This window comes from Lactobacillus sp. UMNPBX12 (assembly GCF_002553955.1).
GTDB classification, from domain to species: domain Bacteria; phylum Bacillota; class Bacilli; order Lactobacillales; family Lactobacillaceae; genus Lactobacillus; species Lactobacillus crispatus.
In genome coordinates this window covers 1-44,191 of the sequence record NZ_PCYY01000015.1, presented here as the reverse complement: position 1 = coordinate 44,191, position 44,191 = coordinate 1, and the positions used below count along the sequence as shown (strand labels likewise).

Annotated in this window: 42 protein-coding genes and 1 tRNA gene; 22 read left to right on the top strand and 21 right to left on the bottom strand. The window is 38.1% G+C overall.

Translation table 11 applies throughout. From position 1 onward, the window contains the following. The 12 genes from CP363_RS07175 to rpmH all read right to left on the bottom strand — a co-directional run. The coding region (locus tag CP363_RS07175) for a transposase (RefSeq protein WP_198995784.1) at positions 1-646 on the bottom strand (646 nt) is incomplete at its 3' end. A 141-nt stretch (positions 647-787) separates the two neighbouring features. Next, positions 788-1,723, bottom strand: coding sequence for a helveticin J family class III bacteriocin (locus tag CP363_RS07165; RefSeq protein ID WP_005720754.1), 936 nt, complete (start codon positions 1,721-1,723; stop codon positions 788-790). A gap of 29 nt (positions 1,724-1,752) precedes the next feature. Beyond that, on the bottom strand, positions 1,753-2,070 hold the full coding sequence (locus CP363_RS07160) for a helveticin (protein ID WP_098036057.1): 318 nt from the start codon (positions 2,068-2,070) through the stop codon (positions 1,753-1,755). 154 nt (positions 2,071-2,224) lie between these two features. Next, positions 2,225-3,784: a ClC family H(+)/Cl(-) exchange transporter gene (locus CP363_RS07155; protein ID WP_023487811.1), complete on the bottom strand. Its 1,560-nt coding sequence runs from the start codon at positions 3,782-3,784 to the stop codon at positions 2,225-2,227. 100 nt (positions 3,785-3,884) lie between these two features. Further along, on the bottom strand, positions 3,885-5,288 hold the full coding sequence (gene gndA, locus CP363_RS07150) for an NADP-dependent phosphogluconate dehydrogenase (RefSeq protein WP_098036056.1): 1,404 nt from the start codon (positions 5,286-5,288) through the stop codon (positions 3,885-3,887). Positions 5,289-5,629: 341 nt separating this feature from the next. Then, the gene (locus CP363_RS07145) at positions 5,630-5,857 is read right to left on the bottom strand and encodes a hypothetical protein (RefSeq protein ID WP_098036055.1); all 228 of its coding nucleotides are present in this window, start codon (positions 5,855-5,857) and stop codon (positions 5,630-5,632) included. A gap of 213 nt (positions 5,858-6,070) precedes the next feature. Then, positions 6,071-7,879, bottom strand: coding sequence for a pyruvate oxidase (gene spxB / locus CP363_RS07140; protein WP_089147839.1), 1,809 nt, complete (start codon positions 7,877-7,879; stop codon positions 6,071-6,073). 368 nt (positions 7,880-8,247) lie between these two features. Beyond that, positions 8,248-10,146, bottom strand: coding sequence for a tRNA uridine-5-carboxymethylaminomethyl(34) synthesis enzyme MnmG (gene mnmG, locus CP363_RS07135; RefSeq protein ID WP_035442900.1), 1,899 nt, complete (start codon positions 10,144-10,146; stop codon positions 8,248-8,250). 7 nt (positions 10,147-10,153) lie between these two features. Continuing rightward, positions 10,154-11,539: a tRNA uridine-5-carboxymethylaminomethyl(34) synthesis GTPase MnmE gene (gene mnmE / locus CP363_RS07130; RefSeq protein ID WP_057726292.1), complete on the bottom strand. Its 1,386-nt coding sequence runs from the start codon at positions 11,537-11,539 to the stop codon at positions 10,154-10,156. A 111-nt stretch (positions 11,540-11,650) separates the two neighbouring features. After that, a complete protein-coding gene (locus CP363_RS07125) occupies positions 11,651-12,526 on the bottom strand; it encodes a membrane protein insertase YidC (RefSeq protein ID WP_005721891.1) in 876 nt (291 codons plus the stop codon). Position 12,527: 1 nt separating this feature from the next. Then, positions 12,528-12,896: a ribonuclease P protein component gene (rnpA, locus tag CP363_RS07120; RefSeq protein WP_005726675.1), complete on the bottom strand. Its 369-nt coding sequence runs from the start codon at positions 12,894-12,896 to the stop codon at positions 12,528-12,530. Positions 12,897-12,947: 51 nt separating this feature from the next. After that, positions 12,948-13,088 carry a 50S ribosomal protein L34 gene (gene rpmH, locus CP363_RS07115; protein ID WP_003549412.1) on the bottom strand — a complete coding sequence of 47 codons (141 nt, stop codon included), beginning with the start codon at positions 13,086-13,088 and terminating at the stop codon, positions 12,948-12,950. A gap of 475 nt (positions 13,089-13,563) precedes the next feature. On the opposite strand from rpmH, the gene dnaA reads away from it, so the two are divergent. From dnaA to CP363_RS07030, 17 genes are all read left to right on the top strand, one after another. Beyond that, the gene (gene dnaA, locus CP363_RS07110; protein WP_035442826.1) at positions 13,564-14,931 is read left to right on the top strand and encodes a chromosomal replication initiator protein DnaA; all 1,368 of its coding nucleotides are present in this window, start codon (positions 13,564-13,566) and stop codon (positions 14,929-14,931) included. Between the two features lie 171 nt (positions 14,932-15,102). Continuing rightward, a complete protein-coding gene (dnaN, locus tag CP363_RS07105; protein ID WP_089147838.1) occupies positions 15,103-16,233 on the top strand; it encodes a DNA polymerase III subunit beta in 1,131 nt (376 codons plus the stop codon). A 216-nt stretch (positions 16,234-16,449) separates the two neighbouring features. Beyond that, a complete protein-coding gene (yaaA, locus tag CP363_RS07100) occupies positions 16,450-16,671 on the top strand; it encodes a S4 domain-containing protein YaaA (RefSeq protein WP_005721893.1) in 222 nt (73 codons plus the stop codon). Positions 16,672-16,679: 8 nt separating this feature from the next. Then, the gene (gene recF / locus CP363_RS07095; RefSeq protein ID WP_013085587.1) at positions 16,680-17,807 is read left to right on the top strand and encodes a DNA replication/repair protein RecF; all 1,128 of its coding nucleotides are present in this window, start codon (positions 16,680-16,682) and stop codon (positions 17,805-17,807) included. After that, positions 17,808-19,772 (top strand): DNA topoisomerase (ATP-hydrolyzing) subunit B, encoded by a 1,965-nt coding sequence (gyrB, locus tag CP363_RS07090; RefSeq protein ID WP_005724736.1) that lies wholly within the window; start codon positions 17,808-17,810, stop codon positions 19,770-19,772. It abuts the gene before it with no gap. A 9-nt stretch (positions 19,773-19,781) separates the two neighbouring features. Beyond that, positions 19,782-22,262 carry a DNA gyrase subunit A gene (gene gyrA / locus CP363_RS07085; protein ID WP_013085588.1) on the top strand — a complete coding sequence of 827 codons (2,481 nt, stop codon included), beginning with the start codon at positions 19,782-19,784 and terminating at the stop codon, positions 22,260-22,262. Positions 22,263-22,479: 217 nt separating this feature from the next. Further along, the gene (gene rpsF, locus CP363_RS07080) at positions 22,480-22,776 is read left to right on the top strand and encodes a 30S ribosomal protein S6 (protein WP_005729269.1); all 297 of its coding nucleotides are present in this window, start codon (positions 22,480-22,482) and stop codon (positions 22,774-22,776) included. Positions 22,777-22,825: 49 nt separating this feature from the next. Further along, positions 22,826-23,344 (top strand): single-stranded DNA-binding protein, encoded by a 519-nt coding sequence (gene ssb / locus CP363_RS07075; RefSeq protein WP_013085589.1) that lies wholly within the window; start codon positions 22,826-22,828, stop codon positions 23,342-23,344. Positions 23,345-23,371: 27 nt separating this feature from the next. Further along, on the top strand, positions 23,372-23,608 hold the full coding sequence (gene rpsR, locus CP363_RS07070; RefSeq protein ID WP_003549366.1) for a 30S ribosomal protein S18: 237 nt from the start codon (positions 23,372-23,374) through the stop codon (positions 23,606-23,608). A gap of 163 nt (positions 23,609-23,771) precedes the next feature. Next, positions 23,772-25,793 carry a DHH family phosphoesterase gene (locus CP363_RS07065; protein WP_089142921.1) on the top strand — a complete coding sequence of 674 codons (2,022 nt, stop codon included), beginning with the start codon at positions 23,772-23,774 and terminating at the stop codon, positions 25,791-25,793. Between the two features lie 11 nt (positions 25,794-25,804). Then, complete coding sequence (gene rplI / locus CP363_RS07060; protein ID WP_005721048.1) at positions 25,805-26,260, top strand: 50S ribosomal protein L9; 456 nt, start codon at positions 25,805-25,807, stop codon at positions 26,258-26,260. 19 nt (positions 26,261-26,279) lie between these two features. Beyond that, the gene (gene dnaB / locus CP363_RS07055) at positions 26,280-27,671 is read left to right on the top strand and encodes a replicative DNA helicase (protein ID WP_005721050.1); all 1,392 of its coding nucleotides are present in this window, start codon (positions 26,280-26,282) and stop codon (positions 27,669-27,671) included. Between the two features lie 163 nt (positions 27,672-27,834). Continuing rightward, complete coding sequence (locus CP363_RS07050) at positions 27,835-28,770, top strand: phosphate/phosphite/phosphonate ABC transporter substrate-binding protein (RefSeq protein ID WP_098036054.1); 936 nt, start codon at positions 27,835-27,837, stop codon at positions 28,768-28,770. Positions 28,771-28,879: 109 nt separating this feature from the next. After that, complete coding sequence (locus CP363_RS07045; RefSeq protein WP_098036053.1) at positions 28,880-29,809, top strand: DegV family protein; 930 nt, start codon at positions 28,880-28,882, stop codon at positions 29,807-29,809. A gap of 119 nt (positions 29,810-29,928) precedes the next feature. Beyond that, positions 29,929-30,807, top strand: a complete 879-nt coding sequence (locus tag CP363_RS07040; protein ID WP_098036052.1) for an ROK family protein — start codon at positions 29,929-29,931, stop codon at positions 30,805-30,807. Positions 30,808-30,954: 147 nt separating this feature from the next. After that, the gene (locus tag CP363_RS07035) at positions 30,955-31,146 is read left to right on the top strand and encodes a CsbD family protein (protein WP_005723606.1); all 192 of its coding nucleotides are present in this window, start codon (positions 30,955-30,957) and stop codon (positions 31,144-31,146) included. Between the two features lie 50 nt (positions 31,147-31,196). Continuing rightward, positions 31,197-31,454: a GlsB/YeaQ/YmgE family stress response membrane protein gene (locus CP363_RS07030; RefSeq protein ID WP_060462105.1), complete on the top strand. Its 258-nt coding sequence runs from the start codon at positions 31,197-31,199 to the stop codon at positions 31,452-31,454. Positions 31,455-31,513: 59 nt separating this feature from the next. Here the strand turns inward: CP363_RS07030 and CP363_RS07025 are convergent, their stop codons facing one another. Both CP363_RS07025 and CP363_RS07020 read right to left on the bottom strand, forming a co-directional pair. Next, positions 31,514-32,743, bottom strand: coding sequence for a DUF2974 domain-containing protein (locus CP363_RS07025; protein ID WP_098036051.1), 1,230 nt, complete (start codon positions 32,741-32,743; stop codon positions 31,514-31,516). Between the two features lie 97 nt (positions 32,744-32,840). After that, positions 32,841-33,542 (bottom strand): MgtC/SapB family protein, encoded by a 702-nt coding sequence (locus CP363_RS07020; RefSeq protein WP_098036050.1) that lies wholly within the window; start codon positions 33,540-33,542, stop codon positions 32,841-32,843. 174 nt (positions 33,543-33,716) lie between these two features. Between CP363_RS07020 and CP363_RS07015 the strand changes: the two genes are divergently transcribed. Together CP363_RS07015 and CP363_RS07010 are read left to right on the top strand one after the other, a co-directional pair. Next, positions 33,717-33,789: transfer RNA gene (locus tag CP363_RS07015), tRNA-Thr, on the top strand. 255 nt (positions 33,790-34,044) lie between these two features. Beyond that, complete coding sequence (locus CP363_RS07010; RefSeq protein ID WP_089146656.1) at positions 34,045-34,539, top strand: hypothetical protein; 495 nt, start codon at positions 34,045-34,047, stop codon at positions 34,537-34,539. An 88-nt stretch (positions 34,540-34,627) separates the two neighbouring features. Here CP363_RS07010 and CP363_RS07005 read toward each other — a convergent pair whose 3' ends face one another. Next, complete coding sequence (locus tag CP363_RS07005) at positions 34,628-35,500, bottom strand: helix-turn-helix domain-containing protein (protein ID WP_098036049.1); 873 nt, start codon at positions 35,498-35,500, stop codon at positions 34,628-34,630. 106 nt (positions 35,501-35,606) lie between these two features. Between CP363_RS07005 and CP363_RS07000 the strand changes: the two genes are divergently transcribed. Continuing rightward, positions 35,607-36,866 carry an MFS transporter gene (locus CP363_RS07000; RefSeq protein ID WP_098036048.1) on the top strand — a complete coding sequence of 420 codons (1,260 nt, stop codon included), beginning with the start codon at positions 35,607-35,609 and terminating at the stop codon, positions 36,864-36,866. Between the two features lie 143 nt (positions 36,867-37,009). Further along, the gene (locus CP363_RS06995; protein ID WP_089146041.1) at positions 37,010-38,218 is read left to right on the top strand and encodes an SLAP domain-containing protein; all 1,209 of its coding nucleotides are present in this window, start codon (positions 37,010-37,012) and stop codon (positions 38,216-38,218) included. A 400-nt stretch (positions 38,219-38,618) separates the two neighbouring features. On the opposite strand, the gene CP363_RS06985 is transcribed toward CP363_RS06995, so the two are convergent. Beyond that, complete coding sequence (locus CP363_RS06985; RefSeq protein ID WP_098036047.1) at positions 38,619-39,200, bottom strand: hypothetical protein; 582 nt, start codon at positions 39,198-39,200, stop codon at positions 38,619-38,621. Positions 39,201-39,402: 202 nt separating this feature from the next. On the opposite strand from CP363_RS06985, the gene CP363_RS06980 reads away from it, so the two are divergent. Then, positions 39,403-41,103, top strand: a complete 1,701-nt coding sequence (locus CP363_RS06980) for an IS1182 family transposase (RefSeq protein ID WP_098036046.1) — start codon at positions 39,403-39,405, stop codon at positions 41,101-41,103. A 58-nt stretch (positions 41,104-41,161) separates the two neighbouring features. On the opposite strand, the gene CP363_RS06975 is transcribed toward CP363_RS06980, so the two are convergent. The 5 genes from CP363_RS06975 to CP363_RS06955 all read right to left on the bottom strand — a co-directional run. Then, a complete protein-coding gene (locus tag CP363_RS06975) occupies positions 41,162-41,554 on the bottom strand; it encodes a hypothetical protein (protein ID WP_056953640.1) in 393 nt (130 codons plus the stop codon). A 41-nt stretch (positions 41,555-41,595) separates the two neighbouring features. Continuing rightward, positions 41,596-41,871: a helix-turn-helix domain-containing protein gene (locus tag CP363_RS06970; RefSeq protein WP_056994890.1), complete on the bottom strand. Its 276-nt coding sequence runs from the start codon at positions 41,869-41,871 to the stop codon at positions 41,596-41,598. Between the two features lie 2 nt (positions 41,872-41,873). Continuing rightward, on the bottom strand, positions 41,874-42,236 hold the full coding sequence (locus CP363_RS06965; RefSeq protein WP_098036045.1) for a type II toxin-antitoxin system RelE/ParE family toxin: 363 nt from the start codon (positions 42,234-42,236) through the stop codon (positions 41,874-41,876). Positions 42,237-42,381: 145 nt separating this feature from the next. Further along, a complete protein-coding gene (locus CP363_RS06960; protein ID WP_098036044.1) occupies positions 42,382-42,969 on the bottom strand; it encodes a site-specific integrase in 588 nt (195 codons plus the stop codon). A gap of 931 nt (positions 42,970-43,900) precedes the next feature. Further along, on the bottom strand, positions 43,901-44,191 hold a 291-nt coding region (locus CP363_RS06955; protein WP_143468715.1), incomplete at its 5' end, for an LPXTG cell wall anchor domain-containing protein.

The following is a 44,191-nucleotide window of genomic DNA, read 5'->3' as shown; positions in this document are numbered from 1 at the left end:
ATTTCATGTTTTGAAGCATATCTGTCCAGACTTCAATGTTCTCGCTAGGCGCAATGCAGTAGTCAATGACCTCCTTGTGCCCATTAGGCTTGATGCCAATGGCAATATAGACTGCTTCACGCTCAAACGTTTCTCGGCGCAAAGGAAGGTATGTCGCATCCAAATAGACGCAGAAAAACTTGTCGCTTAGCTTGCGTTTGTGGTAAGCCTCAACCTTTGGAATCATCTGCTTGGAAATATTTGATACCTGAGCTGGACTGTAATGGCTGCCATACATCTTTTCAATTAGATCGGCTATTTCCCTGGTGGTCACGCCCTTGGAGTAAAGCTTGATAATCATGCTTTCCAAGATATCCGAGTGCTGCTTGTAGTCAGGCAGCGTGTGCTGATGAAATTGACCGTTGCGATCCCGAGGCACTTGCACTTCAATTGGGCCAAATTGCGTATCAACTTTGCGGAAATAAGCACCATTTCTAGAATTGCCAGTATTCCAGCCATTTCTGGCATAGGGATCATAGCCCAGAAAGGCAGTCAACTCAGCTTCTAGCAAGTTATTAACAGCCTGTTGTAGCTCTTTGCGCAATAAATCATTTATTTTGTCTGGATTGAATAGAGCTTGAGCAAAATCTTTGGTAAAATCATTCATGAAGGAGTTCTTCTTTCTGTATGTTTTTTTTTGTTCAAACCAATCATACGAGAAAGGAACTCCTTTTTCTAATGTTTAAAGAAATAAATTTAAGGAATCATTCATCCTTACACAAACTATTTTACAGTCTCTATCTGAAATTTAGTCCCAAGCTAATTCATAAACCTTATTTGAAACAGTTTTATTTTTACCGTTAACATTAGCATGGTATGCAACAGTTAAGTAACCGTGATTCTCATCAATGATTTGGATACTTTCAACTTCACTATGTTCACCTGAAATATCTAATCCACCAAATGCACTTAAATTTACATTTTCCCATTGAGATTGGTCATTACGAGCATAAAATGGAATCTTTACAATTTCCTTGTGATAGTATGACCATGAACCATTACTTAAACTTGGTGATTTTTGACTAGTAATATAAATATTACCAGAATTATCAAGATCATAACCTTGTACAGAGTTTAAAACAGATCCATACAAACCATATACTGTAAAACTAGTTTCACATTGATAATTTCCCATATTTACGAAACCATTATTTCCAGCCTCATCTAATGCATTATTAATGACATTTAGGTCATAAATTGAAAAGTGGCCTGTTCCATTATTCTCAATAGTAGCAATTAAAAGCATACTATAATCTGGTGAAACTGCTACTTCAGCGCGTTCCATTTCATCACCAGAGCATTGATCTTCAGGATTACCTGCGCGGTTCAAGTATGCTAAACGTGGAAATTCAGTGTTTGATGAGGCATATGATTTGTATCTAATATCTGCTCGAGCAATTTGAGAAGCCCATTTATTCTTGTTTTTAGTACCAACGAACCATTTACCAGATCTACCTGAATATTCCCAAGTTTGGGTGTGTCCAGCTGCTGCACCTACTAAAGTAAGCACAGGGGTTGTCACGTTGCCACGGAAGCCACGCAATACATGTGTTTCTGTCTGGTTATTTCTTAACTGTAAACCATAAACATACTTTGATCCTACATTACCTTTTTGAACTACAGCTCTGTAACCTGTATTCATATCGAATCTATCTAAAATTCTAATATTTGTTGCATCTAACATAATAAAACCTCCGAAAAATTTAAAAACTACTACTTATCCTGAGTTTGCTCATTCATTTGCTTAGCTACTTCCGCAAAAATGTCCTGCACTTCTTGCCTGTTCAGCTTGAAGCCTTTTGCCTCAAGACTATTCACTACTGCATTGCCGACACGATTAATCTTCTGCTCATCAGAAAGATTTTCCTTATCGTATAAGCGTACATAGCTTTTCATCAAGTTGTCTGCAGTATTGCGGAATTGTTCTAAGCGTTTGTTCTTGAAATGAACCCTGCTCAAGATACCAATACCTACTACGCTAATTACCCATAAAGCCAAAGTAATCAGCTCAACGTAATCATGAATATCCATGATTGAATGAATCACCTCTCTTTTGATCAAACGATCTGAGAAAACAAAAATACTCACTACATGCGCTAATTACACATAGTGAGTAATTTTTTTCATTGAGAGAATTATTTTTTATAGCTAAAACTGAAACAACATCCCTTCGAATATCATTTTTCTATCCATCCAGTTCAACGCCTTGCAAGTCCTTCATCTTGCTATAAACCGCGCCACGTTGACTTGAATCAAACTCCAGAATAAGCATATCTCCGCCGCGAATAATTGTCTGTCCATTAGGAATAATTTCATCCCCATCACGGTGAATAGTTCTTACCCTAGTATCAACCGGCCATTGAACCTCAGAAATGGTTTTATCAACCAGTCTACTGCTCTCATAGACCGGCAGAGCCATTGTATCAGCCTGACCAGTATAGTTAGCCTTATGGTCACTACTCTTGTCCATAGCGGCTGCTAGAAGCCCGTAGATAGGCTTACCGCCAAGAAGCTCATCAACTAATAACGCAATGAAGGCCACCACAGCTAATGGCATCAAGTGAAGCAAGGACCCTACCATCTCAGTAATTAAGATAATCGCCGTAAATGGTGCACGAATGATTGCTGCAAAATATCCTGCCATTGAAAAAATCACTAGGTTAACTACTAAACGCTGCGGTAACAAGCCTAACTGTACCATCATCAGTCCATAAGTTGCACCAATCAAAGCGCCCATTGTCAAAATTGGCAGGAAGATACCACTAGGAAGACCTGAATCATAAGCAACAATGGAGAAAACAATTCTCATGACATAAAAGAATGCCAAAAGGCCGACTAGCCCCCAACCAGTTTTAGTAATCATGTTAGGTAAAGATAAGATTAATCGATTACCTGGACCCGTAATCAGTGGCCAAAAGTAAGCGATCGGAATCAAAATTGCCAAGGGGATCAAACCATGAAGCCAACGGGGCAAAAAGGTGATTTTAGCATAGACCTTCTTTAAACTAAATAAACCAACTTTATATAAATGACCCAATAAGCCTAATAAAATCCCTAAGATAAGCAAGTGCCAGTACAACGAAATCGGAAATGAATAGTTATATTGAATTGCTAGGGCGTGACGAATGCCAAACAAGTTTGAAACGACAAAATTTGAAGCAATTGCGCCAGCTAAAGCATTCATCCAAACTAATGGTGAAAAGTTATGGAATACTTCTTCTAAGACAAACAAGGCACCACTCAAAGGAGCGCCAAAAGCGGCAGACAAACCACTTGAAGCCCCTGTTGCAAGCAGAATTCTAGTTTTTAATTTGTTCTGCTTGCATCCCTGAGCAACACCTTGACCAATTGTCGAGCCCAGCTGCAATGATGGTCCTTCTGGTCCTAGGAATAGCCCTGTGCCGATAACCAAGATACCACCGATTAATTTCCGCCATAAAATTGGAAACCATTGTAGTGATAGCTTCCCTTGCAGTTGCAATTTTACTTCTGGAATACCAGAACCACCAACATGGGGATATTGTTTAACAAAATAACCAGCAATTACCGCTACCGCAATAAAGCCAATGATAATCGCAATAAACCACAACGGATTCTGGTGCGCTAATTGAAACAAGTATAACCAAAAACCAGATGTCTTTTCGATTCCAAATCTAAATAAACCAACTACTACGCCGGTACATATTCCGACAAGTAGTGCTTGGAGCAACAGTTTAATATTAGTTCTGTTTGCCTCGTCTTTCATTACTTTCTCCCTCACAATAAAAAAACGTGTCAAAAACTATTGTACACTAAAAAGCCAGCTAGAATTGTTCTAACTGACCTTTTGTTTCATGTGAAACTAATTATTTTTCTTCATACCATTCGGTGTGGAAGACGCCTTCACGATCATTTCTAAGGTAAGTGTGCGCACCGAAGTAGTCACGTTGTCCTTGGATCATATTAGCTGGCAAGTTTGGATTAAAGATTGATTCCAACCAGTTAAGAGCTGCGCTCAAAGTTGGTGTTGGAACACCACACTTAGTAGCAAACTCAACTGATTTACGAAGCGCTAGCAAGTTTTCTTCCATCAACTTACGGAAGTAATCGTCTTGGAATAAATTCATGAGCTTACCGTTCTTGTCGTAGGCTTTTTCAATATCCTTAAGCATTGCGGAACGAATGATACAACCTGCTTCCCAATCTTGAGCAATTGACTTGTATCTTAAGTCCCAATCATAAGCTTCAGCAGCCATTGTCAATTGTTGGAAACCTTGAGCATAGGCAACAGCTTGGGCTAATTGCAATGATTTTTCGAATACGTCAACCATATCATCAGGAATTTCACCATTGTATTCAAACTTAGTTGGTTTAACGCCCTTTTCAATTGTCAAGTGTGCTTGCTTACTCATGAAACGTGCCATTACAGCCTCGGCTACCACCGTTACAGGAGCGCCAAGTGCAACACCATCTTCGAGCATCCAGTTACCAGTACCTTTGTATGAAGCAACGTTCAAAATGTGATCGATTACGTGATCTGGCGTTAAATCATCTTTTTGTGCCAAAACCTTTGAAGTGATTTCGCTAAGATATGCTTCTACCTTACCATGATTCCATTTATCAAAAATTTCTGACATTTCATCATCGCTCTTGTGAGCAACGTCACGGAGTAAGTTGTAAACTTCTGAAAATTCCTGCATAATACCGTATTCGATACCATTGTGCACCATTTTGACATAGTGACCAGCACCTTCAGGTCCCATGTAGTAGACACATGGCTTGCCTTCAGTATTCTTAGCGGCAATAGCTTCAAGAATTGGAGCAACTTCCTTATAGGCTGGTTCATCACCACCTGGCATCAAAGCTGGACCATTCAAGGCACCCTCTTCACCACCGGAAACACCCATACCAATAAAATGAATGCCGTGCTTTTCCATTTCGTGGAAACGACGGTTAGTATCGTGATAATTTGAGTTACCACCATCGATTAAAATATCGCCTTTATCCAAAAGCGGCAGCAATTTTTGCAAAGTTTGGTCCACTGGATCGCCTGCCATAATTTGAATCAAAATCTTGCGTGGCTTTTCAAGTGAGTTTACGAACTCTTCCCAGGTGTAGCAAGGCTTTAATTTATCATCTTCATATTTTGCGAAAGCATCAACTTCTGGCTTGTCGATTGAGAAACCTGAAACGGAAAAGCCGTGGTTTCTAACATTTAAAGCAAGGTTTTTGCCCATAACAGACAAACCAATAACGCCGAATTGTTGCATGTTTAATAATTCCTCCATTAATCAAAGTTCATCAAGTATTATTATACGTTCATGCACGCAAAAAAGCGAAGCCAAAAGGTTCCGCTTTTTAAAATCTAGTTAATAATTTTTTTGTTATTGGGTAAAAGTGTTTCACACACTGCTCGGTAATATTTCCTAGGAAATATTACTTTTATTGATCAATACCCCAAAGTAAAATGTTAAATGCTAATGGTAATGTTAGCTTGGTAATATACCCTTCCTTTTGGGCTTGCTTTAAAGATGCTAGAACAAATTTACGTTGTTGACCCTTTAGCTTTTTGGCTGCTTTAACAGCTAAATTAAAGTCATACTCGTTTTTTCTAATAGCATTTTTTATAACTATCTTTGCCCACAGAAATAGGTTGAGAATCGGAGTTTACAGTTACAATGTAGCTCCACTTGCTAAGTCGAGGAATATTTTTAATTGTTATAGCTTTATCAAACTTAGCTACTGCAGTTGAATTGCTGTTGTCTGCAGCGTTGGCAGTGACAGACGATGCTGAAAATAATGCTGCAAGTAAACTAATTAGAACTTTTTTAGATTTCATAATTTAGCATCTTTTTACACATAGTGCTTATTGGCTAATAAGCATTAATTCATATCCAACACTGTCTATTATAAGCATCTGTATTCTATTTACTAGCCAACAGACTATTTTATATTTAAAATCGTATATAAAATGAGGCTATTTCCCAGGAAATATTTTCCCATACAAAAAAGCAGGACAAACGTCTCGCTTCTTTATAATTACTCAACCAAATTAGTGTTGTGAAGCACCTGAAACCGTATCAGGAGCAGGATCCTCTTCTGGTTCTGATTCTTCATGTTGAGATGCACCTGTTGCAGCGTCAGCTTCTAAGCCGTACTTTTCTGCAAAGTAACTGAATGGCTTCAAGTCTTCAGCTTCATACTTCTTAACAAAGGCTGGGTCGTCAAGTGAGTTCAATTCAGTTGAGTAAGGCATTTCGTGAGTGTACTTGACGTCGATCAACATTGGACCGTCCATCTTCTTGAATTCGTCGACAGCATCTTCGAATTCCTTCTTGGTGCGAACCGTTACACCCTTAACATTCATACCTTCAGCAACCTTTGCCCAGTCGTTATCAGGGATAATAACACCAGATAATGGTTGGTTAGATTCATCTTCTTGTTCTGCTTGGATGTAACCCAAAGTTTCATTAGTGAAGACGATGTTCAAAATATGCATGTTGTAACGAGCCATAGTAAGAAGTTCTTGGTTCATCATAGCAAAACCACCGTCACCAGCTAATTGCCATACTTCACGGTCTGGGTAAACAGTTGCTGCAGTAAGAGCAGCTGGAGCACCATAACCCATAGTTGCGTGCAAGCCTGAAGTAGTCCACTTTTGATCATCATGCAAGTTCAAAAGACGGCATGAGTCAACGTTAACGTTACCAACATCAATAGCAAAGATGGCATTGTCATCAGCCTTCTTGTTGATAACATCCCAGATTGGTTCAGGACGTACAGGCATTTCATCTGAGTTCTTAAAGCTTGCTTGCCATGCATCCCAGTTCTCACGGTCTGCAATAGCAGCCTTGTAAAGTGGTGATTCGCTACGTTCTTCACCAGCGTCAATAATTGCTCTCAAAGCCTTCTTAGCATCTGCAAGCATTGAGACATCAGTTGAGTGACGCTTACCAAACTTAGCTGAATCAACATCAATTTGAATAACCTTAGCATCCTTAGGGAACCATAAAACTGAGAATGGTGAGTTGTTACCTACCCAAACAACTAAGTCAGTTGCGCTTTGGACTTCTTGAGCAGCCTTAGGTCCGATACGGCCGATAGTACCCATGTATGCTGGGAATTTGTCTTCTACTACACCCTTGCCCAAGTATGATGACATAATAGGGGTCTTGAACTTTTCAGCAAATTCCTTAACTTCTTCACCAGCATCCTTTGCACCTAAACCAATGTACATAGTTGGGTTCTTAGCTTCTTTCAAAAGCTTAACAGCTTCTTCAACTGAAGCCTTAGTTGGTGCTGGATAATTGTCTGCTGGATGAGCATCCTTGTTTACACGGAAGGTGTCATCAATCTTTTGCCAACCGTAGTCCTTAGGAATAATGATAACTGCAGGACCCTTTCTTGCGTAGGCTTGACGGATAGCTTCATCAGTTAAAATTGGAATTTGTTCAGCGGTCTTAGCTTGGCGGCACCAAACACTAGCGTTCAAGAACCACTTGTCTTCATCAAAAGCTTGGAAGAAGTCAATATCTTGACGGCTAGTTGGAACGTTAGCAACAATTGCTACCATTGGAGTCTTGTCAAACTTAGCATCATACAAACCATTGAATAAGTGGGCAGCACCAGGACCAGCTGAACCGAAACATACACCCAACTTACCAGTTAACTTATATTCTGCAGAAGCAGCTAAAGCACCAGCTTCTTCGTGACGTACTTCAATAAATTTCATCTTATCTCTAAAGTCATAGATAGCGTTCATACTTGAGTCGAATGAACCACCTGGGAAACCGTAGATATGATCAATTCCCCAATCGTAAATAACTTTAAGCATTGCATCAGAACCATTAATTTTTGTCATATAAGTGCATCTCCTTAACTTTTGTTCTTTCATAATGTATTAAAACACTTTTTTTCACATTTGCAAACCGATAAAATCACCGTTATTACGCAAATGAAAACGCTTTTGTAATAATAATCACTTCACAAGCTTTACCAAATTCAATATCTCAAAAAGCTGAATGGTAGCGTTTTATATTGTGATTTGATGAACATTATTATACTAAATTTCACTTATTTTATGTATATTCATTGTTACTTATAGTAAAAATTTAAGAAAAAATTTTTTACAATTTATTTCATAGCTATCCAATTTAGAAAAACGTTATTTTATAATTTTGCGCATAAAAATAACGTAGAATACTATTCCTACGCTATTTTTGTGCTATTCTACTTTTTCACTCTAGAGTAACGCCCATTTTGAATGTAAACACTCAAAATTGCCAAATCAGCTGGGTTAACTCCTGAAATTCGTTCTGCTTGAGCTAAAGTTTCAGGACGAATTTTTTCAAATTTTTGCCGTGCCTCAGTAGCTAAACCTTCGATTTGGTCATAATCAATATCTGCTGGGATTTTTTTGGCTTCTTGTCTCTTTAAGCGAGCAATTCTGGTTTCTTCTTTCTTGATATAGCCAGCATACTTGATACCAATCTCAACTTGTTCTTTAACGTAACGATCGCCTGGAACTTTTTCACCAGTTAACCGTTCAATATCAGCAATAGTAACATTAGGGCGACGCAAGAAAACATCGGCCTTAACACCGGCCTTCATCGGTTCCTGACCAATACTTTGCAAAAATTCCTGCACTTCATCAGTTAAATGAACCGTAATTTCATGCAGTCTCGTCTTTGCATCTTCAATCGCATGCTTCTTTTCTTCAAATCGTGCGAAGCGTTCGTCAGAAATTAAGCCCAGATCATGACCATATTCAGTCAAACGCAAGTCTGCGTTATCATTGCGTAAAATCAAACGATATTCTGCTCTACTAGTAAGTAGACGATATGGTTCATTCGTCCCTTTGGTTACCAAGTCATCGATTAACACGCCAATGTAAGCATCGTTACGGCCTAAGGTAAATCCTGGCTTATCTTGAGCAGATAATGCCGCATTAATTCCTGCAATTAAACCTTGACCAGCTGCTTCTTCATAACCTGATGTTCCATTCATCTGGCCTGCAGTAAATAAATGCTTTACGTTTTTGGTTTCCAAAGTATGCTTCAATTGCCATGGTTCAACCACATCGTATTCAATTGCATATCCTGGTCGCATCATTTCCGCATGTTCTAATCCCGCAACAGAATGAATCATCTTTAATTGAATTTCTTCTGGCATTGAAGTTGAAAAGTCGCCTACATAAACTTCCTTGGTAGTCTTTCCTTCTGGTTCAAGGAAAATTTGGTGGCGATCCTTATCTGCAAAGCGGACAACTTTGTCTTCAATTGAAGGACAATAACGTGGGCCTACACCCTTGATAATTCCAGAGAACATCGGTGCACGGTCAAGATTGTTTCTAATAATCGTGTGTGTGGTTGGATTAGTATAAGTCATCCAACAAGAAATTTGTTTTTGTAAATAATCTTCATCACGACTTTCATATGAAAAGTGCCGTGGGGTTTTATCACCAGGTTCTTCCTCAGTTTTAGAATAGTCAATTGTATTGCCGTTAACACGTGGAGGAGTACCGGTTTTAAAACGACGCAGCTTAAAACCTAACTTTTCTAGATTTTCCGACAGCTTAATTGAAGGAGTAGTGTTATTTGGACCTGAAGAATAAGTCAATTCCCCAATAATAATTTTACCGCGAGCCGCTGTACCTGTAGTCAAAACAACGCTTTTAGCATGATACTTCGCACCAGTATTGGTAATCACACCTTTGCAGACGCCATCTTCAACTACCAATTCATCCACGATAGCCTGACGCAAGGTCAAGTTGGGCGTATTTTCGATCGTATCCTTCATGTGTTCATGATATTGCCACTTATCAGCTTGAGCACGTAGCGCACGCACAGCTGGCCCCTTACCCGTATTTAACATCCGCATTTGGATATAGGTAGCATCAATGTTCTTTCCCATTTGACCACCTAAAGCATCAATCTCACGGACAACTGTCCCTTTAGCTGGTCCACCAACAGATGGATTACATGGCATAAAGGCCACCATATCCAAACCAATCGTAACCAGCAAAGTTTTTTGTCCCATGTGGGCACTTGCCAACGCAGCTTCACATCCAGCATGCCCAGCACCGACAACGATTACATCATATTCATTTGAATCATATGTTTTAACCATTTTCATCCTACTTTCCTAAACAGAATTGACTAAATAATTGCGTGATTAATTCATCTGGGGCACTTTCACCAGTGATTTCACCTAAAGTATCCCAAGCACCAGTAAAATCAATTTGTGCAATATCAACAGGGACGCCATCTTCAACTGCTTGAATTACATCTTCCAATTCTTTCTTAGCCTTATGCAATAAGGAAGCTTGGCGTTGATTGGTTACCATAATTTGATCATTAGAATTTTCAATCCCAGCAAAAAATAGCTTATTAATCAATTCTTCAAGCGTATCTAAGTTTTGTTCTTTCAAAATCGAAGTTGAAATAACATCACTACCCGTTAGTTTCTCCATCTCAGTAGTTGTTATTTTTTGACCTAAATCCGACTTATTTAAGATCACGATTCGCTTCTTGTCCTTTGTCGCTTCAATTAAGGCTTGATCTTCAGCTGTTAATGCTTGACTAGCATCGATTAACAACAAGACCAGATCTGCTCGCTCCAAGGCCTTTTTTGATCTTTCTACACCAATTTTTTCCACCTTATCTTCAGTGTGGTGGATTCCAGCAGTATCAATTAGCTCTAGCGGTACTCCTTTTACAGACACATATTCTTCTAGCGTATCACGCGTTGTTCCAGCCACATCGGTCACAATCGCTTTGTCGCTTTGAGTCAGATAATTCAATAAAGAAGACTTTCCCACATTAGGACGACCAACAATTGCAGTAGCCAAACCATTGCGCAAGATTTTTCCTTCTTGTGCTGTCTTCAATAAGCGATTAATTTTATCAATTACTGATCTAGACGTGTCTGCCATCTGTTTTGCGGTAACAGTATCTGCATCATACTCTGGATAATCGATATTAACCTCAACGTTAGCCAAAGTATTCAGAATTTCCTGCCGCATTGCCTGAATCTTGTGTAACAATCCACCAGCTAATTGACCAACAGCCACTTGTCGTGCCTTATCCGTCTTGGCCCGAACGATATCCATCACACTCTCAGCTTGAGTTAAGTCAATTCGTCCGTTCACAAAAGCACGTTTAGTAAATTCACCAGGATCAGCCATTCGCGCACCGTGACTCAGCAACAATTGTAAAATATGATTAGTTACAACGATTCCGCCATGGCAATTGATTTCTACAATATCTTCACGTGTAAAGGTCTTGGGCGCACGCAGCACTGTCACCATTGCTTCATCAATCGTTTTCCCAGTATCCGGATCGATAATATGACCATAGTGAATAGTATGTGTCGGCACCTTGCTTAGATCTTCGCCTTTAAAAACCTTATCAGCAATCTTAATTGCATCCTCACCAGACATTCTTACGATTGAAATTCCGCCTTCACCGATGGGGGTTGAAATTGCTGCAATAGTATCGAACTCTGTCAAAGTTTGAGCCATAAATTCTTCCCTTTTCTCAATAAAAAAAGCGCATTATACCACCACGAATAACCATGATGGATAAAGCACTTTGACTACTTTATCTAAAAATCATTTTAGACTAATATTCTTTTATTTCTTTTTGCGTCCTAAACGCTTGTAAGCCCTTCTTAGTTTACGTTTGCGTTCACGCTCAGCCTCAGCCTTTGCTTCTTGCTCTCTTCTATATTTAATAGGATTTTGCAAGATAAAGGTTTGAAGCGCCTGGAACAAGTTGGAAATTACCCAGTAAAGTGTAATAGCTGACTGGAAGTTTAAGGCCATCACACCAACCATGATAGACATTCCGTACATCATTACTTTGGTCATTCCATTTTGCGATGATTTTGGCGTCGATAATTGACTAATATACGTCGATAAGAACGTAAAGATCATTGCTAAAATAGGCATGATGTAATATGGATCGGGCTTGCTTAAATCCATCCATAAGAAGCGCCCAGTTTGTAACTGCGGTGTACGTAAAATCGCACCATACAGTGCATACATAACTGGCAACTGGATCAGGACAGGCAAACATCCAGTATAAGGATTTACGCCTGCTTCTTTATAAAGCTTGTTAGTTTCTTGTTGTAATAATGTTCTTGATTCAGTGTCACGTCCTGGATATTTCTTACGCAACTCATTAATTTGTGGTTGGATGCTTTGCATCTTAGTAGTACTTCGAATTGAAATAGCATTCAAAGGTACTAAGATGACACGAACAATGACGGTGAAGACAATAATTGCCCAGCCATAACTGTTCCCCATTAACTTAGCTAGCCACAAAATAAAAGCTGACATGTAATAAACGATCCAACGGTCCCACCAATTACCACTTGTATGTGAGATTGGCGTTGCTTGACCATTTGCTCCCGTAGTAGCACATCCTGTCAATACAACAGCAAGTATTGCTACTGCTAAGACTGCAAGAAGACGTTTGACATTTCTCTTGGTCAGAATGTCCTTCAATCTATTTTTCCTCAACTTTATCTGGCATTTCTTCAATAATATGAGCTAACGATAATGCGTGAAGCAAGTTTTTACGCACCTGAGCCATATTAAAATCGCGAGCATAAGGTCGCGTAATGATTAAAAAATCAACATGCGGATTAATCTGCAATTTTTCTTCATCAATCACGGCCCGAATATAACGCTTGAGTCGATTACGTGCGACTGCGGTATGACCAACCTTTTTGCCCACAGAAATTCCTACTCGAAAGTGTTTATTTTCTGTTTTTTCTACCTTATAAATGACAAAAGCTCGGTTAGCGACTGAGTCGCCAGATTCGAAAACTTGCTGGAAATCTTTTTCAGATTTTACTCGATAAGACTTTCTCAAAACGTTTCATTCCACTCTAGTAGACTAAAAAAACCACTGGGATTCAGTGGTTTAAGCAGATAAGACTTTTCTACCTTTTGCACGGCGTCTTGCTAAAACCTTACGGCCATTTGATGTGCTCATACGCTTCATAAAACCGTGAACACGTGAACGGTGACGCTTCTTAGGTTGGTAAGTTCTCTTAGTTGTCATATTAAACTGCACCTCCATAAATTTTTGTGCCAATTGCACAATTTCTTATTAAGGATAGCACGAAAAGCCATAAAAACCAAGTATTTTAAGAAAAAAAGACTTTTAAATCCCGTGAATATTTTCTAAAAATTCATTGTTTTTCATGTGGATAAAAAATAAAATATTTTTCTTACGTATAATTTCCACAAGATAATTCCCAACGTTTTCCACAACTCACATGGTGTTAAAAACTTAATTCACACCATGTGGATAACGCATATGGTATTTTACCTCAAGTATTGATAGAATAATATCCATAATTCACAGCTGTACTGTGCATAAATTAACAGTTTTGCTCTTATCATGTCAAAATGTGCATATCGCTTTAATGGTTATCAACAGGCTGTGTACTTTGTTGATTTCTTTTTCACCTGTGGAAAACCAGTTAAGTAAATGGTAAAATAAATTTGCTTTTTACTAACTGGGGGAATGTACATTGTTCGACATTAATAAATTTTGGGAACACTTTAATGACGAGATGCGTGCTCGTTTCAACGAAGTTGCCTACAATGCATGGTTCAAAAATACTAAACCTATTTCATATAATGGAAAAACACATGAATTAAAAATTTTAGTTCAAAATCCTGTTTCTAAAGGTTACTGGGAAAAGAATCTATCTTCTCAATTGATTCAATCTGCCTACGGTTATGCCGACATCGAGATCTTACCTGTATTTAAAATATCTGAAGATGCGGATATTACAGAAAGGATCGTAACACCTGCGCCAAAGCGTGAAGCGCAAGTTCAACAGCCTAATTTGCCAGAAAAAGAATTCACTAAAGACTTGAAGTTAAACGAAAAATACACTTTTGATAACTTCGTTCAAGGTGAGGGAAACAAGTTGGCCGCCGGTGCTGCACTTGCTGTAGCCGACAGTCCTGGTAGTTTTTACAATCCTTTATTTATTTTTGGTGGCGTTGGTTTAGGTAAAACACACCTGATGCAAGCTGTTGGGCATCAAATGCTAGCAGAGCGACCTAACGCAAAAGTTGTCTATATACAGAGTGAAACTTTTGTTAATGACTTCATTAATTCCATCAAAAATAAAACGCAGGACAAATTCCGCGAAAAATACAGAACTTGTGACCTGCTTTTAGTTGATGATATTCAATTTTTTGCCAAAAAAGAGGGGATTCAAGAGGAATTCTTCCATACTTTTGAGACACTTTATAACGATCAAAAACAGATCGTAATGACTAGCGATCGGTTGCCTACAGAAATCCCAGATCTATCAGAGCGTTTAGTTTCTCGATTTACATGGGGCTTGCAAGTCGAAATTACGCCTCCCGATTTGGAAACCAGAATCGCTATTTTGCGACGCAAAGCTGAAACAGAAGGTTTGACTATCGATGATGGTACGCTTAACTATATTGCATCTCAAGTTGATACTAACATTAGAGAACTTGAAGGGGCTTTAGTTAAAGTTCAAGCTTATGCCACAATTGAAAAAGCAGATATTGACGTTAACCTTGCGCGTGAAGCATTAGTTGACCTCAAATTAGTTCAAAAAAATCGTGGATTACAAATCTCTAAAATACAGGAGGTTGTCGCAAACTATTTCCAAACTTCAACTGCTGAATTAAAGGGTAAAAAGCGTGTACGGCAGATTGTAGTTCCTCGGCAAATAGCAATGTATCTTTCTCGTGAATTAACAGATGCCAGTTTGCCAAAAATTGGTCAAGAATTTGGGGGAAAAGATCATACCACTGTCATGCATGCTTATGATAAAATCGACAAGCAGATGAAACTTGATTCTGATATCAAAACTGCTGTCTTTGACCTAAAGCAAATTTTGGAGCACTAAAAGTTATCCACTGTGGAAAAATAAACAAGTTTTACACAAGTTTTTAACCGTAACAAGTCCGTTATTTTAGGCTTCTTATGAGTTTTCAACAGAATTCACAGGCCCTACTACTAATTAATTATATAATTACTAATAAAGAGAAATCACACAGCTATTCTTGGGAGGAAAAACATGAAGTTTACAATTAATCGCAATCTGTTTATCGAAAACCTCAATAATGTAATGCGGGCCATCTCATCAAGAGCTACTATTCCAATTCTTAGTGGAATTAAGTTAGACTTAACAGAAGATGAACTTACGCTAACCGGTAGTGATACAGATATTTCAATTGAAATTCAAATTCCAGTCAATGATGATTTAAATGTGGAATCTACAGGTTCTATTGTTTTACCAGCTAGATTCTTTAGTGAGATCGTAAAAAAATTGCCTGGTAAAGACTTCTCATTTGAAGTAAAAGAAAGTTTTCAAACTCAGATCATATCTGAAAATAGTGAATTTACAATTAATGGTTTAGATGCTAATAACTATCCACGTTTACCAGAAATTCCAGATGCTGCTTCATTCACTATTTCTGGTAAAACTTTCCGTGAAATCATTAATGAAACGCAATTTGCTACTTCCAATGATCAAACACGAGCAATTTTAACTGGGGTACGTTTCTTCTTTAGTCCAGATAAAATTAAAGCTGTCGCAACTGATTCCCACCGTTTATCTCAAAGAACAATTGCTTTAGAAAACGGACCTCAAGCTGAAACTGATTTGATTATTCCTGGTAAAAGTTTGCAGGAATTAGCTAGAATCATTGGTGAAGCTGATCCAGAAGTTAAAGTTTGCCCAGGTGATAACCAAGCTTTATTTGTAATTGGCAACTTGTCCTTCTATTCACGTCTTTTGGACGGAAATTATCCAGACACTGATCGCTTGATTCCGACTGAAAAGACCACTAGTGTTGAATTTGACATTTCCGAATTATCTAGTGCCCTTGAACGTGCCAGTTTGTTAACTCATGCTGGCCGTAACAACGTGGTTACTTTGACTTTAGATATAGAAAATCAATCAGCTAAGTTATCAGGTAAATCTGCAGAAATTGGTAATGTTGAAGAAGATGTTAGCTTCAGAAATCTTGAAGGAAACAATTTAGATATTTCCTTCAACCCTGACTATATGCGTGATGCGTTAAGAGCTTCAGTAACAGATTCTGTAATTATGAGTTTTACTAAGCCACTTCGTCCATTTATCATTAATCCAGATAAAGAAGACATTGAATTTGTGCAATTAATTACGCCAGTTAGAACATATTAATCAAGTACACAATATTTAGGTCATAAAAAGTCGTCAAATAAGGCGACTTTTTATTTTGCTTTTAAACGAAAACGCAAAATATTGGCGTATATTTATTTTTTTACCGTGCTAGTGTGATTAGGTTATTTTGAAAAAAAGCTCTGAAAAGGCTTATAAGAGCGATTTAGTTTGTTATTTGTGTTGAAAACTAATATAATTATATAGGTATAAAGCGTATTGAAGGTGAGCATTATTAAGTATTTTAAAGTTGACGGCGATCATATTACTTTGGGGCAATTCCTGAAGGAAGAGAGCATTATTTCATCAGGTGGACAAGCTAAATGGTACTTAAAAGATAATCCAGTAACTTTAAATGGTGAACTTGAAGATCGAAGAGGCAAAAAGATGCATGTTGGTGATCACGTAGTGGTTAATGGCCAAGAATATGAGTTTCGGTAGGGAAGTCAATGTATCTTGATCATTTTACTGTACAGAATTTTCGTAATTTAAAAAAGCTTGACGTAAATTTTGATTCAAACGTCAATATTTTTATTGGCAAAAATGCTCAGGGCAAGACCAATTTGCTAGAGGCAATCTATTTTTTAGCATTAACACGTTCACATAGGACCAATAATGATAAAGATTTAATTGGTTTCGGCGGTGAGTTTACCAATTTACTTGGGCATGTACATAAAAGCCAGGTGGAGCTTGATTTACGTGTTTTGATCACCCAAAAAGGTAAAAAAGTATGGATTAATCGAGTTGAGCAGGCGAAGTTGTCTAAATACGTAGGTCAGCTGAATGCGATTTTATTTTCACCGGAAGACCTCGAGTTGATCAAGGGTGCACCAGCACTGCGGCGGAGATTTATGGATCAAGAATTTGGTCAAATAAATGCAGAGTATTTATACTTCGCAAGTAAGTATCGGCAAGTTTTAATTCAAAAGAATAATTATCTGAAGCAGCTAGCTAAAGGTAAGGCAAAGGATCAGGTCTTTTTAGATGTACTTTCAGATCAACTAGCTGGTATCGCCGCTGAAGTTGTCTTTCGACGATTTAAATTTCTTAAGTATCTTAGTCACTATGCTAGCGATGCTTATGCACATATTAGTTTGGGCAGTGAGCAGCTTTCAATTGCTTATCATCCATCAGTGGCTGACATCCAAGCTGATGACAGTACAGAAGAAATTTATCAAAAGATTTTAGCAAGTTATGCACGAAATAAGGCAAGTGAAATTCGCAAGGGGACAACTACTTCTGGGCCGCACCGTGATGATATTGAATTTAAACTTGATGGTCAAAATGCACATCTTTATGCTTCGCAAGGGCAGCAGCGTTCAATTGCACTTAGCGTCAAGCTGGCGGAAATTCAATTGGTGCATCAACTAACAGATGAGTATCCTTTACTCTTGCTGGATGATGTAATGAGCGAGTTAGATCATGGTCGACAAAGTGCGCTACTTAATTATATTCATGGGAAAACGCAAACCTTTATTACTACGACTGACTTAGAGGGGATTTCCTGGGAAATAATTAAAAAGCCGCGTGTGTATCACATTCAATCAGGCAAAATTAGTTTGGAGAAGGAGAATTAAATGGCTGATAATTCAAAAGAAAATCTTGAAAAGGTCAAAAAATATGAAAAAGAGGCTGACAAGTATAATGCCAGTCAAATTCAGGTTCTTGGCGGTCTAGAAGCTGTACGTAAGCGGCCAGGTATGTATATCGGTTCGACTAGTTCTCAGGGATTGCACCACTTAGTGTGGGAAATTATTGATAACAGTATTGATGAACGACTTGCTGGTTTTGCGACCAAGATTGAAGTTACGATTAACGAAGATGGTAGTGTCACCGTTCAAGATGATGGACGTGGGATTCCTGTAGATATTCAAGAAAAAACAGGTCGTCCTGCATTAGAGACTGTATTTACTGTACTTCACGCCGGTGGTAAATTCGGCGGTGGTGGATATAAGGTTTCTGGTGGTTTGCACGGAGTTGGGGCTTCAGTAGTTAACGCTCTGTCCACTAAACTTGATGTTACCGTAATGCGTGATGGCAAAAAGTACTTTATAGATTTCGATCATGGCCGTGTTAAGGATGAGATGAAACAAATTGGCACGGTTCCACTTGATGAACATGGGACGATTGTTCACTTCTATCCAGATCCAGATATTTTCACAGAAACTATTGTTTTTGATGACAAGATCTTGAAGAACAGAATCCGTGAATTGGCCTTTTTGAACAAGGGATTAACTTTAACCTTTACTGACAAGCGTAAAGACACTGCCGAAACAGATGTGTATAAGTTTGAAGGTGGGATTAAGGAATACGTTGCCTTTTTGAACAAGGGACAAGAAGTATTATTTGATGATCCAATTTATGTTGAAAGCACCTATAATGGCATTGATGTTGAAGTGGCTTTGCAATATACAAATGGCTATAAGACTACTTTGATGACTTTTGCCAATAATATTCACACCTATGAAGGTGGGATGCACGAGGCTGGTTTTAAGACTGCGTTAACACGTGTGGTTAATGACTATGCACATAAGTCTAAGATCTTGAAAGATAAGGACGATAATCTTTCCGGTGAAGACATTCGTGAAGGAATGACAGCTATTGTCTCAGTTAAGCACCCTAGTCCGCAATTTGAAGGTCAGACTAAGACCAAGTTAGGTAATTCGGATGCTAGAACTGCTGTAGATAAGGCTTTTTCAGAAACCTTTAGTCGTTTCTTGATGGAAAATCCTTCAGTTGGGCGCAAGATTGTAGAAAAGGGTCAATTAGCCGAACGAGCTAGAACTGCTGCCAAGCGTGCACGTGAAGTAACAAGAAAGAAATCTGGTCTGGAAATTGCTAATTTACCAGGTAAGTTAGCCGACAATACAAGTAACGATCCAAGTATTTCAGAACTGTTTATCGTCGAGGGTAACTCAGCCGGCGGATCTGCTAAGCAAGGTAGATCACGTTTAACACAGGCTATTTTGCCAATCAGAGGTAAGATTTTAAATGTTGAAAAAGCTTCGATGGATCGAATCTTGGCTAACCAAGAAATTAGATCTTTATTCACAGCTTTAGGAACAGGCTTTGGTGCTGACTTTGACGTTTCAAAAGCACGTTATCACAAATTGATTATCATGACTGATGCCGATGTCGATGGTGCCCACATTAGAACCCTGCTCTTGACCTTGTTCTATAACTATATGCGCCCAATGATCGACAAGGGCTATGTTTATATCGCCAAGCCACCTCTATACCAAGTTCGTCAGGGGAAAGTGGTCAGATATCTTGATACTGACGAAGAATTGCATGATTACTTAGGTAGCTTGCAACCAAGTCCCAAGCCTACTGTGCAACGTTACAAGGGGTTAGGTGAAATGGACCCAGAGCAGTTGTGGGAAACTACTATGAATCCAGAAAATAGAAGACTGGATCGGGTAAGTCCTGAGTATGCTAAAGATGCTGACGCAGTCTTTGAGCTCTTAATGGGAAATGAAGTTTCACCAAGACGTGACTTTATTCAAAAGAATGCTAAATATGTTGAAAACTTGGATGCATAGGAGGATTAGATGGACGAGAATCAAACTCAAGATCATAGAATTAAAAACGTCGATCTAACTAGCATGATGCGTAGTTCATTTTTGGATTACGCAATGTCAGTTATTGTTGCACGTGCTTTACCTGATGTTCGTGATGGCTTAAAGCCCGTACAACGTCGTATTCTTTACGGTATGAGCGAGTTGGGTGTAACGCCTGATAAACCATACAAGAAGAGTGCCAGAATTGTTGGGGAAGTTATGGGTAAGTTCCACCCCCATGGTGATTCCTCAATCTATCTTGCTATGGCACACATGGCACAAGATTTCTCATACCGTTACATGTTAGTCGATGGTCACGGTAACTTCGGTTCTGTCGATGGTGATGAGCCAGCCGCAATGCGTTATACCGAAGCAAGAATGAGTAAAATTGCTGTGGAAATGTTGCGCGATATCAACAAAAACACCATTGATTGGCAAAGAAACTATGATGATACCGAAAATGAACCGGTTGTCTTACCTGCTAGAATTCCTAACTTGCTTGTTAACGGTGCTAACGGGATTGCCGTTGGGATGACAACAAATATCCCGCCACATAACTTGACTGAAGTTATTAGTGGTTTGCACATGTTAATGAAAAATCCTGATGCTACAACCAAGGACTTGATGAAAGTTATCCCAGGTCCCGATTTTCCAACTGGCGGAATTATTATGGGACGTGGTGGTATCTACCGTGCTTATGAGAGTGGTAAGGGTAACATTGTTGTTCGCGCCAAAACCAATATTGAGACTGAAAAGAGCGGCCGCGAGCGCATAATTGTGAGCGAAATTCCATTTATGGTAAACAAGGCTGAATTGGTGAAGAAAATTGCTGATTTGGCTCGAGAAAAGACTATCGATGGAATTACTGGTGTGCGTGATGAATCAGACCAGACAGGGATGCGGATTACCATTGATATTCGCCGTGATGCTAGTGCTAGCGTTGTTTTGAATAATTTATTCAAGCAAACTCAAATGCAGGCTAACTTTGGTATGAATATGGTGGCTATTGTTGATGGTGCGCCACACTTTTTAACCTTGAAGCAAATGCTGCAATATTACTTGGATCACCAAGAAGATGTTGTAACTCGCAGAACAAGATTCGAGTTAGCTAAGGCAGAGGCAAGAGCCCACATCCTTGAAGGGTTAAGAATCGCTCTGGACAATATTGATGAAATTGTCCACATTATACGCAATAGTCAATCAAGTGACATTGCTAAAGCAACTTTGATTAGCCGCTTTGGCCTTGATGATAAGCAATCTCAGGCTATCTTAGACATGCGTTTGGTTCGCTTGACTGGCTTGGAGCGCGATAAGGTAGAAGCTGAATACAAGGAATTACAAGCTAAAATTGCTGACTACAAAGATATTTTGGCTAAGCCTGAGAGAATTGACCAAATTATCTATGACGAATTGCTTGATATTCAAAAACGATTCGGTGATAAGCGAAGAACCGAAATTGGTGCTAGCGAAGTCGTTTCAATTGAAGATGAAGATTTGATTGAAAAGCAAAATATTCTGTTGACGGTTACCCATAACGGCTATATTAAGAGAATGCCAATTCAGGAATTTAAGACTCAAAACCGTGGTGGTAAAGGTATCAAGGGAATGGGTGTACAAGATGGCGACTTTATTGAGCATTTGATTTACTCAAGTACGCACGATCTATTACTCTTCTTCACCAATGCCGGCAAGGTTTACTCTAAGAAGGCCTATGAAATTCCTGAATATGGCCGTATGGCTAAAGGCTTACCAGTAGTAAATCTTTTGCAATTGGAAAAGGGAGAAAAGGTTCAAACAGTCATTAACATTCCAGAAAATGCGGATGACAATTACTTGTTCTTTATTACCAAGATGGGTACCGTTAAACGGACACACGTTAGCGAATTTTCTAATATTAGAAATAGTGGTCTAATTGCCTTAACCTTGAAGGATGGCGACGAATTGAGTAATGTTTTGACTACTGATGGTAAGCAAAATATCTTGATCGGAACGCATTTAGGTTATGCGGTAACCTTTAGTGAAAACGATGTCCGGGCAATGGGTAGAACTGCTGCGGGTGTTCGCGGAATCAATTTAAGAGAGAATGACTATGTAGTTGGATCTGGCGTTTTAGGTGCTGATGATCAAGTCTTGGTAATCTCTGAAAAGGGCTATGGCAAACGGACGCCAGCCGCAGAATATCCAGTTAAAGGCCGTGGCGGTAAAGGCATTAAGACTGCCAATATTACTGAAAAGAATGGTCCTTTGGCCGGCGTAACAATCATCAATTCAAATAATGATGTTATGGTAATTACTACTGATGGGATTATGATTCGCTTCAAGATTGAGGATGTTTCTCAAACTGGTCGTAGTACAATGGGCGTTCGCTTAATTAAAGTCAATGACGGCAGTCAGGTTGCAAGCTTAACTATTGTTCCGACTGAAGAAGAACAAGATCAAACTGGTGACGATGACGAGCCCAAAAATGAATAATTAATTAAGAAAAACAAAAATTTTGAACTTTTAAAAAAATTATCAAACTTTTTTGCGTAATAAATAATGAGCAGTAAAAAAACTGTTAGGATCACGTGAAAACTGTTTGGTAATTTTTTGTTTATATGCTAAAATTAGAAATTGCGAGTAATATTCCATTACTCCTTGTTCTTGATTTTAGCAAGAACCATATAGTCCAAAAGGAGGTGCAATAGTCATGGCAACTACAAAGTACGAAGTAACTTACATCATCAAGCCAGATGTTGACGAAGACAACAAGAAGGCAGTTGTAGAAAACTACGACAAGGTTATCGCTGATAACGGTGGTACTATGGTAGAATCCAAAGACTGGGGCAAGCGTCGTTTCGCATATGAAATTGATAAGTATCGTGAAGGTACTTACCACATTATGACTTTCACTGCTGACAACGCTGACGCAGTTAACGAATTTAGCCGTTTGTCAAAGATTGACAACGCTATCTTACGTTCAATGACCGTTAAGTTAGATAAGTAATTTTAATTTATTATCCGTTATGTGATTTAGGAAAGGAAGGTACATGAGTATGATTAATAGAGTTGTACTTGTTGGCCGTTTAACACGTGATCCTGAATTACGTACTACTGGGAGTGGAATCTCGGTTGCTACGTTTACTCTTGCTGTTGACCGTCAATTTACAAATAGCCAAGGTGAGAGAGGCGCAGATTTCGTCAGCTGTGTAATTTGGAGAAAGTCAGCAGAAAACTTCTGCAACTTTACTTCAAAGGGTTCATTAGTTGGAATTGATGGCCGAATTCAAACCAGAAGTTATGATAATAAAGATGGGCAAAGGGTATATGTAACCGAAGTTGTTGTTGATAACTTCGCATTGCTCGAATCACGCAAGGATCGTGAAGCCCGCGGTCAAAATGGTGGTTATACACCAAATAGTGGAAATGCTGGCAGTCAACCTGCTAACAATTTCCCAAATAATGGCGGATCACAAGGTAATTCACAGACTAATAACAATCAAAATAATTCACAAGATCCATTTAGTGGCTCAGGTGATACGATTGATATTTCTGATGACGATCTACCATTTTAAACTAAATTAAAGAAAGGATTCTAGAACATGGCTCAACAAAGAAGAGGCGGCCGTCGTCGTCGTAAGGTTGACTATATCGCAGCTAACCACATCGACTACGTTGACTACAAAGATGTCGATCTGTTGAAACGTTTTATCTCAGAAAGAGGTAAGATTTTACCACGTCGTGTTACTGGCACTAGTGCTAAGAACCAACGTAAAGTAGCTAATGCAATTAAGAGAGCTCGTATCATGGGCTTGTTACCATTCGTTGCTGAAGACTAATTTAGATCGAAATAAACCAAAAGGACAGGACACAAGGTTCTGTCCTTTTTTCGTATAATAATTAAAAAAATTCTCTCTTCGTATTGTACCTACTGTTTTCAATCATGAGCCGGAATAAGGTATAATTAACACTGATATACTATATCTATTAGGAAGGATCTTCATGAAGGATTTTTTACGTAAGCTAGAATTGCCTGAATTTATTAAGGATTCACGGCTGACAGCTTCTATAATCATTGCACTTTCTCTTTCATTATTGGGAAGCATTATTGCGATGATTATGAATCCATTGTTTGGATTGGCAATGCTTTTAGTCTTTATTTTGACCGTTGCCTTTGCCATCTATGGGACCTATATTTTAGCGGGTAATGCAAATAGCTTTGCGGTTAATTTGTCTTACCGGATAAAGCGTAGTGAACAAGAAGCAATGATTAAGATGCCGTTGGGAATTTTGCTTTATGATTCGGATCACCAAATTCAGTGGGTTAATCCATATCTGCAATTATATTTAAAGAGTACAGATTTAGTGGGGCACACAATTGAATCAGTTGACCCTGATCTGAATAAGCTACTTAATGAAGCAATTGAGGCAAAAACAGCAGAAAATCATCTGGTTGATTGGGATGGTCACCGATTTGAAATGGTGGTCCAAAATAATTTAGGCGTAATATATTTATTGGATATTACGCGCTATGCCAAAATTGAAGATAAATATAAAGCTGAACGATTGGCGATTGGTCAAATTTTCATCGATAATTATGATGAGCTAAGTGAAGCAATGCATGATCAAGAATTGACCAGCATGAGTTCATATGTGCAAAATACATTGAGTGATTATGCGAAAAAGTTTAACGCATATTTAAAACGGATTGATGAAGACCATTTCTTGATCTTGATCCATATGCAAGAATTAGCTGAGATGGAGAAGGACAAATTCTCTGTTTTAGATAAGGTGCGTCAAGAAACGAGTAGAAACAATAGGCCACTTACTTTATCTATGGGAATTGCTTTTGGGAGTGATTCTTTGTCTGAAATTGCCAACCAGGCTCAATCTAACTTGGATTTGGCCCTAGGTCGAGGTGGAGACCAGGTTGTCTTACGTCAACCCGGTAAAGACGCCCGCTTTTATGGCGGTAAGTCTAATCCGATGGAAAAGCGGACTAGAGTTAGAGCAAGAATGGTTTCACAAGCAATTAGTGAACTATTTAAAGATGCCGATCAAGTTTTTGTTGTTGGTCATCAGCGTCCTGACATGGACTCAGTCGGTAGTGGGATTGGCGTAGTAAAATTAGCTCGTCTTCACGGAGTTAAAGCTAATTTTGTTTTAGATACTAATAAGACAAACTATGATGTTGGTCGCTTGGTCACCTTAATGCAACAGAAAAATCAGGATAAGGATATTTTTATTAACCCTGATGTAGCTTTAGCTCAAGTTACTGACAAGTCAATGTTGGTAATGGTTGATCATTCGAAGTATTCAATTACTTACTCACGGGCACTTTATGATCGTTTGAAGAATCGAATCATCGTTATTGATCACCATAGACGAGGCGAGGAATTCCCTGAAAATCCAATGTTAACCTATGTTGAACCATATGCTTCTTCGGCTTGTGAATTGGTCACTGAAATGATTGAATATCAGCAGCCAGCTAACGGTAAGCAAGTTTTGACCGATATTGAAGCTACAGCAATGTTAGCCGGGATTGTGGTCGACTCCAAGGAATTCTCGTTGAGAACAGGAACTAGAACCTTCGATGCGGCTAGTTACTTACGTTCAATCGGGGCTGATTCAGCAGTTGTAAGCATGCTCTTGAAAGAGGACATTGATAGTTTCCTCGAACGGACGCATTTAGTAGCCACTTTGAAGATGGTGAAGCCACATATGGCCGTATTATGTGGACCTGATGATAAGATTATAGATCCGATCATTACAGCGCAGGCGGCTGATACTGCACTTGATTTGGAAAATGTGGGTGCTAGTTTCGCAATTACGCGGCGCAGTGATAATACGATTGGTATTTCAGCTAGATCAATGGGTAAGATCAACGTTCAAATTATTATGGAAAAATTGGGCGGTGGTGGACATCTTTCTAATGCGGCAACACAGATTAAAGATGTTACTATTGAAGAAGCAAAACAAAAATTGCTTGATGCAATTGATGAATATGAAAAAGAAAATGATTAGGAAGGACAAATATGAAAGTTATTTTTACTCAAGATGTTAGAGGTCGAGGTAAGCGTGGACAAGTTAAGGACGTACCTGATGGATACGCACAAAATTACTTGATTAAGCGAGGCTTGGCTAAAGAAGCTACTAAAGGTAACATGAATACCTTGAAGCGTGTAGAAGCTAATGAAAAGGCTGCTTATGAAGCAGAAAAGGCCGAAGCAGAAAAGATCAAGGCAGAACTTGAAAAAGACGATACCGTTGTTAACTTCAAATCTAAGGCTGGTACTGACTCACGTTTGTTTGGTTCAATCTCAAGTAAGAAGATTGTGGAAGGCCTTGAAAAGCAATACGGTATCAAGGTTGATAAACGCAAGCTTAACTTGCCAGAACCAATTAAGACTTTGGGCTATACTAATGTTCATGCCAAATTATTTAAGGGTGTAGAAGCTACTATTCGCGTTCACGTTACTGAACAAGACTAATAAAAAGTGGTTGTGATTGATGGATAATATCGTTTCTCAACAAATTCCGCATGATCGCGATGCCGAAAGGGCAGTTCTGGGTGCGATTTTTATCGATCCTGAAGCCATTGCGGATGCTAGTGCGGTAGTTCAGCCTGAAGATTTCTATGAGCGGGCTAATCAAATTGTCTTTCAAGCGATGTTGGACTTGTCTGATCGCGGGGATGCAATTGATACGCTGACCTTACAGGATGAATTAAATAAAAGAAATCAGTTAGAAGATATTGGTGGTATCGGTTATGTTTCTGAATTAGCGATGGCCACACCGACAGCAGCGCATGTTACCTATTATGCCAAAATTGTGCATAGGAAGGCGCTGCTTCGTCGTTTAATCTCTGCTAGTCAGAAGATTATCTCTAATGCAATCGATGGCTCTGACGATGTAACAGACATTCTAGATGACGCTGAAAGTGAAATTATGAATGTTTCGTCAGAGAATAGCACAGGCGGCTTTAGAACCATTAAAGAGATCGTTAATTCAGCGATTAATGATATTAATAATATTCCGGATGACGGAAATATGGTTACTGGCTTGCCGACTGGTTTTGCGGAATTAGATAAGATGACAACTGGTTTTCACGATGATGAATTGATCATTGTAGCTGCTCGTCCTGGTGTGGGTAAGACTTCATTTGCCTTAAATATTGCGCAAAATGTAGGGCTACACACTGAAAAAAGTGTAGCTATGTTCTCACTAGAAATGAGTGGAGAGCAACTGGTTCAGAGAATGTTAGCTTCTGAAGGACTGATTAATTCACAGCACTTGAGAACTGGCCAGCTTGATGAAGAAGAATGGCGTAAATTGGTAGTGGCTTCTGGGTCACTAGCAGGTGCGCAAATCTTTATCGATGATACGCCCGGAATCAAGATGAGTGAAATTCGTGCTAAATCACGGCGATTAGCTAAGGAAAAGGGCAATCTTGGTCTTATTGTAATTGACTACTTGCAGCTGATTGAAGGGCCACGCAGTGAATCACGGCAACAAGAAGTTTCTGCTATTTCAAGACAGTTAAAAAAGCTAGCTAAAGAGTTGCACGTGCCTGTTATTGCCCTTTCGCAGTTATCACGGTCAGTTGAACAAAGACAAGATAAACGGCCTGTATTATCTGATATTCGTGAATCTGGGTCAATTGAACAGGATGCCGATATTGTTTCTTTCTTGTATCGTGACGATTATTATCGTGATGAACCAGATGATGGTGAAAGTAGCGGTAGTCAAGATGAAGTTGGCGCAGAAGACGATAATGGTGAAGTAGAAGTCATCATTGAAAAGAACCGTTCCGGTAGCCGGGGGACGGTTAAGCTAATGTTTTCAAAGCCATTCAACCGTTTTTCAAATTTGGATTATGCGCATGATCCTAATGGTAATTAGAAAAAGCACTCGATGAGTGCTTTTTCTATGTTTGAATATAATACGAACAATATTTACATTTATAATGGTAATTATTTATATTTGGTGTTGAAATGATACCATAAGTTTGTACTATTACTGAAAAGAGTAATAACGAATATACTCATGGAGGAATAGCAAATTTATGAAATTTAAGAAGATTTTGCTTGGTGCATGTGCAGTTTTAGCAGCTGTGTCATTAGCAGCCTGCTCAAATAGTAAGAAGAGTTCATCCTCATCGAATGAACCTAAGGAATTGAACGTTGAATTTGTACCAAGTACCCAAGCAAATAAGATGGAAGCTAAGGCCAAGCCTTTAGGCACATTATTGCAAAAGCAATTACACATTCCAGTTCACGTAACCGTTTCTACCGACTATAGTGGGCTGGTTGAAGCAATGTCATCTAAGAAAGTTGACGTAGGCTTTATGCCACCATATTCTTACATATTAGCTCATAAAAAGGGAATTGCTGATGTTTTATTGCAAGCCGAACGTTACGGCTATGATGAACCATCCGGTAAGATGAATCATACCTTAATGCATAAGTATCGTGGTATGATCGTGGTTAAGAAGGGCTCAAAGATCAAATCTTGGAAAGACTTAAAGGGTAAAAAGATTGCGATTGGCGATCCTAGTTCTTCATCGGGCTATGTTTATCCAATTGCGGAACTTTACAAAAAGGGCTTGAATGTAACCAAGGACTGCAAATTAGTTAATGTTAAGGGTGACGATCAAGAAGTGTTATCCGTTTTGAATGGGGATGTTGATGCCGCATTCGTCTTCTCAGATGCACGTAATATTGCCGCTAAGGATGACAAGAAAGCAATGACCGATGTTGTGCCAATCTACTTTACCAAGTGGATTCCAAACGATACTATTGCGGTTAGAAAAGATATGCCTAAAAAATTCAGAGTTAAGTTAGCTAAGGCTTTCAAGAATATTGCTAAGTCTAAGAAGGGTAAGCAAATTATCGAAAGCATTTATAACCATTATGGTTACGTTGAAGCTAAGGATTCCGACTTTGATGGCTTACGTCAATACCAAAAGATCGTTAACAAAGCTACTGGTGGCAGTAACTAAAATAGAATAATTTAATTGAAAGGGCTCACCATTACGGGTGAGTTCTTTTTGTTTCTATATAATATATCAGTTAAAATAGACATAAAAGAAATGAAGAAAGAAGAAAAATATGAAAATTGCGGTTTTGACTGATAGCTCGGCTTATTTGACTAAAGAGCAACAAGAAAAATATCAGATTGATGTTCTGCCTATCCCGATTATTTGGGGGAAGAAAGTTTACCATGATTTAGTTGATATTGGCTATGAAGAGTTTTATCAAAAATTAAGTGAAGAAAAAGAATTACCAACAACTTCTCAACCTTCAATCGGTGACTTAAAAGAAAAAATTAATGAATATGTTGAGCAGGGATATACAGATGTGATTGTGATTACTCTTTCAAGTGGTATCTCCAGCTATTTTTCAACGGTTCAAAGTGTTACTGCAGAGGAAGATCGTATCAAGGTTCATCCATTTGATAGTAAGATTACTTGTGCAGGTGAAGCAGATTATGCCATGCTAGCAGGGCGACTAGTGCAGGCAGGAGCCAATATTGATTTAATTATGCATGATCTCAAGGACTTGCAAAAAACAATGGATGTGCGCTTCATGGTGGACGATTTGAGCCATTTAAAGCGGACTGGACGTTTATCTAATGCGGCTAGCTTTGTTGGTACGTTGTTCAAGATTAAGCCGATTTTATCGATGGATGTGCAAAATGAAGGCCATATTTCAGCGATTGCGAAAGAGCGTCAATATAAACGTGCATACAAGCATGTGCAAAATGATTTTGATAATTTGACTAAAAATATGCCGTATAAGATTCAGGACACAATTTTTGATTCACATGATCCTGAGAAAAAGCAAGAGTGGCTGGAAGATTACCAAGCAAAGTTTCCTAAGTATAAGTTCGATACCAGCATTATCGGACCAGTTGTTGGCGTGCACGTGGGACAAGGAACAATGTCGATGATTTGGTGCCGTGATTTGGATACTTATTTTGATGAAAATGGGCGACCAATTGAAGGAATTGAGTCAAAAGTGGTTGAAGATCCAGCGTAAATCAACAAAAACAATTACATACATATGAAAGCCTTTACACATAAGGGCTTTTTTCTTTATAATATTAGTAGCACGAAAACTTTTTGGAGAAAAACTTACATACAGAAAAGGATGAGAATATGGCAGAAAAGAAATATGTTGGTAGTATCGAAGCTGGTGGTACTAAATTTATCGTCGCTGTGCAAGATGTTGAAACAGGCAAGGAAGTAGCGCGTGATCGTATTCCTACCACTACTAACAAGGAGACTTTACAAAAAACAGCTGAGTTTTTCAAAAAGCACCCCGTTGATGCATTAGGAATTGGTACTTTTGGTCCAATTGATATCAATCCTAACTCTCGTACTTATGGCTACATTTTGGACACGCCTAAGCCAGGTTGGTCAGGTACGGACGTAAAGGGCTTCTTTGAAAGAGAATTAGGTATTCCGGTTGCCATGACAACCGATGTTAATGCATCATGTTATGGTGAATATGTTGCTCGCGGCCGCAATGATTCTAAGAGTTACTTCTACGCAACGGTTGGTACTGGCGTTGGCGCTGGAATTGTACAAGCAGGTAAGTTGCTCGGCCTTAATAATCACCCAGAAATGGGCCACATGTTGGTTCGTCGTTATCCTGGTGATGATTATGAGGGTCACTGTCCATTCCATAATGATGCCTGTGTCGAAGGCATGGCTGCTGGTCCAAGTCTTGAAGGCAGAACTGGAATCCCAGGTGAAAAGTTGTCACGTGATAACAAGGTCTTCACTTATTCCGCATATTACATTGCCCAAATGCTCTTCAATGTTTACATGGCTGCTCGTCCCGATGTAATGATTGTCGGCGGTTCAGTTTTAAATGAAAATGATTTGGTTAAGGTTAGAAAGTTCTTTGATGAATTTAACAACAATTACGTTGCCACACCAGATTTGAACGAATTGATTGTGCGTCCAGCTGTGGCTCACAACGGTTCTGCAACGCTTGGCGATTTTGAATTAGCTAAGAATTTGCTCAAATAAAAAAGCATAGATAAATTGAATAAGCAATAAAAAGGCTCAACTCGTTAAGAAAGACGTAAGGCGAGCCTTTTTTGACGTAATTTGACCTAAATGCGAGTAATATTAATTCTAGAAACGTAACCGGTTTATTAAGAAAGGAGCCCAACTATGAACAAATCAGATAGTGGCTTAAAAGACAAAGTTATCGGTAAAGTGAAAGAAGTCGAAGGTAAAATTACCGGCGATAAATCACGCGAAGTCCAAGGAAAAGCTCAACAAGCCAAGGGCAAAGTTAAGGACAAAGCCAAAAAATTAAAGGATGATCTGGAAAAAGACCATCAAATAGATGAAGATTGTTAAAGACTCAGGTCGACTAGCAATAGCTAAACAGAAAGCAAATAGGTGATCCTATGTTATCATGGATCTGGGTTTTAATCGTTGGCGCTATAATAGGTCTAATAGCTGGTTTCATAACCGGCAAGGGTGGATCAATGGGATTTATAGCTAATTTAATAGCAGGGCTGGTTGGTTCAACCTTAGGCCAAGCAATCTTTGGTTCGTGGGGGCCGCAAATGGCTGGGATGGCAATCGTACCATCAATATTGGGAGCAGTCATCTTGGTACTAGTGGTTTCCTTTGTACTAGGGATGCTTAGAAGAACTGAATAAAAATAGAATAAGAGAAAAAAGACATGCTTAGCATGTCTTTTTTTGTGTTTCATGTGAAACTATTTTAGCTTTTTTCGTTCATTTTCTTTCTCAGCTAAAAAACGTTGCTTAATTTCTTCAGGCAAAAGACTAGGGACCGTCTTGTCATAAAATTCAAAGAATATGGGTGCCTTGTTAGAGTCATTGCTCTTGGGATATAAGGCAAAGTCACTTTCGCTAAACGGTAAGCTGATATTACCACGTAAAGCATTGATAATCTCACCGAACATATGCAAAACATAACGGCGCGTCTCAGGCTCTAATGACATGATTACGCGACTGAAACGGACAGTGCCTAATAATTTATTGGCTGTAATCTGGAACACATCGGTAATGTTCAATTCATCAAAAGCTTGAAAGAGGGCATCCCAGAGTTCGCCGCGTTGTTTTTCAGGAATGCTGTGATTGAAATCGATGAGCGAGTGGCGCAATGAGCGAGCACCTGAAGTTAAACTTTCAGCTAAAACAAAACTGTCACGCCCCACGGCCCAGCGGCGAGGATCATGTTGTTGGACCATCGGTGCAGTGCTTTTGACGATTAAAACGTGTTCAGGATGATCAAGCATGGTGCCAATGATTGAAGCTTCTGGGAGGTAGGTCTTCATCTTGGGTAATGCACGTACAAAGCCAGGTGCTTTCCAGACTTGGTGGAAAAAGCCGGGGCCGTCAAAGCTAAAGGCCTTGATAATACGGTCCTGCAAATCAGGCTCAGCGACACTTAAAGCATATTCAGCGTAATTGCCACCTTTAGAGTGACCTGCTAAATATATTTTGTCATGGGGAAAGGCGGCAGCCATTTCTTTGAGATAATTGGCAGCAACATCTTGACCATAAACTTTGGGCATGTAGTTCATATTCATGTCTTCGTTCCAGCCGATGATTGAGTTGTCGGTTCCGCGGTAAACGATGATAATTGTATTATCGGTTAGGCGAAAAGTAGCCGCGGTAAATTGAAGTGGATAAGGATCCTTTTCCAGCCGATTAGTCCAATTAAGGATTTTGATGTCGCCTAGACGAGGTGATTTAGGTAAAAGAAGAATTTGATCGCCAGCTAAATCTTTCATTTGAACTTGAAATGAAGGAAGGACGTGTAATTTTTCTGCGACTTCACTTAAGGTATGTTCCTTAGCAGATTTGTCGACGGGTAAGTAGATGATTGAGGCGAAGAGGGATGCGTCCACGCTATTAAAAGGCCGTTCTTTAAAAGAAAGATCTCCCCGCCAACGTAAATAATCAAGTGTTCCAGCCATAATCTCATCCTTTCATTAATTAGGCAATATTACTATTTTACTAAATTGTCGCGCCAAAATAAAAATCTCAAGCTAATGCTTGAGATTTAAAATGATTTTACATACCACCACGGGTATAACTAATACGGGTAATATCAGAATATTTACGTAGATTCATGACAATAGAGTTCTCATCAATCTTATTATTAATGATTCCGTCAACGTAGAAAACAATGTGGTCATCACTCACGTCGAGAATTTTAACAGTAACATTTTCGACGTGATTATCTGCTAGTTCTTGCCTGATTTTAGATAAAATATGATGCTGATTAATAGCCACAATTTGAATGTTAAAACGAACATGTGGCGTTATTTTGTTGATAATGACATCATCGTGAAAGATCATTTGAATGATAAACAATAGGGCGGTTGATAGGATACCGATGAAATACATGCCAGCACCAACAGCCATCCCGATGGCGGCAGTTGCCCAAACTCCAGCGGCAGTAGTTAAGCCTGAGACCTGTTCTTTTCTAACTAGGATTGTACCCGCACCAATGAAGGAAATTCCTGTAACGATCTGGGCCGCAATTCTTGATGGATCTAGTGCAATGTCATGCATGCTTAATAGATCGGTAAATCCATATTTAGATACGATCATGAATAAAGCAGAAGCAATCGCAACTACGATATGAGTTCTCACACCCGCGCTTTTTCTCTGAATCGCCCGCTCATAGCCGATTAATGCGCCACAAAAAGCTGCGACAACAATTCTAAGTAGCCAATCTAATTCGGTTGTAATTGGAGCTAAAGTTTGCATTATTTAGTCCTCATCCTTTGTATAATCAACAATTATTATCATTTCTATTTTAACGTAAATGCAGAAAAATTATAGTCTGGGGAATTTTTTTGAACTTTTTTCAAAAAAAGACTTGCACAGTTTCCATCTATATGGTTTAATAAATACTGTTGTCGGGTAAGACAACGAAGAGTTGCTGACTTAGCTCAGTTGGCAGAGCACCTCACTAGTAATGAGGAGGTCGGAGGTTCGAACCCTCTAGTCAGCATTATAAAGATTCATTTTTATTGATTAACCTTGATTTATCAACGTTTTACGAAGATAAGTTAAGGTTAATTTTTTTGTATAAAGAAAAATAATGCACATAATCTGCACACGTTTTAGAGTGTGTGCATTGAATGAACTCAGAGCGTAGAATAAAGGTTGATATGACGGGCTTTAAGCCCGTTTTTTTGTGTGCACAGCATGAACACGGAGTATAATTAAATTAATTAGAAACAATGAAGATTAAATAGGTGAAAAAATGAGTTATACGATTTATACCAAAGGAATAACTAGTAATTTCTTCGATAAAGATGGATATAAAATTGGTTTTTGGTGTTATTACTTACGTACTGAAAATACTACTGAATTAAAGTGTAAAGTAGTTAAAAGTGAAGATGCTAAAAAATTAACTGCTCCAAGAATGCAATTAAAATCAATAATTGAAGCTTTAAAGTTTTGTGAGAATGATAGTTTCGTAGATTCTATAAAGTTATATACTAACAATCAGCAATACTTCAAACAGTGTTTTGAAAATGAAAAAAGCCGAAAGAAAAATAAAGATCTTTGGGCACAAATAGATAAATTGAAACTGGATAAGGGCTTAATTATTTTCCCTGAGGATAAAGATAATGCTGTTAAGCAAAGTCGTGGAATGAAGATACTAGAAGCCGCTATAAGGGATACACAGGCTCATAATAATGACTGGGAGGAACATACCGCCCATCCTAGTTTAAACAAGGAAATGGAAGATTAGATAGGAAAGTGTCTGGGAAATAACTAAATCTCAGACACTTTTATTTACTCAAAAAATTAATAGCTATCATTTTTGATTTAAACAAGTTTTATAACTTGTTTTTTTCTTGCTCAATAAATTTTTCTATACTCTTACCAAAATCTTCCATCCCTGTTAACTGATAACTTTCTGCAATTTTCTGACAATAATCAATGTACTTTTCATCTTTGTGGAAGTGATAAGCTATCAAATATTTATGGACAGCTATACTGCTTTTAATTAGATATAATTCGGGAATTTGCGGCATTTTTTCAACTATTTCAATGTAACAATCAAGACCATCATATTGATTATTAGACATCGAATTGCTGATAAAATTATTGATAATTGCACTTACGGCCACCATTATCTTGTTATCAACTGTATTTGAAGTTTCTTTAATTATTTGCTTAACAATGGCTCTATTAGCATCTAGATCATAGAAATCCATGAAATCACAATAGAGCTGCAATTTTAGTTCAGTAAAATTAGGAATGTCGAAGATCCTTTCCCGCAACTTTTTCTGTAATTCTAGGTTAGGCTGATAGTCATCCTCATAATTAATTCTCAGAGTTTCGATCATTCCTTCGACTTCTAAAGCATCTTGATCCTTTTTATCTTGAGGCAGGTCACTGTCTTTAATTGATTGAACGATCTTTTTTAGAGTAGGGATATCATGGTGATAGACAGCGGTAGTGGCCGTATGTCCCCAATTTTCTTCTTGTTCGTGGATTAGGTCACGTTCATTTTCTAAACGCTTGAAAAAGTCACTACTATCAATGTGATTGCGGTGCAACAGTGCTAGCAAATCTTCTGCAGTAATTCTATGCTTATTCTTTTCTACCTTGGCATAGTAAGAAGTACTGATAATGTTGCCAACCCATTCTTTCTGTGTTTTTGATTTCGCTAGTCTTTCTTCTTTAAGTAACTCACCGATCGTCATAATGTCACCTCAAAATGTCAAATACGCCACTTTTAAAAATTAATCTCTTTTTCACTTTATTATAATTGCAACAACAAATGAGACAAAGAAAAAGGGGTTAAACATTATGAATGTATTTTTGAAAAATAAGGATTACAGAAGATTTTCAGTTGCCAGTTTTTTATCTACTGCTGGGGATGTATTCTTTTACTTAGCATTCATGACTTACGCAAGTAAATTGCACAACTATTCATTGGCTTTATCATTGATCGCTATTTCAGAATCTATTCCAAGACTATTTGATATTTTTGGAGGTTTCTTAGCTGATAAAACTAGAAATAAGTTCAAAAGCATCTTCTTAATGGCCGTAGTTCGATTTGTTCTTTACGGTATAGTAGGCTTGCTCTTTGTCAGCAATGTTTCTCAATGGAATTTAGTTATTATAGTTGTCATTATTAATTTTTTATCTGATACGTTTGGTGCTTACTCTACTGGATTGATCGCTCCATTAATTGTCGACATTGTCGGAAAAGAAGAATTTGGTGAAGCTGAAGGTTTTACCAACGGCGTGAGTGAAGTAATCAATACTATTGCACAATTTGTCGGTTCAGGGTTGTTGCTTTTCTTGTCCTTTGCTAACTTGGCTTTCATTAATGCTATTACTTTCATGGTAGCTGGACTTCTATTTTTAAGTGTTGGTTTAAAGCATAGAAAAGATCAAAAGCCACTTGAAGCACAAGAAGTTAATGATCAGAAGTTTTTCGCCACCATGAAGTCATCATACAAACAAATGAAGAAGGCACAAGGTTTGTTAACTGTTATCTTCGTGATTGCTTTGCTTAATGGTATTTTAACTGCTCTTGGATCATTAATTCCAATTATGATTGCAGGAAATAAATCTACAATGATCATCACTAGCTACAGCTTTACTATTGCTGTAATGGGTGTAGTGGTAAGTGTTGGCGCTATTTTAGGCAGTATGTTTGGACCACAATTATTCAAAAAAGCTTTAGTATTTACCATCACTATTCTTGCTATTATTTTGAGTTTTGCTACGACCGTTGCGACTATATTGGCTAATATCTATGCCGTTTTAGCTGTTTACTTCTTGTTAGCAGCAACTGCAAGTATTGCCTCAATTAAGATGCAACAATGGTTAGTTAACACAATTGAACATAAGATTTTAGCTTCATCTGTTGGTTTATTGAATACTATCTTGATGGCTGTAGCACCAATTTTTACTACAATTATGACTTCAATATCTGGTTTTGTTAGTGTAAAATACGCATTATTTACTTTGATTGCAATTGAAGTTATTATCTTGTTCGTTGCCATCAAGATGGGGATAAAAAACAAAGTCAAAGCAGAAATCAATACAGTACAATAACTGTTTCTAATACAACAGAAGAAGTACAGTTTAGATATTTGTAATTTGTTCTTTCCCACTTGATTTTCATTTCGGGGGGTAAAATGAAGGTGTAAAAAATATACGTAACAATCCAATAATTTTAAGAATTGGAGTGAATTTTTATGAAACTAAATAAACTCGCATTAATTTCTACAGCTGCCTTAATGGGAATCGCACCTCTTATGAGTGCCACAACTAGTGCTCACACAGTACAAGCTGCAACAAACAGGGCGGTAATGCATACTGCTATCGCTTACGACAAGAATGGTAATAGTACTGGTAAGAAATACTACTCCTATCAATATGTAACAGTAGAAAGCAATCCTGTTAAAATAGACGGTACACTTTACTACAAGGTAAGCGGCAAAGATCAATATTTAAAAGCTACTAATATTGACGGTGTAACTCGGAAAATCACTCATAATGCCTATATCTATAAGTCTTCAAATGGCAGAACCTCTTACATGAATCGTTGGAAGCTCTATAAGGGCGAAACAGTCACTACTTATGGTGGTTCTTACAAGTTCAAGAATGGTAAGCGTTACTTCCGCATCGCTGGACCAAGAAAACAATATATTAAGTCATACAATTTGGGACCTGTTATTAAAGTAAATACTGTTCAAGGACCAACAACGGTTACTACTAACACCAAGCCAACCACTAATACTAACAATACGTCTTCAAATAGTGTTCCACCAATGAGTAAGGATGAAACAACAGTAACCGTATTACGGAACGGTATCCCTCTTCTCGTTGAAGTACCTGGTAAAGACAAAGTTCAACCTTCCGGCAAATATGCAAAGAATGGTGAAAAGTTTACGGTAGACTACTTAGAACAAGGCATTCGAGCAGGTACTGGTGAGGACGGCGATGATGATTGGGAACAAGCAATTTACCACATTAAAGGTACTGATTACTGGATTCTTAATTTATTTGTCAATGCTGCCAAAAAGATGCCAGTTCATAACTATACTTTAGCAAATAGGTATTCACTCATTAGATTTACCAAGGCCACAGATCTATATAATACAAATGGGACTCCTCAAAATATAAAGCTTGCAAAGAATTCTGAAGAGTGGAAAGTAGATAAGTTATTATATATTTGGGTACCAAGTGAAAATAAAGCAGAAGAATTTTATCATTTAGCACCAGTCCGTTATTGGCAAAATGTAATACGTTTATCAAATAACGGTCAATACACAAAAGATTATATGCCACTCAAAGCTGACAATTATGTCAAAGCCAGCGATGTTAAATTTGTTGAAAATAGTGTTAAAATCACTCCATCTAACACTCCAGAAGAAGCACAAGCTGCTGCCTTGAAGAAATAAGATATAAAAATAAGAACTCCGTCTACATGATGTAGATGGAGTTCTTTCTAACCTTTATTTTATTAACTCAAAAGAAAAAGTACGTATCATTTGTAAATGCTTACATGGGGGTAAATTAAAGGTAGAAAATAAAGAAGTACATAGCAGGGAGCGTGAGTTAAGATGAGAGAGAAACCTGAATTATATAGAATAATTTGGGCTGTAATAACTTTGATCTGGTTAGCACTAGATTTGTTTTGGCATAGCCAAGCAGTAGGTGCAAAGATATTCATGATGATTTACACCTTAGTATTAGTCATTTGGGATATTATCATCATTGTGCAAAGCCGCAAACATAGAAAGAATAATAGCTGATTTCAAGCATTCATTAGCAAGTCTGATGAATGCTTTTTTACATTTACTATTTCTTTACCTTAGTGAAATCATACTTTCTATACTTAAGCGCAACACTTTTATCTTTGAAAATCGCACCGTTGACGACACTAGGATCGGTCCCGTAGCTTAAGAAGAGACAATCATGATTCTTAAATTGACCAGGCTGATAATCCAAGTTCACCAGATCCAAGAAGCCGCGCACTTTTAACGAATTACCTTGAGTATCAATTAGAACAATATTGCCAGAGTATTTTATATTTTGTTTTTCAGAGTGACGATTCAATTTTAAATTTGGATCGATTTTCTGATAAGTGACATTGCCGTTAACCGTATGCTCAGTAATCACGAGTTTTCTAGCCTTTTTAGAATAAGGATCGCCGCGATACCAGGTACCACGGTACTGGCTAGGTACAGTCGCAAGTTTAAAGCCCTTATATTTTTTATGAATATTAATGCGAGGAGCTTCACTAGATGATTTAGTCTCATGACGTACAATTTTTGAACTACTTGATGATTGTGAACTTGAATTTGATTTTGCTGTTTGCTTATTGCATCCCGTCAATAGCGCAGCGGCCATTACACTGATTAAAACAATCGCTTTTTTCATATTTATTCTCTTTTCTTAAATTTAATCTCAATTATAAAATATCTTTGAACAAAATAAAAAGTGTCTGGGAAAAAACTAATTCTCAGACAGGAAAAAAGAACGATGATTTCCTAATGGATTTCATCGTTCTTTTTCTATACTTTAAGTGCCTTCCTTGATATTATTGAATCACCACAAAACAAAAAGAAAGAAGGCAATCTTAATGTATCAAAATTATACCATAGGTCAAACAGCTTTAACACTCAACTTAGACTTCGCTATTCCTCATAATCATTTGGCTAATACCATTAGCTGGTTTGTCGATTCAATTCCAGAAGATGTCTTATTGGGTAATACTGCTAAAACCGGTCGTCCAGCTTATCATCCAGCGATGATGCTTAAAATCTTGCTTTTTGCTTATTCCAGAAGAGTATTTTCAGGCAGAAAAATCGAATTAATGCTGGAAGAAAACGTGCCGATGATGGCTTTGGCTGAACACCAACAGATTTCTTACCATACTATAAATAACTTTAGATCCAGCAAGCATGCCAATGAGCTGGTTAAGAAAAGCTTCCTCTACTTTACCAATTTGTTAGAAGCCGAGGGCCTTATCAATGAAGGAGCGATCTTTATTGATGGCACTAAAATCGAAGCTGACGCCAATCGCTATACTTTTGTTTGGCGCAAGGCAGTTGAAAAATTTCATGACAAGCTCAAAGGTCAAGCGGTTGAGCTTTATGATGAATTGATTGCCAAAGAAGTCGTCAAAGCAATGGCAAAAGAGAAAGTCCAGACCAGTCAAGGTTTGGCAGAGCTAGCACAAGAAACGGAAGCCGAGATTGAAAAGCTGACCGAAGAAATTGAGCAAGAACCCAAAGCAATCCCTGGCGGTTCGCCTAGAAAAGCAAGAAGACGCGGTCTTAAAAAGCTGCTTCATAAACTAAGAAAAGACTATGTTCCTCGAATGAAGAAATATGAAGAGGCGAAAGAAATCTTTGCAGGGCGTAACAGCTATTCTAAGACAGATCATGACGCGACTTTCATGCATATGAAGGAAGATCACATGAAGAACGGCCAGCTCAAGCCAGGCTACAATATTCAAGCCGCCACCACTGATCAATATGTGGTTGACTTTGCTTTATACCCTAATCCAACTGATTTCAGAACTTTCGAACCATTTTTAAAGCAGATGACGACACTAGACAAGTTTGACAAGATTGTCGCTGATGCTGGTTATGGCAGCGAATATAATTATTCAATGTTAGAAGAAGAGTATTCAGACAAGAAGTACTATATTCCTTATACCATGTACGAAAAGGGAAAGACCAGAAAGTATCGCAACGATCCAACTAAGCTGGCTAACTGGTTCTATGATGAAAAAGATGATTATTACCTTGATCAAAATGGCGTCAGATTCAACTTCAAATATTATAGTCAACGTAAAGATCGATCGACTGGTCAGGTTCGTGATTTTAAGGTCTATGAAGCAGATGAATTTCAACTAACGCCAGAATTAGAACGCTTAGCCAAGACTAAGAGCGGACGCCAACGTCAGGTTCGCTATAATCCTAACTGGCAATACCTAAAAGAAAAAGCCAAAGCAGTTCTCCAAAGTCCTGAAGGCAGACACATCTACAGCATGAGGAAATATGATGTGGAGCCGATTTTTGGACATTTGAAGAACGTCTTTGGCATGCGCCGAACTCATTTAAGAGGCAAAAAGAAGGTTGAAACAGATATAGGAATAGCCTTCATGATGATGAATTTAAGCAAATATTGGAACAGAAGATGGTCAAAAGACCAATTTTCTTTGTTCAAAAATAAAAATAGACAGAAAAAGACGGTCAAGCAACTCAAATTAAGAGTTGGATTGATCGTCTTTCAGTATCTAAGGCTTAGTTTTTTCCCAGACACGCCAAAATAAAAAATTCCCAATGCCTTTTGGCAAAGGGAATTTTTTACAATCCAGCTTTAACATTTAGTTAATCTGGATTGTTCCCATTGGGAAATTCATTATCATGTAATGGATTCTTTCCCAATGGTTTTGCGTGACTTTGTTCCTGCTGCTCTTGTTTTATTTTAGCCACAAATGCAGTCACAAAATCATGCAAATCTTTTTTCGCAAATGGCTTTTGATCATCACCAATTTGCGAATCAATAATGCTGTTTAAGCGTTGCATTAAGTCATCATTATTACTGGCCGAAGTTAGCATAGCTTCGGCTAATTCAGCTTTCCATTTTAGTTCGTTTAAGGCTAAAACATCAGCGTTATGTTTCATCTGGAGCTTCTTATACTCCATATCTTCAGGAACAGTACGACCACTCAGTTTTTTGGCTTTAAGTTCTTGCCAACGGGCAATTGATTTAGGGGACATCATGATAAAAACTTCTTTCTATTAAGTAATTAGATTAACTACTATGAGAAGTTAACAGTCAATCTCTTGCCCAAAGCGTTAGCAATTTTGGTTAAAGTATCAATACTGGTGTTAGCGCCGCTTTCAATTCGTGCAATTGTTGATTGAGGAACATCAGAAACAGTAGCTAGATCTCGTTGAGAAAGGCCTGATTCTTTTCTAACCTTAGTTAATGCAATGGCACTCTCTAACTTAGTTGTTTCGTTTTCAAATTCCTTTTTAAATTCCGGATCCTTTAATTGTTCATTTAAGTAGTCTTTAAAATTAATGTTGCTCATAATTATTGCTCCTTTCGGTTGGCAAAGTATTCGTCACGTAATTTCTTAGCATGATTAATTTCTCGTGGCGGTGTTTTCTGGGTTTTCTTAGTAAAGCCATGGGTAATAACGTAGTGAACGCCATCAACGTGAAAATGAAGGCCACGTTGTTGATTATTACTAACCCGAGAGCGAATTTCATAGAGATTCTTCTCCAGTGGCTTAACCCAGTTATGTTGAATTCCAGCACTAAGTCCATAAGTTGCGACCATGTTAATCCGTGCTAATAACTTTGCTTTAGCTTTAACGTCAAGACTATCTAAATATTCTGCAAATTCAGTATGGCCATTAGGGCGAGTATAAAATTCAAATTCTAAATCTTCCATGCCCTAATGATAGCATATATTGTATCAATTATCAATATATGCTATCTAGAACAACTACCGTGCTTCGCTTGCTGGACTCGTTAATCAGAACGGTTTATGACTAAACCTAACCTGATTAACGAGTGAATTTTTTTGGGGGGAGTGCTTAATCGAACTTAACTTCATCGAGCATTTGTTCTCGGCTGACTTGATCCAGACCTAAATATTTTAAGGTCATGGCTTCTGAGGAATGATTAAGCAGCGACATCACTAAACCGATATTGTAATGAGTTTGTGTGTAGACCCGGTAAGCCCCAGTTTTTCTCATTGTGTGAGTACCGAGGTAGTTAATCCCAATTAAATCGCCAGTTTTAGCCATGATTTTGTAAAACTGTTTTTCAGTGATGTGCCGATCGGGGTGTTTAGTCGATGGAAAAAGCCAATCTGAGTGGAGATTTTGTTGGTTTAGCCACTGAAAATAGTCTTTTAGGTCTTGTTTAACTGGTTTTAGGTACAAAGTATTGGGCTTTCCGGTCTTTTTATCCCGAATATAAGCATTTTTAGCGATAGTCCCATCGTTATTGAAGATTTCATTGCGTCTGAGAGCTAATAAATCGGACACTCGGAGTAACGTTGCCTTGCCAACTTGGAAAATTGTGTAATTTCGGCGGCCAGCTTTAAAATTATGTAGGAGAGTATCTTCGACTTCATGCAGGATATTGGAATCTTTGATGGGTAAAACGAGTTGTTTCATGATTAATTGCTCCTTATTTTAGGGGCTATTTTGTGCTTGATAAAGATAATAGCCCCTATATTCTGATTGTAGAATACAGGGGCTTGATATAGCAACATTCTTTAGGGGTTATTTATTACAAATAGACCCTACTTTAAAAACGATGAAAATTAATCTTTACTTTTTAGTTTCCCATTCGTTGTTATATATGGGAGGAATAAAGTGAATAATACAAAATTCATTTAAAAATAAAAAAGGGCATCTTTTCAGATGTCCCGCCGGCTCGGTAATCGGGAGCTACCCGATTCCAATTTGCACACCGACCTTATCATTTTGGTCGTGCCTAATAAACACGTTAAAAAATCAATTAAAAAGGTGATTGCTCTGATTCGTAAGATAATGAAATAATATTGCTACTTTTTCTGCGCTGACTTCGGTTGGCGCTTTTTATTCAGAAACCTTTATAACAAATAGGCTTGAAACATAAAAAGAAGTATTAGCTCTTGGAGGGAATAAGCTTATAACAGTAGAAAATTATTTGAATGTTTTTTCAAAGAAATTGCCTTTAGATACTGTTTCATTACCATATAAGGGATATGATAAGTGATCACCAGATATAGTTCTTAAACGAGAACTTGTTAGTTTAATACTTCCAATACACTGTCCTTTTTTTATTGGAGCTTGTAATGTTTGAGTATCATTGGTTAACTTATTCTTGAAATTTAGGGAAGACTTCTAATCTCATGATTCGGGAATTATCAAAAAAGAGAACTAGACCAATAGCTAAAGTAGCTTAGTCTAGTTCTCTAAATTCTCTTCATCCTTACTGATTAACAAAGAGTCTAATCTACCAACAAAAAAGGGCTGCTTACAATAAATACTAAGTAGTCCTTTTCATAGTTTAGACGAATCGAATACAGCACTTAAATATTGGGAAAGAAAATTATGTTATCTAGTTGCGTTTCTTCTTCAATCCGCCTAAACCAAGCATTGCCAGTAAGCCAGCTAAACCTAATCCAGCTACAGCCGCATCATTCTTAGTATTACCGGTTTGTGGTAATGCTTGCTTGTTGTTTTGACCGTTGTCACCATTACCGTTGTCAGTAACATTAGTGTTTACGGTCTTGTTGCCATTACCGTTTTGGGTACCATTATTGATACCGTTGTTATTACCGTTAGTGTTATGGTTGCCATTATCACCAGGGTTAGTGTTATGGCTGCCATTATCACCAGGGTTAGTGTT

Coding starts and splice junctions, on each gene's coding strand:
- CP363_RS07165 (WP_005720754.1), bottom strand. CDS start 1,723: ATGTTAGATGCAACAAATATTAGAATTTTAGATAGATTCGATATGAAT.
- CP363_RS07160 (WP_098036057.1), bottom strand. CDS start 2,070: ATGGATATTCATGATTACGTTGAGCTGATTACTTTGGCTTTATGGGTA.
- CP363_RS07155 (WP_023487811.1), bottom strand. CDS start 3,784: ATGAAAGACGAGGCAAACAGAACTAATATTAAACTGTTGCTCCAAGCA.
- gndA (WP_098036056.1), bottom strand. CDS start 5,288: ATGCAACAATTCGGCGTTATTGGTTTGTCTGTTATGGGCAAAAACCTT.
- CP363_RS07145 (WP_098036055.1), bottom strand. CDS start 5,857: ATGAAATCTAAAAAAGTTCTAATTAGTTTACTTGCAGCATTATTTTCA.
- spxB (WP_089147839.1), bottom strand. CDS start 7,879: ATGACAAAAATTAATGGTTCTGATGCAATGCTTAAAGTTATTTACGAT.
- mnmG (WP_035442900.1), bottom strand. CDS start 10,146: ATGGTTAAAACATATGATTCAAATGAATATGATGTAATCGTTGTCGGT.
- mnmE (WP_057726292.1), bottom strand. CDS start 11,539: ATGGCTCAAACTTTGACAGAGTTCGATACTATTGCAGCAATTTCAACC.
- rpmH (WP_003549412.1), bottom strand. CDS start 13,088: ATGACAACTAAGAGAACTTACCAACCTAAGAAGCGTCACCGTTCACGT.
- dnaN (WP_089147838.1), top strand. CDS start 15,103: ATGAAGTTTACAATTAATCGCAATCTGTTTATCGAAAACCTCAATAAT.
- recF (WP_013085587.1), top strand. CDS start 16,680: ATGTATCTTGATCATTTTACTGTACAGAATTTTCGTAATTTAAAAAAG.
- gyrB (WP_005724736.1), top strand. CDS start 17,808: ATGGCTGATAATTCAAAAGAAAATCTTGAAAAGGTCAAAAAATATGAA.
- gyrA (WP_013085588.1), top strand. CDS start 19,782: ATGGACGAGAATCAAACTCAAGATCATAGAATTAAAAACGTCGATCTA.
- rpsF (WP_005729269.1), top strand. CDS start 22,480: ATGGCAACTACAAAGTACGAAGTAACTTACATCATCAAGCCAGATGTT.
- ssb (WP_013085589.1), top strand. CDS start 22,826: ATGATTAATAGAGTTGTACTTGTTGGCCGTTTAACACGTGATCCTGAA.
- rpsR (WP_003549366.1), top strand. CDS start 23,372: ATGGCTCAACAAAGAAGAGGCGGCCGTCGTCGTCGTAAGGTTGACTAT.
- CP363_RS07065 (WP_089142921.1), top strand. CDS start 23,772: ATGAAGGATTTTTTACGTAAGCTAGAATTGCCTGAATTTATTAAGGAT.
- rplI (WP_005721048.1), top strand. CDS start 25,805: ATGAAAGTTATTTTTACTCAAGATGTTAGAGGTCGAGGTAAGCGTGGA.
- dnaB (WP_005721050.1), top strand. CDS start 26,280: ATGGATAATATCGTTTCTCAACAAATTCCGCATGATCGCGATGCCGAA.
- CP363_RS07050 (WP_098036054.1), top strand. CDS start 27,835: ATGAAATTTAAGAAGATTTTGCTTGGTGCATGTGCAGTTTTAGCAGCT.
- CP363_RS07045 (WP_098036053.1), top strand. CDS start 28,880: ATGAAAATTGCGGTTTTGACTGATAGCTCGGCTTATTTGACTAAAGAG.
- CP363_RS07040 (WP_098036052.1), top strand. CDS start 29,929: ATGGCAGAAAAGAAATATGTTGGTAGTATCGAAGCTGGTGGTACTAAA.
- CP363_RS07035 (WP_005723606.1), top strand. CDS start 30,955: ATGAACAAATCAGATAGTGGCTTAAAAGACAAAGTTATCGGTAAAGTG.
- CP363_RS07030 (WP_060462105.1), top strand. CDS start 31,197: ATGTTATCATGGATCTGGGTTTTAATCGTTGGCGCTATAATAGGTCTA.
- CP363_RS07025 (WP_098036051.1), bottom strand. CDS start 32,743: ATGGCTGGAACACTTGATTATTTACGTTGGCGGGGAGATCTTTCTTTT.
- CP363_RS07020 (WP_098036050.1), bottom strand. CDS start 33,542: ATGCAAACTTTAGCTCCAATTACAACCGAATTAGATTGGCTACTTAGA.
- CP363_RS07010 (WP_089146656.1), top strand. CDS start 34,045: ATGAGTTATACGATTTATACCAAAGGAATAACTAGTAATTTCTTCGAT.
- CP363_RS07005 (WP_098036049.1), bottom strand. CDS start 35,500: ATGACGATCGGTGAGTTACTTAAAGAAGAAAGACTAGCGAAATCAAAA.
- CP363_RS07000 (WP_098036048.1), top strand. CDS start 35,607: ATGAATGTATTTTTGAAAAATAAGGATTACAGAAGATTTTCAGTTGCC.
- CP363_RS06995 (WP_089146041.1), top strand. CDS start 37,010: ATGAAACTAAATAAACTCGCATTAATTTCTACAGCTGCCTTAATGGGA.
- CP363_RS06985 (WP_098036047.1), bottom strand. CDS start 39,200: ATGAAAAAAGCGATTGTTTTAATCAGTGTAATGGCCGCTGCGCTATTG.
- CP363_RS06980 (WP_098036046.1), top strand. CDS start 39,403: ATGTATCAAAATTATACCATAGGTCAAACAGCTTTAACACTCAACTTA.
- CP363_RS06975 (WP_056953640.1), bottom strand. CDS start 41,554: ATGTCCCCTAAATCAATTGCCCGTTGGCAAGAACTTAAAGCCAAAAAA.
- CP363_RS06970 (WP_056994890.1), bottom strand. CDS start 41,871: ATGAGCAACATTAATTTTAAAGACTACTTAAATGAACAATTAAAGGAT.
- CP363_RS06965 (WP_098036045.1), bottom strand. CDS start 42,236: ATGGAAGATTTAGAATTTGAATTTTATACTCGCCCTAATGGCCATACT.
- CP363_RS06960 (WP_098036044.1), bottom strand. CDS start 42,969: ATGAAACAACTCGTTTTACCCATCAAAGATTCCAATATCCTGCATGAA.